A 55,603-nucleotide genomic window follows, 5' to 3' on the forward strand; every position below is an offset into this window, starting at 1 on the left:
TACAAAAGGACCGCGCGTAACTTCAATAAAACAAACATGTCTTGTGTTTGGCCGCGCCCCCGCCGCCCCCCCCCCCCCCCCCGCGGGGGGGGGCCGCCCCCCCCCCCCCCCCCCCCCCCGCGGCGATGTTGACAGTGCGTCGGGCGTCAGCGGTGTTCGTCGCTCTCGGCGGCTTCGTCCTCGGCCTGCTTGGCCTCGACCTCGGGGTCGAGCAGGGCCTCAGGGCTGCCGTCCACCGAGGTGAGGTGTCCCGGTTCGGGCACCTCGGTCGCGGCGGGCGGCTCGACCAGCCAGTCGGGGTTGGCCTGCTTGTCCCACCACTTCCAGGCGGCGAAAGCGCCGCCCGCCAGGATGCCCAGCACCGCCAGCCCCTTGGCGAGACGGCCTGCCCTGGCCCGCCGCTCGTGCTTGCGGACCAGCTTCTGGATCTCCTTGGGCGAGACCTGGCCGCGCAGTGCGGCGAACGCGGCCGCACCGCGTGCGGCGGCCTCGTCCTTGGCCGGGCCGGCGGCGGCGACCGCCTGCTCGATCCTCGGCCGTGAGTACTCGGCGGCCTGCTGGGCAGCCTTGCGGGTACGGACGGCGGCTTCCTGGGCGGCCTGGTCGACCTTCGGCGGTACATGAGTGCGGGCCTGCTCCAAGCGCGGCACGACATGGGCGCCGTACTGGACGCGGGCCTGGTCTGCAGCCAGCGACACCTTGGGCGCGAGTCGTACGCGTGCCTCATGGGCGTAGTACGAGGCCCTGTCCTTGGCCGTGTCGGCGTAGGGCGCCACCACTTCCGCGGCGTGCAGCACGCTGTCCTTCGCCGAGCCGGTCGCGGAGCGCACGCTGTCGATGCGGGTCACGGGGTTCCTCCTCCTCGGTGGCGGTACGGTATTTCGTCTATCCACCCATTTACGGATCATGCCTGCCAACGGGACGCGGGGCATGTAGAGGGCGGGCATCCGGGTCACGATCACGTGCAATTACGGATGAATCCGGGGGAACGGGAGCTTGTCATCGACAATGTCACGGATCCGTGCCCTGTGCCCCTCTCACGGACCCATCGGCCGGTTTTCCGCAAGTGGATCCTGTGGAAAAGCCCCGAGAGAAGGCCGTCGGGCGACGGAGCGCAGTGAGCGTGCGAGGATCTGGGGGTCACAGGAAGACAACGGAAGGCAGATCGTGGCCGAGCAGCTCTACGCCACCCTGAAGACCAACCTCGGCGACATCGAAGTCCGGCTTCTGCCGAACCACGCGCCCAAGACGGTCAAGAACTTCGTCGAGCTCGCCACGGGCGAGCGTGAGTGGACCAACCCCGAGACCGGGGTGAAGTCCGCGGCCAAGCTCTACGACGGCACGGTCTTCCACCGAGTGATCAGCGGCTTCATGATTCAGGGTGGGGACCCGCTGGGCAACGGCACGGGTGGCCCCGGCTACCAGTTCGAGGACGAGTTCCACCCGGACCTGCGTTTCGACAAGCCCTATCTGCTGGCCATGGCCAACGCCGGGCCGGGCACCAACGGCTCGCAGTTCTTCGTCACCGTCTCCCCGACGGCCTGGCTGACCCGCAAGCACACCATCTTCGGTGAGGTCACCGACGCGGCGAGTCAGAAGGTCGTGGACGCCATCGCGGCGACCGACACCAACCCGCGCACCGACCGCCCGGTCACGGACGTCGTCATCGAGTCGGTCGTCGTCGAGACCCGCTAGGGCCGGAGCGGTACCAGGGCCGCACAGGCCCGGGTCCCAGGGTTGACACCAGTACTTACCGCCGGGAACCAAACGCCCCGCTCGTCCGTAAGGATGGGCGGGGCGGTGCATTGCGTACGAAGGATTGAGGGGACCCCATGGACCAGGCGCCAGGCAGCCCGCAGGGCCCGGAGGAACAGCGGCCCCAGGATGCCCAGGGCCTGCCGGTCTGCTACCGGCACCCGGGCCGGGAGACCGGCGTCCGCTGCACCCGCTGCGAGCGCCCGATCTGCCCCGAGTGCATGGTCAGCGCCTCCGTCGGTTTCCAGTGCCCCGAGTGCGTCCGCGGCGGCTCCGGTACCGGTCATGCCCCGGCCGCGGCCCAGCCCCGCACGATCGCCGGTGGCACGGTGGCGGTGGACCCCCGGCTCGCGACCAAGATTCTGATCGGTCTCTGTGTCGCCGCGTATCTGGTGCAGCGGGTGGTGGGCGACCGCTTCACCGAGCACTTCGAACTCCTCGGCCAGGCGTACGTCCCGCTCTTCAGCTCCGTCGAGGGCGTCGCCGAGGGCCAGCCGTACCGGCTGCTGACCGCGATGTTCCTGCACGCCAGCCCGATCCACATCATCTTCAACATGATGAGCCTGTGGTGGATCGGCGGGCCTCTGGAGGCGGCCCTCGGCCGTGCCCGCTATCTCGCCCTGTACTTCGTCTCGGGCCTCGCGGGCAGCGCGCTCACCTATCTGATCGCCGCCCCGAACCAGCCCTCGCTCGGTGCCTCCGGCGCCATCTTCGGGCTCTTCGGCGCGACGGCGGTCCTGATGCGCCGGCTCAGGTACGACATGCGGCCGGTCATCGCCCTGCTGGTGATCAACCTGATCTTCACCTTCGGCTGGGCCAACATCGCCTGGCAGGCCCACATCGGCGGCCTGGTCGCCGGTGTGATCACCGGGTACGCGATGGTGCACGCCCCGCGGGAGCGGCGGGCCCTGATCCAGTACGGCACGTGTGCGGTCGTGCTGGTCGTCGTCGTGGTGTTGACGCTGATCAGGACGGCTCAGCTCAGCTGATATCAAACCGTTGTCCACAGTGCGTGGCGGATCTTGTGCATACCGTGGAGAACAGCTGTGCCCCCTGTCACCGACCCGTGTTTATGCAGGTCAGACAGGGGGCGAACAGGCTTGCGGTTACCGGTGTGTCAGTCACACCAGCGTCAACACCCGGTGGGTTATCCACAGATCGTCGTTCTTTTTCCCCAGGCCCGCTGTGGATACTTCTCTGGCCTGTGGATAACTCAGCGGAAAGTCGTGGGCAGAGCTGCGTTCACCGCGTGGTGGCCGCAGCTTCGACCGCTGCTTGTGCCGCTACTTCCACTGCGTGGAGACGCCGAACCCGGCGGCGATGAAGCCGAAGCCCACCACGATGTTCCAGTTGTCCAGACTGTCGATGGGCATGGAGCCGTCGGTGACGTAGAAGACGACGATCCACGCCAGCCCGATGACGAACATGGCCAGCATGACCGGTGCGACCCAGGCACGGCTGTTCAACTTGATGGCGGTCGCCGTCTTCGCCGGCGGCGGCGTGTAGTCGGCCTTCTTGCGGATACGTGACTTCGGCACGAGGGTCTCTCCTGTCGATGCGCTGCGTGGCCGCGCAGGGAACTGGGGCGGGCTCCGGGGCAGCGTACAAGGGGACACTGAGTGCTCCCCCGGGCGTCCGTTAGCGTAGTGCTTCCGCGGCGCCGAAGGAGATAAGGGTACGTTGAGCAATTCTGCCGACTCCCCCGGTACGGGTACCAGTCCTGCCGGTATCCGCCGTTTCCGTCCCGTGCGGATTCTCACGGTGGCCGTCTTCGCCCTCGCGGGGCTCATCTTCTTCACCAGTTTCAACACGGCCAAGGGCACCAACATCCGCACGGACGCCTCCTTGCTGAAGCTGTCCGACCTGATCCAGACCCGCAGCCAGAAGAACGGCCGGCTGAACGACGCCAACGGGGTCCTGCGTGACGAGGTCGACTCCCTCCGTAAGGAGGACGACGGCAGCACGGGCGCCGACGACAAGAAGCTCACGGCACTGGAGCGGACCGCGGGCGCGCAGCAGCTCAAGGGCAAGGCCGTCACCGTCACCCTCAACGACGCCCCGCCCAACGCCACCGCCAAGCTCCCCGGCTACCCCGAGCCGCAGCCCGACTACCTGGTCATCCACCAGCAGGACCTCCAGGCCGTGGTGAACGCCCTGTGGCAGGGCGGCGCCCAGGGCATCAAGGTCATGGACCAGCGGCTGATCGCGACCAGCGCCGTGCGCTGCGTGGGCAACACCCTGATCCTCCAGGGCCGGGTCTACTCACCGCCGTACAAGATCACGGCGGTCGGGGATCCGGGGAAGATGCAGGCGGCGCTGACGGCGTCGAAGGCGATCCAGAACTACAAGGTGTACGTCGATGTCTACGGGCTCGGCTGGAAAGTGACCGACGACGGGACGGTGACTCTTCCCGGGTACTCGGGCACAGTGGATCTGCACTACGCGAAGCCAGTGGAGTAAGCGGCCGTAGGAGCTGCCGGTGCGCGTGATCGTCAGGAGCGTCAGCGAACTCTGCATCACCGTAGGCACCCTGATCGTCCTCTTCGTGGTCTATGTGTTGTTCTGGACCGGCGTGAAGGCCGACCGCACGATGAGCGACCAGGTCGAGCAGTTGCAGAACCAGTGGTCGCGGCAGACCGCGCACCCGAAGGCATCCCCCGCACCCGCCGCCTCGGCCGCTCCGGCGAAACCGGCCGCGTACAAGGACGGCAGGCCTTTCGCGATCATGTACATCCCGCGGCTTGGTTTCACGTGGAACAAGCCGGTCCTTGAGGACACCGCCGTGGACACCCTGAAGAAGGGGCTCGGGCACTACGTCGGCACCGCGCAGCTGGGGCAGGTGGGCAACTTCGCGGTGGCGGGGCACAGGCGGACGTACGGCAACCCCTTCGTGAACTTTCCGGAACTGCGTGTGGGCGATGCGGTGGTGCTGACGGACGGGACCACCTGGTTCACGTATCGGATCGACAAAGGGCCTTACAAAACAGTGCCCACCGACATTGAGGTGATCGATCCTGTGCCACGTAAGTCCGGGTACACGGCCTCGGGCCGCTATCTCACGCTGACCACGTGCGATCCGGAGTGGGGGCACAGCCACCGGCTGATCGTCTGGGCGCATCTCGACTCCACACAGCCTGTGGAGGCCGGGAAACCGGACGCGCTGCGCCGTTAGTCTGGTGACGTACGGCGTGAGTCTGGTGCCGTGGCGCGACGGAAGGGACGGCATGTACGGCTGGATCTGGCGGCATCTGCCGGGCAACGCCTGGGTGAAGGCGCTCATTTCGCTCGCCCTTGCCCTGGCCGTGGTCTACATCCTCTTCCAGTACGTCTTCCCGTGGGCCGAACCGCTGCTGCCCTTCAACGATGTGACGGTGGACAACCAGTGAGTGCACGGATTCTCGTCGTCGACAACTACGACAGCTTCGTCTTCAACCTGGTCCAGTACTTGTACCAGCTGGGCGCCGAGTGCGAGGTGCTGCGCAACGACGAGGTGTCGACGGCGCACGCCCAGGACGGCTTCGACGGCGTCCTCCTCTCGCCCGGCCCCGGCACCCCCGAGGAGGCCGGCGTCTGCGTCGAGATGGTGCGGCACTGCGCCTCGACCGGGGTGCCCGCCTTCGGCGTCTGCCTCGGCATGCAGTCGATGCAGGTCGCCTACGGCGGCGTCGTGGACCGCGCCCCCGAACTGCTGCACGGCAAGACCTCGCTCGTCGAGCACGAGGGCAAGGGCGTCTTCGCCGGACTGCCCTCGCCCTTCACGGCGACCCGCTACCACTCGCTGGCGGCCGAGCCGGGGACGGTCCCGGCCGAGCTGGAAGTCACCGCCCGGACGCACGACGGCATCATCATGGGCCTGCGCCACCGCGAACTGCCCGTCGAGGGCGTCCAGTTCCACCCGGAGTCGGTGCTCACCGAGCACGGACACCGGATGCTGGCCAACTGGCTGGTGGAGTGCGGCGACCAGGGTGCCGTGGCGAGGTCGGCGGGGCTCGCCCCGGTGGTGGGCAGGGCCACGGCGTGACCGCGCTGCGCCCCGAGCGCGAGTCCGAGGCCGCGTACGGGGAGCAGTCGTACGCGGAGCCGAGCGGGTTCGATCAGTGGCACGGCGCGCAGGCGCAGGGTGCGCCCGGGGTGCCGTACGGTCCGATCGACGAAGAGACCGTCGCGCTGCGGCTGGCGGACCTCCCGCAGGAGCGGACGGGTCACGGTAGGTCCATATCGGCTTCTGACGCCTCATCCGCCTCTCCCGCCACAGGAACCCCCACGGGTGGGCGTGCGGCCCGCAGAAAGGCCGCCAAGGGGCGGCACGGGCGTCATGGGGGCGGCGGGGCGGCGGAGGAGACCACCGAGGCCCCGGAATCCGGTGTCGGCGAGCGTGCCGGCGCGCCCCTCTCGCGGGTCGAGGCACGGCGGCGGCAGCGGGCGAACAAGCCGGGTGCCGCGGTCGTCGCGAGCCGCGCGATCGGCGAGGTGTTCATCACCACCGGCGTGCTGATGCTGCTGTTCGTCACCTACCAGTTGTGGTGGACGAACGTACGGGCGCATGCGCAGGCCGGCAGCGAGGCGAGCCAGCTGCAGAACGACTGGGCGAGCGGCAAGCGCGCCCCCGGAGAGTTCTCGCCCGGGCAGGGGTTCGCCATCCTGCACATCCCCAAGCTGGACGTGGTGGCGCCGATCGCCGAGGGCGTCAGCAACAAGAAGGTGCTCGACAAGGGGATGGTCGGGCACTACAGCGAGGGCGCCCTCAAGACCGCGATGCCGGACGCGAAGACCGGCAACTTCGCGCTCGCCGCGCACCGAAACACCCATGGCGAACCGTTCCGGTACATCAACCAGCTCAAGCCGGGCGACGAGGTCGTGGTGGAGACCCAGGACACCTACTACGTCTACAAGATGACGAAGACGCTGCCCGTGACGTCGCCGAGCAACACCAGTGTCATCGACCCCATCCCCAAGGGCTCTGGCTTCACCACGCCCGGCCGCTACATCACGCTGACGACCTGTACGCCGGAGTTCACCAGCAAGTACCGGCTGATCGTCTGGGGCAAGATGGTCGAGGAACGGCCGCGCAGCAAGGGCAAGCCGGATGCGCTCATCGAGTAAGGGCAGATGAACGTGGCAGCGACCACCGACGACACCGAAGAGCAGACCGACACGCCCGCTTCCCCACCGGACCGCCCCCGCGGCACCGGCCCGGTCGCGCGGGCGGTCAGCCTCTTCGGTGAACTCCTCATCACGGCGGGCCTGATCCTCGGCCTGTTCGTCGTCTACTCCCTGTGGTGGACGAACGTCGTCGCCGACCGCACGGCCGACAAACAGGGAGACAAGGTCCGGAACAACTGGTCCAAGGACGAGGACACCGGTCCCGGCGCGCTCGACACCAAGGACGGCATCGGCTTCCTGCACGTGCCCGCCATGAAGAACGGCGAGGTACTGGTCGAGAAGGGCACCGAGACGAGCGTCCTGAACGACGGCGTCGCCGGCTACTACACGGACCCGGTCAAGGCCGCCCTCCCGACCACCGGCAAGACCGGCAACTTCACCCTCGCCGCCCACCGCGACGGCCACGGCGCCAAGTTCCACAACATCGACAAGCTCAAGAAGGGCGACCCGATCGTCTTCGAGACGAAGGACGACTGGTACGTCTACAAGGTCTACGACATCCTCCCCGAGACCTCGAAGTACAACGTCAAGACCCTCGCCCAGATCCCCACGGAGTCCGGCAAGAAGAAGGCCGGCCACTACATCACCCTGACGACCTGCACGCCGGTGTACACGTCCCGGTACCGGTACGTGGTGTGGGGCGAGCTGGTCCGCGTCGACAAGGTGGACAGCGCGCGGACACCCCCGAAGGAGCTCCGCTGACGGCAGGGTCGTAGCGCACCGCACGTACGACGGAGCCCCGGCACCCTGAGAAAGGGTGCCGGGGCTCCGTCATGTCGTACCGGTGCCGCCTATCCGGAGTTGCCTCCGAAGAAGCCGCCGCCACCGTTGTTGCCGTTGCCGGTGCCCACGCTGGTGAGGGTGATCTGTGTGCTGCCGGGGTCGTCCACCTGGTTGCCCGAGCCCGGGTCCTGCTGGGTGACGATCGCGTTGTCGCCCTGATCGCTGTTGTCGGCGAACTGGATGTTGGTGAAGCCGTTCTGCTGCAGGATCTGCTTGGCGTTCTTCACCGTCTGGCCGACGACGTTCGGGACCTGGGTCTGGGAGACCTTGCCGATCTGGATGTTGACCGACGAGTTCTTGTCGACCTGCGTCCCGGCCGTGGGCGAGGTCGCGACGACCTTGCCGTTCAGGTTCGTGTCGGTGGTCGCCACCTCGGTGCAGTTGCCGACGAGGTTGTTCTGCTGCATCTGCGCCTTGGCGTCGTCACAGCTCTTGCCGCTGACGTCCGGGACCGTGGACTTCTCCTCGGCCTTCGCGACGGTCAGGGTGATGGTGGTGCCCTTCTGGACCTCCGCGCCGAGGGCGGGGTCCTGCTCCAGGACCGTGCCGGGGTCCTCGCCGGACACCTTCTCCTTCTTCTCCACCTTGAACTGGTACTTGTCGCCCGTGAGCGTCGAGGAGGCGTCGTCGAGGCTCTGGCCCACGACACTCGGTACGACGACCTTCGGCGCCCCGGTCGAGACGACCAGGTTGATGGTGTCGCCCTTGTTGACGTTGGTGTTCGCCTTCGGGTCCTGGGAGCAGACGCTGCCCTTCGGCGCGTTCTCGCAGGCCTTGCGGGTGGGCTCGGCGAGTTTCAGGCCGGAGTTGACGGCCATGGTCTGCGCGGTGGCGTAGGTCTGGCCGACGAAATTCGGGGCCGCGAACGGCTTGTCGGCGCCCCCGTTCCCGCTGAACGCCCACTTCCCGATCAGGATCGCGCCCACCAGCACCAGGACCGCCGCCACGACCAGCAGGATCGTCGAGGTGTTCGACTTCTTCTTCTGCTGGCGGCGCCGGTCGGGGCGGTCGTCGTAGCCGAAGCCGCCGTCGTCCGGGTTCATGGGCGGCAGCATCGTCGTGGCGCCGGCGTCGGAACGCAGGGCCGTCGTCGCCTGGTCGTCGCCGTACGCGCCGTAGCCGACCGAACCCATCGCCGCCGTCGCCGCGACCGGCTGGCCGTCGAGGCAGGCCTCGATGTCCATGCGCATCTCGTCGGCGGACTGGTAGCGGTAGTTGGGGTCCTTGGTGAGCGCCTTCAGGACGATCGCGTCCATCTCCGGCGTGATCTCCGGGTCGAAGACGCTCGGCGGCTGCGGCTCCTCGCGTACGTGCTGGTACGCCACCGCCACCGGGGAGTCGCCCACGAAGGGCGGCCGTACCGTCAGCAGTTCGTAGAGGAGACAGCCCGTCGAGTAGAGGTCCGAGCGGGCGTCGACCTGCTCGCCCTTCGCCTGCTCCGGGGAGAGGTACTGGGCGGTGCCGATCACCGCGGACGTCTGCGTCATCGTCATGCCGGAGTCGCCCATCGCGCGGGCGATGCCGAAGTCCATCACCTTGACCTGGCCGGTGCGCGTCAGCATGACGTTGGCCGGCTTGATGTCGCGGTGGACGATGCCGTTGCGGTGCGAGTACTCCAGGGCCTGGAGGATGCCGATGGTCATCTCCATGGCCCGCTCCGGCAGCAGCTTGCGGCCGCTGTGGAGCAGCTCACGGAGCGTCGAGCCGTCGACGTACTCCATGACGATGTACGGGATCGAGACCCCGTCGACGTAGTCCTCGCCCGTGTCGTAGACCGCGACGATCGCGGGATGGTTGAGCGAGGCGGCCGACTGGGCCTCCCGGCGGAACCGGGCCTGGAAGGAAGGGTCGCGCGCAAGGTCGACGCGCAGCGTCTTCACCGCCACCGTGCGGCCGAGGCGTGTGTCATGGGCGAGGTAGACCTCCGCCATGCCACCACGGCCGAGCACCTGGCCCAGCTCGTACCGGCCGCCGAGGCGACGCGGCTCTTCCATAGTTCCCTACCAGCCCTCTCCGTCGGTCCCGACCCGCACGGATGTGCGGTCGGAGGCTAGCCGTCCGGGCCTACCGTACCCGGCTGGCTTTGTGTGACCTGGCCAAGCCCGTCACCCGATACAGGACCGGTATCGCAACGTGCACCGATGTGAAGGGGACGTGAGCGGAGTCACTTCTTGCTGTCGATGACCGCCTCCATGACACTCTTCGCGATCGGGGCCGCGAGACCGCCGCCGGAGATGTCGTCACGGTTGGCGCTGGAGTCCTCGATGACCACGGCCACGGCGACCGGCGAGCTGCCGTCGGGGAGCTTGGCGTAGGAGAGGAACCAGGCGTACGGGTTCTCGCTGTTGGCGACACCGTGCTGGGCGGTACCGGTCTTGCCACCGACGGTGACGCCGCTGATCTTCGCGTTCGTGCCGGTGCCCTTCTCGACGACCGTCTCCATCATCGACTGCAGGATCTGCGCGTTCTTCGAGGAGAGCGGCTGGCTCATCTCCTCCGGCTCGGTCTGCGCGATGGTGTCGAGGTTCGACGACTGGAGCTTGTCGACCATGTACGGCTTCATCAGCTTGCCGTCGTTGGCGACCGCGGAGGCGACCATGGCCATCTGCAGCGGGGTCGCGGCGGTGTTGTACTGGCCGATCGAGGACAGCGCGGTCTGCGACTGGTTCATGTTGTCCGAGAAGACCGAGGCGCTGGAGCGGATCGGCGTGAACTGCTCGGAGTCGAAGCCGAACTTCTTCGCCTCGGCCAGCATCTTGTCGTTGCCGAGGTCGGCGCCGACCTTGCCGAACACCGTGTTGCACGAGTACTGCAGCGCGACGCGCAGGGTCGCGTTCTTGCAGGGGATGCTGCCCTCGTTCTTCAGCTCGGTCGTGGTGCCCGGCATGACCCACGGCAGCGGCGAGTTCGTCGCCGTGTCGGCGGACGAGTACAGGTTGTTCTCCAGCGCCGCGGACGCGGTGACCACCTTGAAGGTGGAGCCCGGCGGGTAGGTCTCGCGCAGCGCCCGGTTCAGCATCGGGTCGTCCGGGTCGTACTTCTTCTGGAGCTTCTGCCAGGCCTTGGAGTCCGTGGTGGTGGAGTTTCCCGCGAACGACGAGGGGTCGTACGACGGGTAGGACGCCAGCGCCAGGATCTTGCCGGTGGACGGGTCGAGGGCGACGACGGCGCCCTTGCCGCCCTGCTTCGACAGACCCTTCCACGCGGCCTGCTGCGCGGCCGCGTTCAGGGTGGTGACGACGTCACCGCCCGACTTCTGCTTGCCCGTGATCATGTCGAGGGTGTTGCGGAAGAAGAGCCGGTCGTCGGTGCCGGAGAGGATGCCGTCCTCGATGGACTCCAGCTGGTTGGCGCCGAAGGCCTGCGAGGCGTATCCCGTGACCGGCGCCCACATCGCGCCGTTCTTGTACGTGCGCTTGTACTTCAGGTCGTTCAGCCCGGAGGTGCTGGTCTCGGTGGAACCGGTGATCGGGTCGCCGTCGACGATGATGTTGCCGCGCGGGGTGGAGTAGCGGGCGATCGTGACGCGGCGGTTCTTCGGGTCGTCCTTGAGGCTGTCTGTCTTGACGTACTGGAGCCAGTTGTCGCGCAGCAGCAGGGTGAGGACCAGGAGGCCGCAGAAGAGCGCGATCCGGCGCAGGGGCTTGTTCATGACGGGCGGACCACCTGGGTCATCTCGGCGTCGGGGCTGGGGGCGGGCGCGGGGGCCGGCCGGCGGGCGGTGTCGCTGATGCGGATGAGGATGCCGATCAGCGCCCAGTTGGCCAGCACGGACGAACCGCCGTAAGCCATGAACGGCATGGTCATACCGGTCAGGGGGATGAGGCCCATGACACCGCCGGCGACCACGAAGACCTGGAGCGCGAAGGCGCCGGACAGGCCGACGGCGAGCAGCTTGCCGAACGGGTCGCGGGCGGCGAGGGCGGTGCGGACACCGCGCTCCACGATCAGGCCGTAGATCACCAGGATCGCCATGATGCCGGCCAGGCCCAGTTCCTCGCCGAAGGTGGCGAGGATGAAGTCGGAGTTGGCGGCGAACCGGATGAGGTCGGAGTGGCCCTGGCCGAGGCCGCTGCCGAGGGTGCCGCCGGAGCCGAAGGCCCACAGCGCCTGCATCGACTGCTCGGAGTGGCCGGCCACGCCCGCCTGACTGAGCGTGTACTCCTTCATCGGGTCGAGCCAGGCCTGGACACGCTGCTGGACGTGCGGTTCGAAGGTGGCCACACCGACCGCGCCGGCCGCGGACATCAGCAGACCGAAGACGATCCAGCTGGTCCGCTCGGTGGCGACGTACAACATGATGATGAACATGCCGAAGAACAGCAGCGAGGTTCCGAGGTCGGTCTCGAAGACCAGGATCAGGATCGAGATGAACCAGACGACCAGGATCGGGCCGAGGTCGCGACCGCGCGGCAGGTAGAGGCCGATGAAGCGGCGGCTGGCCAGCGCGAGCGCGTCGCGCTTCACCATCAGGTAGCCGGCGAAGAAGATCGCGAGGACGATCTTCGCGAACTCACCGGGCTGCAGGGAGCCGAGGCCGGGGATGTTGATCCAGATCTTGGCGCCGTAGATGTTGGCCCCGAGGCCGGGCACGAGCGGCAGCAGGAGCAGCACCAGGGCGGCGAACATCGAGATGTAGGTGTAGCGCTGCAGGACCCGGTGGTCCTTGAGGAAGATCAGCACAACGGCGAAGAAGGCGATGCCCAGCGCGGTGTACAGCAGCTGGCGGGGCGCGGCGTGGCCCGCCTGGCCGATGGACTGCAGCAGCTTCGACTGGTCGAGCCGCCAGATGACGACGAGTCCCAGGCCGTTGAGCAGCGTGGCCAACGGCAGCAGCAGGGGGTCCGCGTACGGCGCGAACTTGCGTACGGCGAGATGCGCGACGCCGGCCAGAAGACCGAGGCCCAGGCCGTAACTCAGCAGCCCGGTCGGCACCTTGTCGTCGATGGCCAGGCCCACGTTGGCGTAGGCGAAGACCGGGATGACGACCGCGAACAGCAGCAGCGCCAGCTCGGTGTTGCGCCGGCTCGGTGCGCCGATGGAGCCGATCGTGGACGTGTGGTGCGACGGCGTGTTGGTAGAACTGCTCATCGTGTGACGGGGCCTCTCACGGCTTGCCTATTACTTGCTGCACTGCGAGACGACCTGCTGCTCTTCCTCCGAAAGGCTGGGACCGGTGCTGGGAGTCGCAGACGGGGTCGGGGACGGGGGCGTCGAAGTCGAGGCCGAGTTCGAAGGAGTCGGCTTCGGCGTGGCCTTGGACGTGAGGGAGGTGCTGGTGGTTCCCGTGGTGCCACTGGGCTTGGTCGCGGCACTCTCGCGCTGGGACTCCTTCTTACACGCGGAGGCCTGCACGGCGAGGTCGTCGATCTTCTTCTGGGCGTCCTGGAGACCGCCCTCGGCGATCGTGGCCTTGACCTGCTTCTGCTGGTAGGGCGGCAGGTACTTGAGTTCGATGTCGGGGTGGTCCTTCTCCACCTTCGACAGCGAGACCCAGGCGAGGTCCTGGCTGATGCCCCGGTACAGCGCGACGTGTTCGCCGTTGGCGCCGACGAAGTACTGGGTCTGCGTCCAGCGCCAGCCGCCGTAGAGGCCGCCGCCGATGACCGCGAGCGCGAGCACGCTGTAGAAGGATCTCTTGAACCACTTGCGGCCCTTGGAGGGCTTCACGAAGTCGTCGTCGGTGTAGTCCCCGAAGCTGCCCTCGGGGACGTAGCCGGTGGTGTCGCCGGAGCCGGGCGGGCCGAACTCGCCGCCCCCGCCGTTCTGTCCGGGCACCTGGCGGCCGAGCCCGGAGGCGCGACCCGCCGGAGTCTGCATGATGTTGTTGTCGTGCTGGTGGAGCTGGTTCTCGGCGACCGCGCCGACGATGACCGGGGTGTCCGACAGCTGCGCGGCGAGGGTGTCGCCGGTGTCGAGGTCGAGGACGTCGGCGATGATCACCGTGATGTTGTCGGGGCCGCCGCCGCGCAGGGCGAGCTGGATCAGCTCCTGCACGGTCTCCTGAGGGCCCTGGTAGCTGGCGAGGGTGTCTTCCATCGTCTGGTGGGAGACGACTCCTGACAGCCCGTCGGAACAGATCAAGTACCGGTCGCCGGCGCGGACTTCACGGATCGACAGGTCCGGCTCGACGTGGTCGCCACTGCCGAGCGCGCGCATGAGGAGCGCGCGCTGCGGGTGGGTGGTGGCCTCTTCCTCGGTGATCCGGCCCTCGTCGACCAGCCGCTGCACCCAGGTGTGGTCCTGGGTGATCTGGGTCAGCACGCCGTCGCGCAGCAGGTAGGCGCGGGAGTCGCCGACATGGACGAGGCCGAGCCGCTGCCCGGTCCACAGCAGGGCGGTGAGCGTGGTGCCCATGCCCTCCAGCTGGGGATCCTCCTCGACCATCATCCGCAACTGGTCGTTGGCCCGCTGCACGGCGGTGCCGAGCGAGGTGAGGATGTCGGATCCCGGCACGTCGTCGTCGAGCGAGACGATGGTCGAGATCACCTCGGAGGAGGCGACCTCACCGGCGGCCTGGCCGCCCATCCCGTCGGCGATCGCGAGGAGACGGGGACCGGCGTAGCCGGAGTCCTCGTTGCCCTCGCGGATCATGCCTTTGTGCGATCCGGCGGCGAAGCGCAGTGACAGACTCATGCGCACCTCGCCCGTCGGCTCCGGGTACATCCGCACGGTGCCCACCCTCCGGTCGGGAGCGCGCCGGGGTCCGCCAGGCGGTCCGCCGCTGCGTGCTCGCTCCGCTCGCTCATTTTCGTACTACTTCCGCAGCTCGATGACGGTCTTGCCGATGCGGATCGGCGCGCCCAGCGGAATTGGTGTGGGGGTCGTCAGCCGGGACCGGTCCAGGTACGTGCCGTTCGTGGATCCGAGGTCCTCGACGATCCACTGGCCGTCGCGGTCCGGGTAGATCCTGGCATGGCGGCTGGATGCGTAGTCGTCGTCCAGCACGATCGTCGAATCGTGCGCCCGGCCCAGGGTGATGGTCTGGCCCTGGAGCGCGACGGTGGTGCCGGTCAGGATTCCCTCACTGACGACCAGTTTGGTGGGGGCGTTACGGCCCCGCCGGCCGCCCCCGCTCGGCTGCTGCTGGCGCTGCTGCGGAGGCGCCGCCTGCCGGGCGGCCTGCTGCTGCGGTCGTCCGGCTTCCCGTCGCGAGCCGCGCTGTGTGACACGCGTTCCGAACAGGTCGCTGCGGATGACCTGCACGGCCACGATCACGAACAGCCACAGTACGGCCAGGAAACCCAGCCGCATGACCGTGAGGGTCAGCTCTGACATTGCCCCCGCTTCACCCTTCGGCTTGCCGGTAAATGATGGTGGTGCTGCCCACGACGATCCGCGAGCCGTCGCGGAGCGTAGCGCGGGTGGTGTGCTGCCCGTCCACCACGATGCCGTTGGTGGACCCGAGATCCTGGATCGTCGAGGGCGTTCCGGTCCGGATCTCACAGTGCCGGCGGGATACGCCGGGGTCGTCGATCCGCACGTCGGCTTCGGTGCTGCGGCCCATCACCAACGTCGCGCGGGAGATCTGATGGCGGGCGCCGTTGATCTCCACCCAGTACCGCATCCGTGCGCCGGCCGCCGGGGCGGCGGGCGCGGGCTGGAGGTACGGCGCCGAGCCGCGGCCGCCGGGCGGCGGTGCGGCCGGCATGGGCGGCGGGGCGCTCGCGGGCGCGGCGGCGGGCGGGTAGCCGTAGCCGCCGGGCCGTCCTGCGGCCGGCGGTGCCGCCGGGGCGGGGGTGCCGGGAGCCTGCTGGTTGGTGGAGGAGGCGAGCGTACGGCTGCGCACCCGGTACAGACCGGTGTCGAGGTCGTCCGCCTTCTCCAGGTGGACCTTGATGGGTCCCATGAAGGTGTAGCGCTGCTGCTTGGCGTAGTCGCGCACCATGCCGGCGAGCTCGTCACCGAGCTGGCCGGAGTAGGGGCTGAGCCGCTCGAAGTCCGGCGTGCTCAGCTCCACGATGAAGTCGTTGGGTACGACGGTCCGGTCGCGGTTCCAGATCGTCGCGTTGTTGTCGCACTCCCGCTGGAGCGCGCCGGCGATCTCGACGGGCTGGACCTCGGACTTGAACACCTTGGCGAAGGTGCCGTTGACCAGACCTTCGAGGCGTTGCTCGAACTTCTTCAGGACTCCCATGGGGCACCTCCTCCGTCGTTGCCGCACTGGCTGTCGTACCGACCGCCTTGCCGGCTGTCGTGGTGATTGTCGTGCTGACTGCCCTGGTACTGCTTACTGATCGTATCCACGCGCCGGTAAATCGGCTGGTTCCCCCTTGTCGGCCCGGTCGAACTCCTTCTGCCACTACTCCTGTCAGTACTCCTGCCCAGGATCGTAGAGGGGGCCGCAGACAAGTGTCCCGCACCTGACTGTGGACCTTGCCCGCCTCCTGGGGAGATGACGGTTACCGGTACGAGGTTGATACGTGAACCGGTCCACGTTGATACGTGGCGGGGGGCGGGGGGTGTTCGGTGGGGTGGAGGTGAGGGGGCGGTGGGGGTCGGGGAGGGATGGGAGAGGGGCGGGTGGGAGACGCAGGTGGGAACCGGTGACCGCTGATGGGGGCCTCGCGCGGGGCGTCCCGCTCGGGGGAACGGGGGGTCCTGCCGGGGTCCTGCTCAGGGGGAAAGGGATGTGAATCCACCCCGTGCACCGTGCTAATCTTCTGCATGTCAGAAGGCGCCAGCCCCCTAGGGGAAGGGCCCGAGGACACACCCAATGCGCGGGTGGCGGAATAGGCAGACGCGCTGGATTCAGGTTCCAGTGCCCGAAAGGGCGTGGGGGTTCAACTCCCCCCTCGCGCACAGACAGAAGCCCCTCAGGTCTCGGACCTGGGGGGCTTCTTCGTGTTCCTGGTGGGCCCGTTTCGCGCTGTGCTAAGGGAAGCCGGGCGCAGTGTGATCGTGCTTACACGAGTGGCTGCGGGGCTGTTGGTGAGGCGTGGGTTCCGGGGATGTTGATCTTCGGTGGGTTGTTGAAGTGTGGGCTGCCTCACTCGTCGGGATCGGTTCTGTCCGAGGTGACCGACCTGCGGCTCGGCGAGTGGGTCGACGAAACGAATCACCAGGTCAGCGCACTACCCCTTGATCACTCAAGTCGGTGAACCATCCCATCGGCCAGAAACATGATCGCAGTGACGGAGTTCTTTCCGGTCGGAAGAGGTGCTCCGCCGGAAGGGGATTGTTGATGGTCGCGCTGTATCGATCCAGGCTGTTTACGGCTCTCGCCGCCGCGTGCGCGCTCGTGCTGACGAGTTCCTCGGTGGCTCAGGCCGGTGCTGTCGGGACGACTCCTGTGCGGACCTTCGAGTACAGCGTCGGCGGCATGACCGTGAAGATTCCGACCGGGTGCCTGTTCACGCACATCGTCCGAGGTGGCGGGAAGAAGATCACCTACCAGAACGCGGGCGTCGACTGCGCCTTCGTCGGCGCGCTGAGCAGCGGGTTCTGCAACTGGCGCATCGACTTCACGTACGTGGACACCAGCAACAGGACCTATCGGACGTCCCGAGGGCGGACGCACCCCGAGTGCAAGATCGACCCGATGAGGAACAACTCTCCCCAGACGTTGCCTCGTTATGGAAAGGCGTGTGCGCACCTCTATGTCAACGGGGTGCGGCGGGTGAGTCAGTGCCACCACATCACGAAGTGAGCCGTTCATGATCCATCAGCAGCAAGGGCGGGAACAGTCCTCGGAAGCGCGACGGCGGTCGGCCGGGATCGCCGCATTCGTGGCGGGCCTCGTGGTGACGCTCGCCTTCTTCGCCTTCTTTCCCGGGCTCCCGCACGTCATCGACTGGGGGGCGATCGTCGTCGCCGTCCTGGTGGGAGCGCTTGCCCAATGGATCTGCCAGTCCTGGCTGGGGAAAAGGGACAAAGAGAGCGAGTGAGCTCGGGCACGGTGCCGCAGAGCCGCAGAGCTGCGGTGTCGCGGCAGCGTGGAAACGATCCGGGCGTCGGCTTTCGTGATGCTTCGGTGAGCCCCGTCTCAGGTGAGGACAATCACACGCACTTCTCACCTGAGGCGGAGGCCAGGCGCCGGGTCAGGCCGCGAGGCGTTCCGCCAGGGTCTTGGCCTTGGTGGTCGCGTCGCCGAGGGCGCGTTCGCGGGACGCCTCGTAGAGCGGGACCAGGTCGGCCATCGCCGGGTTCTGCGGGGCCATGGTCAGCTCCGGGACGATGAACTCGGCGTCCAGGCCGAGGAGGTCGCCGAGGACCGCCTTCAGGTAGTTCTGGACGTAGTCGTAGCCCTCGCGCGGGGTGCCCGGCCCGTAGGCGCCGCCGCGGCTGGCGATCACGACGGTCGGGATGCCCTTCACCTTCGAGTCCTCGGTCCCCGCGGTGCGGCCCATCAGGATCACGTTGTCCAGCCAGGCCTTCAGGGTCGAGGGGATCGTGGCGTTGTACATCGGGGCGCCGATCAGCACCGCGTCCGCCTGCTCCAGCTCCTCTATGAGCCGCACGCGCTCGGCGAAGGCCGCCGCCTGCTCGGGCGTGTGCGTGGCCGGGTCGGCGAAGCCGGCGGTGTGGGCGTCCACGGTGATGTGCGGGACGGGGTTCGTGGCGAGGTCGCGGTGGATCACCGTGCCCTCCGGGTGCTGTTCCTCCCAGGACGTGCGGAAGGCGTCGGCGACGGCCCGGGAGGCGGAGGCGCCGGCGGGGAACACGGACGAGTCGATGTGCAGGAGCGTGGCCATGGGGGTCTCCAAGAGGTGTCGAGCGAGGTGCCGGACGAGGTGCTGAGCGGGTGCCGGACGCCTGCTGGGCGCAGCGGTTCCGTCACGTTGTTTAGTGGCTAAGTTTTCATACTCGACTATGAATAACACAGGTACTTACTTTTTTTCACCCCCATACGAGAGGGCAGTACCCTGAGGGCATGGCGGTCGAACAGAGTCACGGCACGGATCAGTGCAAGAAGGTCGACGACGGCATCACCCGTGTCTTCCAGCTGTTCGGCAAGCGCTGGACCGGGCCGATCGTGGCCGTCCTGATGGCGCAGCCCGTCCACTTCGCCGACCTGCGCCGGGCGATCCCGGGCATCAGCGAACGCATGCTCTCCGACCGGCTCACGGAACTCGGCGCCGCCGGGCTGCTCGTCCGCGAGGTCGACGAGGGCCCACCGCTGCGCGTCTCGTACCGGCTGACGGAGTCGGGCAAGGCGCTGGGACCGGCCCTTAGGGAACTCGGCGCGTGGGCGCAGGTGCATCTGCGCGAGGGGTGGCAGTCGGGCGGGTGTTAGGTCGGGTGGGTAGGTAGGCGGGTCGGGGTGGGTCCGGGTAGGTCGGGGTGGGCCGCCGGTGAGCCGGCTGGTTGGGCAGGGGCGCCGATCGCTGAGGCTTCGACGGCTCCGGTGAGGCTTCTATCGGCACCGGTGAGGCCTCGATCGGCACCGGTTTTCCACAGCTGTGGAGTTGTCCACAGGGTCTGACGTGTTTTCGCCGCCGGTTGTACGGTCGTCGCGAGTTGATGTTCGGACGAGCGCACGTGTGAGCGTGGGTGTGTGTACGGGGGAGGCGGTCGGTATGACCGAGGCCGGTATCGGTGTGGGGCGCAGGCTGCCCGGGGTGCGGGGGTTCGCCATGTGGCCCGTGGAGGGGTCGCCCAGGGAAGAGGGGAAGGCGCTGCGGGCGAGCGTCCCGCGCAGCGCGCACGCCGCTCTCGACCTGGACGGTTCCCGCCCGGACGCGGTGACCGCAGTCGAGGAGTCCGGCCGCGGCCGCATCCCCGGGCTCACGCCGATCCGGGTGGGCAGGATGGCGGCCACGCCCTTCGCGTTCCTGCGCGGCTCGGCCGGACTCATGGCCTACGACCTCGCCCGCACCCCCATGACCCGGATCGGCGCCCAGATCTGCGGCGACGCCCACGCGGCCAACTTCGGCCTGTACGGCGACGCCCGCGGCGGCCTGGTCATCGACCTCAACGACTTCGACGAGACCGTGCACGGCCCCTGGGAGTGGGACCTCAAGCGGCTCGCCGCCTCGCTGGTGCTCGCGGGCCGGGAGGCCGGTGCCGACGAGGACACCTGCCGTACTGCGGCGCACGGCGCGGTGGGTTCCTACCGCCGCACCATGCGGCTGCTGGCCAAGCTCCCCGTGCTGGACGCGTGGAACGCCATCGCTGACGAGGAGTTGGTCTCCCACGCCGACGCCCGTGACCTGCTCGGCACACTGGAGCGGGTCTCCGAGAAGGCGCGGGGCAACACCAGCGGACGGTTCGCGGCCAGGTCGACCGAGGCAGCCGAGGACGGCGGGCGCCGCTTCGTCGACGCCTCGCCGGTGCTGCGGCGGATCCCGGACGCGGAGGCCGCGGCGGTGGCGGCGTCCCTGGAGGAGTATCTGGACACGCTCTCCGAGGACCGCCTCCCGCTGCTCGCCCGGCACACGGTGCACGACGTCGCCTTCCGCGTCGTCGGCACGGGCAGCGTCGGCACGCGGTCGTACGTCGTGCTGCTCCTCGACCATCGCGGCGAACCGCTCGTCCTCCAGGTGAAGGAGGCCCGCCCCTCGGCGCTGGTGCCGCACCTGGTGACCGCCGGGTTCGACGCGCCGTCCGTCGCGCACGAGGGCCGGCGGGTGGTGCTCGGGCAGAAGCGGATGCAGGTCGTCAGCGACATCCTGCTCGGGTGGACGACGGTCGACGGACTCCCGTTCCAGGTACGGCAGTTCCGCAACCGCAAGGGCAGCGTCGACCCCGCCGCCCTCGCCGCCGACCAGATCGACGACTACGGCCGCATGACCGGCGCCCTCCTCGCCCGGGCCCACGCCCACAGCGCCGACCCGCGCCTGGTCGCCGGCTACTGCGGCAAGAAGGACGAACTGGACGAGGCGATAGCCACGTTCGCCGTGGCCTACGCCGACCGGACCGAGGCGGACCACGCGGAGTTGGTGGGGGCGGTACGGGCGGGGCGGATCGCGGCGGAGATGGGGGTGTAGGCGGTTGGGTGCCGGGTGCCGGGTGCCGGAAGCGGCTAGCGGGAGCGGGGAGCGGGTGCCCGCTGTGATCGCGGGTGGGGGAGCTGATCGGGGTGAGGGACCTCGGACAGCCCGTCGCCGGGCGAGACGCGCACCGGCGGTGCCATGACCCGTTCGTTCACAACGCACGGGCAGCGCAGCCGACGTGCCGACCGAGGCACTGCCACCACAGCCGATGCCCCACCGTCGGCGAGGTCACCCGAGGTCACCCGTGGTCCACAAGGCCCCAGCGCAACCGATGCCCCGTAGCCCGTCGGGCCGTGGCCTACGCTGGGCGGGTGACGACCCCGGAAGCTGAGCAGTCCCAGTCCGCACCCGTTGGTGAACCGGTGCCGGAGCAGACGGGTGCCGAGGTGCCGTCCGCCGCCGGAGCCGTGGCGGGCGACGGTTCCGTAAGCGAGGGCACCGAGGGCGGTGCGGCCGAAGCCCCTGAGGTCAACTCCCCTCAGGCCGACGTTCGTGCGGCCGACGCCGGCCCATCCGACGCCCACCTGGCTGACTCCGCCCACCCGGCTGACTCCGCCCACCCCGCGGACGCTGCCGCCCCGCGGCCCGAGGAGCGGCTGGAGCGGGCCGTGCGCGCCGCCGAGCAGGCGTTGATCGAGTACGAGATCGCGGTGGACACCTTCCGCATCGAGGTCGAGAACTTCTCCCGGCTGCACCACCAGAAGCTCGGCCCGATGTACACCCGCCTCGACGAACTGGACGCACGGATCGCCGAGGCCCTGGCCGCACGCACGGGTAACCCTGAGGACATCCGCAAGGCGGACGAGGCGCGGGCCCGGGTGATGCCGATGCCCGCGGTCGAGGAGCTGTTCCACGGCTGGATGGACGGCAGCGGCCTGTTCCCGGAGGCCGAGGCGATGCTCACGGACCAGCCGGTCCGGCCCCCGCAGCGGGTGCGCCCCAGCGAGGAGGCCCGCAAGCTCTACCGCGAGCTGGCCCGCAAGGCCCACCCCGACCTGGCGCAGGACGACGACGAGCGCAAGCGGCGCGAGGAGTTCATCACCCGGGTCAACGCCGCCTACAGCCGCGGTGACGCCCCGCTGCTGCGCGAGCTGGCCGAGGAGTGGGCCGCCGGACCGGCCCCGGCGGAGCGCGGCCCGAGCCCCAGCGAGGAGCTCTACGCCCGCCTCGAATGGCTCGCCCACCGCAAGGAACTCCTCACCCTCGTCGCCCGCGAGCTGGAGGAGGGCGCCATCGGCTCCATGCTCCGCATCGCCCCGGACGACCCGGACAGTCTCCTCGACGAGATCGCCGAGCAGTTGCTCGCCCAGGTCGCCGAGCGGGAGGCGGAGCTGGCGAACCTGCTCTCGCAGCCGCACGCGTCGGAAGGCCCGTCGGGTAGCGTCGGGGCATGAGTTTCGGAACTGGTGTGCCCACGGTCGAGGTCGGAGACCTCAAGGACGGCGACTTCCTGCTGGACGTCCGCGAGGACGACGAGTGGCAGGCGGGTCACGCCACGGGGGCGCTGCACATCCCCATCAGTGAATTCGTCGCCCGGTACGGCGAGTTGACCGAGGCGGCGCCGCAGGACGGCAGGGTCCATGTGATCTGCCGCTCCGGCGGGCGTTCGGCCCAGGTCACGATGTACCTGGCCCAGCAGGGCATCGACGCCGTGAACGTCGACGGCGGCATGCAGGTGTGGGCCGCCGCGGGCCGACCCGTCGTCACGGACGAGGGCCAGCCGGGTTTCGTGCTGTAGCTGTAGCTGTAGCTGTAGCTGCGGTGGGCGCGGGCCGGGTTCAGCCCAGCGGATGGGCCGCCAGCAGATCCCCCAGCGCCTCCTCGTGTGCCGCCGCCGGGCCGAGCGACAGCTCCAGGTGCTTGGCCCAGGAGTGGTACCGGTGCAGGGGATATTCGGTGTCGGCGCCGAACCCTCCGTGCAGATGCTGCGCCGTCTGCACGACCCGTCGTACCCCCTCCGCCGCCCAGATCTTGGCCACGGCCAGGTCCGCGGCGGCGGGCAGTGCGCCCGATGCCCCCGAGGCGATCCGCCACGCGGCCTGCCACAGGGTGGCCTCCATCGCGCGCAGGTCGATGTAGCGGTCGGCGGCCTGTACGGCGACGGCCTGGAAGGTCGCGACGGGGAACCCGAACTGCTCGCGCCTGCTGGTGTATTCGCCGGTCATGCGGAGCACGGCGGTGCCCAGGCCGAGGGCCAGCGCGCAGGTGCCGGCGGTCAGCAGGTCCCGCAGCCACTCCCAGGCGCCGTCGGCGTCGATGACGTCGACCCTCGCGATCGGCACGGAATCCAGGCGCAGTTCGCCGAGCCGCTCGCCCGTGGTGGAGATCTGCTCGGCGAGGACGACGCCTTCGCGGTCCGGGGAGACCAGCGCGAGGACGGTCCGGCCGGCGTCCGTGTGCGCCGGGACGACGACCAGGTCCGCGTTGTGCGCCCACGGCACCGCGGTCTGCACCCCGTCCAGCACCCACCGGTCACCGTCCCGCCGTGCCGTTACGGCGAGTTCGGCCGGGTCGTGGCCTGTACGTCCGTGCGCGGCGACGGTCAGCACGAGGTCGCCGCGGCCGGCCCGGGTGAGCAGAGCGGACCTCAACTCCTCGCCGCCGTAGGCCTGTACGGTCGCCGCGGCCGCGCTGCTCTCCAGGAGCGGCACCCTGGCCAGCACCTTCGCAGACTCCCGCAGCACCAGGCACAGGGCGATCGCGTCCAGCCCCGCGCCGCCGTACGACTCGTCGAGCAGCAGGCTCAGCAGGTCCGCCTCGGCGAGCCTGGCCCACAGCGCGCGGTCGAAGTCGTCGGCCACGGCGCCCGTGGTGTCGGCCGGACTGGGCACACCGTCCGGCGCGACATCGGCGAACACCCCCGCCGCCGCCTCGGCCGCCGCCTGCTGCTCCTCGCTGAAGGTGAAGTCCACGGTCCCTGCCCTCTCGCACGCGCGCACCGGCCAACAGCCGGACGTCCGACCAGATCTGACGGAGCGTCAAGATAGAACAGGTTCTAGAAGAAGGGAACGGGCGCACCTCCGGGGTATGCACTACGGGGGTATGTACTGGCGGTCGAGGGTCGTTCGGCATGCGGTCGCAGGGTCGCCGGGCGACCGATCGTTCGGTTCGGGGATTCAATGGTGGGATGCGCCGAGGAGAGGTGTCAACGGCTGTGGATAACCTGCGGGCAGCCGCTGTGGACAACCTGTGTGGCCGGTGAGGCAGAGGACTGTGCCCGGGGCGTGCCCCTGAGTACCGTTCCGTGCGGCGCCGGGGAGTGATAGGCGTGGAGCGGCGCCGGGCCGCGGCCGGGCGGGCGCGGTGGACGGTGGCCGATGGACGGACGGGATTCGGAAACGGGGCGGAATGGACGCGAACGACGGAGGCTCGAACGCCCCCGAGGAAGGCGAGCGGACGCCTGCCTCCGACGAGGGGCCAGGCACGCCAGCCGTACCTGCGGGCCCACGCCCGCCTGCTTCCTCCGACGGCCGACGCCCGCCTGCTTCCTCCGACGGCCGACGCCCGCCTGCCGCTCTGGAGGCCCCGCACCCGCCCGCCGCCTCCAGCTGGCCGCATGTGCCCGCGCAGCAGCCCCCTCATCCGCCGCCGCCCGAGCCACAGGCGCAGCCGCAGCCGTCGTACGACCCCGCGGACGCCCCCACCGCCGTCCCCGCGTACCCCGACGCCCGTATCGGCGTCGCCGCGCTGTCCCTGCGCTATCAGGTCGGTGCCGCGCTGGCGGTCGCGGTCGTCGCGGTGGCCGCGCTCGTCCATCTCGGGATGGTCTTCCTGCACGTCGCGCCGTCGAACACGGTGACGAAGCAGCACGGCAAGGCGATCGACGAATGGATCTACCCGGAGTTCGAGCAGAACTGGAAGCTCTTCGCGCCGAACCCGTTGCAGCAGAACATCGAGGTCCAGGTGCGCGCCGACGTCCGTACCGCGGACGGCACGACCCGTACGACCGGCTGGTACGACCTGTCGGCCGAGGACGGCGCGGCCATCGACGGCAATCTGCTGCCGAGCCACACCGAGCAGAACGAACTGCGCCGGGCTTGGGACTTCCTCACCGCCACGCACGACAACAACAACCGTCCGATCGGCCTGCGCGGCACGCTCGCGGAGACGTATCTGCGGCGCATCGTCGTGCTGCGTCTGGACCGGGACGACGCGGCCGGAAAGGGCGGCGCCGTCCAGCGCGTCCAGGTCCGCTCCCGCACCACCAACGTGCCCCCGCCCGAGTGGAGTGACGAGCAGGTGTCGACCACCCCCCAGTACCGCCTGCTGCCCTGGTGGCCGGTCCCGGCGGACGAGGCCGCGGGAGGCGTCCGGTGAACGGTTTCGCCCTGTCGGTGTCCCGAGGCATCGCCCGCGTCACCGAGTCGGCCCTCGGCCCCTACCAGAGCGCCGTGATCCGCATCGGCTTCGCCGGCACCTGGCTGCTGTTCCTGCTCCGCGAACTGCCCCACCGCCAGGAGCTCTACGGCCCCGACGGACCGTGGAGCTGGGACCTGGCCCGCCAACTGATCGCGGACAACGGCGCGTTCACGGCCCTGATGTGGTGGGACGGGCAGTTCTGGTTCGAGGCGGTGTACGCGCTGGCCGTGCTGGCGAGCGTCCTGCTGCTGCTGGGCTGGCGCACACGCACGATGTCCGTGCTCTTCATGGTCGGCGTGCTCTCTCTGCAGAACCGCAGCGTCTTCATGGGCGACGGCGGCGACAACGTCCTGCACCTGATGTCCCTGTACCTGGTGTTCACCCGCTGCGGCCAGGTCTGGTCCCTGGACGCGCGCCGGGCCGCGCGTACGCGGGAGGCACGCGCGCGTGGGGAGTGGATTTCCGACCGGGTCGGACCCGTCCTGTGGGTCGTCCTCGGCGCGGTGCTCGTCGCGGTGACCGCGGGGGGCCGGTTCGACAGCGACTGGTTCGTGCCCGCGCTCCTGTGGGGCGTCTGGCTGGCGCAGGCCCTGTGGTGGGTCATCGGGCGGTACGCGAAGTCGTACGAGCCCCGGGTGCTGCTCGACATCGTCGCGAACGTGATCCACAACGGCGCGCTGTTCGTGATCGCGAGCGAGGCCTGTCTGATCTACGCGACGGCCGGCTGGTACAAGATCCAGGGTTCCCGCTGGCAGGACGGCACGGCCGTCTACTATCCGCTCCACCTGGACTACTTCTCCCCCTGGCCCGCCCTCGCCGACCTGCTGGCAGGCAACGGCACGATGGTCATGCTCGTGACCTACGGGACCGTGATCGTCCAGGTCGCCTTCCCGTTCACGCTCTTCAACCGACGCGTCAAGAACGTCCTGCTGGCCCTGATGATGACCGAGCACGCCGTGATCGCCGTGCTCCTGGGGCTGCCGTTCTTCTCCCTGGCGATGATCGCGACGGACGCGGTCTTCCTGCCGACGTCGTTCCTGCGGAAGCTCGGCGGGTGGGCGGCACGCGCGCGTGGGCGGGTGTTCTCCGCAGGCGGCCCAGTGCTGCTCCCCGAAGGGGATGGCTCCGCCTCACTCCCGGAGAGCGGTTCTACGGTGTCCTCCGCGGCCGGTCCTACGGCGTCCTCCGTACCCGGTGGTTCTACGACGCGCCCCGAGGGCGCCCCCACGCCGCCGCGTCGGCGCCCCGAGGATTCGGGCGCAGCACCGGAGGACCCTGGTACCCAGGGGAGCCCCGCGCCCCGGACGACTCCGAGCACACCGACGTAGGCAGAGAGGGCCACGGCCCGCTCAACGAGGCCAGGCACGCGCCCACGGGGCCGCGAAGCACAGCCGCACAGGTCGCAGCGCACCCGCGGAGCCCGGGTGCACGCACCCGCTTCGGCCGCGCCGCACCCACGTAGGCTGCACCCCATGACCGCCCCCGCCGCAGCCACCTGGCACCGGCTAGCCGAAATCTCCGTGCTGCTCGACGGCTTCCACGCCCTCAAGCACGCGCTGCGCTTCGGGGCCGAGGTCCCCATGGCGGTCACCACGGACCGGCGGGCGGCCCTCGCCCTCGCCGACGACCTGGCCCCCGACGTACGGGACACCCTGGACGTGTTGCTGACGGAGGTACCGGAGGACACGTACCGGTCCTTCGTGCCGCGCCCGCACCCCACCGCAGTGGCAGCCCTGGCCGTACGTCCCGCGCGCGAGGGCAATCTCCAGAAGCTCGCGCACACGCCCCGCACCGCGCCCGTCGTCGTCCTCGACAACCCGCGCAACCTGGGCAACGCCGGGGCCGTGATCCGGCTCGCCGCCGGTTTCGGGGTGACCGGGGTGGTCACCACCGGGACGCTCGACCCCTGGCATCCCACGGTCGTGCGCGCCGGCGCCGGCCTGCACTACGCGACCGCCGTGGAGCGGCTGACCGTGGCAGAACTGCCCCCTGGCCCGGTGTTCGCCCTCGACCCGGAGGGCGACGACATCCGGGCCCTGAAGCTCCCGGACGACGCCGTCCTCGCCTTCGGCTCAGAGCGCAGCGGCCTCTCCGCCGAACTACGCGCCCGCACCGACCACTTGGTGTCTCTCCCAATGCGCCCCCAGGTCTCCAGCTACAACCTGGCGACGAGCGTGGCCATGACCCTTTACCACTGGAGCACGTCCACTGCAGCGCCCCTTTAGGGGCGCGGGGCTGTGTCGATATGCGGCTCCGCCGCGTGGGCGCGACAAGCCACAACGAACCGGCACTCGCGCAGACACCGAACCCCCGAGCTCTCAGGCGTCCCGACGAACCTCGACGACCCGGAACCGATTGGCGACAAACGCCCCATCACACAGCGCCGCATTGGCAGCCGGGTTGCCACCCGACCCGTGGAAGTCGGAGAACGCGGCAGTCTGATTGACGAACACCCCACCCGTCAGGTTCAGCGACAACTGGGCGGCCTCCTCAAGGCAGACCTCCTCAACCGCAGCCTCAACCCCGGCGTCAGTCGTGTACGCCCCGACAGTCATCGCCCCCTTCTCCCGCACCGTCCGCCGCAGCAGCTCCACCGCGTCGGAGGCCGAGTCGACCGCGACGGCGAAGGACACCGGCCCGAAGCACTCGCTCATGTAGGCGGCCTCGTCGTCCGGCTTCGCACCGTCCAGCTTCACGATCACCGGGGTACGGACGACCGCGTCCGGGAACTCCGGGTTGGTGATCTCCCGTGAGGCGAGGGCGACTTCACCCAGGCCGGCGGCCGCCTCCAGGCGGGCCTTCACGTCCGGGTTGACCAGTGCGCCGAGCAGGCCGTTCGCGCGCGCGTCGTCGCCGAGAAGACCGTCCACGGACCGCGCGAGGTCGGCGACCACCTCGTCGAAGGACTTGGGGCCCTGGTCGGTGACGATGCCGTCCCGGGGGATCAGCAGGTTCTGCGGGGTCGTGCACATCTGGCCGCTGTACAGCGACAGGGAGAACGCCAGGTTGGACAGCATCCCCTTGTAGTCGTCGGTCGACTCCACGACGACCGTGTTGACGCCGGCCTTCTCCGTGTAGACCTGCGCCTGGCGGGCGTTGGCCTCCAGCCAGTCGCCGAAGCCCGTCGACCCCGTGTAGTCGATGATCCGGATCTCGGGGCGGGTGGCCAGCGCCTTGGCGATGCCCTCGCCGGGACGCTCGGCGGCCAGCGCCACCAGGTTCGGGTCGAAGCCGGCCTCGGTGAGCACCTCGCGGGCGATCCGCACCGTGAGCGCGAGCGGCAGCACCGCGCGCGGGTGGGGCTTCACCAGGACCGCGTTGCCGGTGGCGAGGGAGGCGAACAGGCCCGGATAGCCGTTCCACGTCGGGAAGGTGTTGCAGCCGATGACCAGGGCGGTCCCGCGCGGCACCGGCGTGAACTGCTTGTTCATCACGAGCGGGTCGCGCTTGCCCTGCGGCTTGGTCCACTCCGCGACGGAGGGGGTGCGGACCTGCTCCGCGTACGCGTACGCCACCGCCTCCAGGCCGCGGTCCTGGGCGTGCGGGCCGCCCGCCTGGAACGCCATCATGAAGGCCTGGCCGCTGGTGTGCATGACCGCGTGCGCGAACTCGTGCGTCCGGTCGCTGATCCGCTTGAGGATCTCGATGGAGGCCACGGCACGCGCCTCCGCGCCCGCGTACCGCCACGCCCGCTGCCCGGCGCGCATGGCCGGCAGCAGGACGTCGAGGTCCGCGTGCGGGTACGTCACGCCCAACTCGATGCCGTACGGCGACACTTCGCCGCCCACCCAGTCGTCCGTGCCGGGCTGGCGGAGGTCGAGGCGGGTGCCCAGGACGGCGTCGAAGGCGGCCTTGCCCGCCGCCGCGTCCAGGCTGCCGTGCTCACCGTAGGCCTTGGGGTGCTCGGGGTGCGGGGACCAGTACGCGCGTGTGCGGATCGCTTCCAGCGCCTGGTCGAGTGTCGGCCGGTGCCGGGCGATCAGCTCGGGCGCGGTCAGTTCGGCGGCCATGCGGGACCAACTCCTCGTTTCAAGAACTCGTCTGCGAGCTCATGACCTGGGCAGAGACTTGGGCGGAAACTGGCAGTCAGAGTTAGAGTAACCGAACGATCGGTCGGGACAAGGGGGTCCGCCGCATCTGTGGAAAACCCTGTGCGGGAGGATCGCGCACATGACAGCACTCGACCTCAGCAGCCCCGTGGCCGTCGTCGGCACCGGCACCATGGGCCAGGGCATCGCCCAGGTCGCGCTGACCGCGGGCCACGTCGTACGGCTGTACGACGCAGTCCCCGGGCGGGCCCGGGACGCGACCGCCGCGATCGGCGCCCGGCTCGACCGGCTGGTCGAGAAGGACCGGCTCACCGCCGCCGACCGGGACGCCGCACACGCCCGTCTGCTGCCCGCCGAGGCCCTGCCCGACCTCGCGGACTGCACCCTCGTCGTCGAGGCCGTGCTGGAGCGGCTGGACGTCAAGCAGCAGCTGATGCGCGACCTGGAGGACATCGTCGGCGAGGACTGTCTGCTCGCCACCAACACCTCGTCCCTGTCGGTGACGGCCATCGGCGCCGCCCTGCGCAACCCCGGCCGCTTCGTCGGCCTGCACTTCTTCAACCCGGCGCCGCTGCTGCCGCTCGTCGAGGTCGTCTCCGGGTTCGCCACCGACGTCTCGTCGGCCACGCGCGCGTACGAGATGTCCCGCGCCTGGGGCAAGACCCCCGTGGCCTGCGCCGACACCCCTGGATTCATCGTCAACCGCATCGCCCGGCCTTTCTACGCCGAGGCCTTCGCGGTCTACGAGGCACAGGCCGCCGACCCGGCCACCATCGACGCCGTCCTGCGCGAGTCCGGCGGCTTCAAGATGGGCGCCTTCGAACTGACCGACCTCATCGGGCAGGACGTCAACGAGGCCGTCACCCACTCCGTGTGGCAGTCCTTCTTCCAGGACGTGCGCTTCACGCCCTCCCTCGCGCAGCGCCGCCTGGTCGAGTCCGGCCGCCTCGGCCGCAAGACCGGACACGGCTGGTACGACCACGGGGACGACGCCGAGCTGCCCGAGCCGCACACCGCGGAACCGGCCCAGGCGCCCGCGTACGTCGTCGTGGAGGGCGACCTGGGCCCCGCCGCAGAGCTGGTCGCGCTGATCCGCGAGGCGGGCATCGTCGTCCGCGAGGAGGAAGAGGACCACGGCACCCGGATGGTGCTGCCCGGCGGCGGTCAGCTGGCGCTCGCCGACGGACAGACCTCCGTGGAGTTCCGGGACGTCGTCTACTTCGACCTCGCCCTCGACTACCGCAGGGCCGGCCGCATCGCCCTGTCCGCCTCCCAGGACACCGCGTCAGGGACCCTCTCCGAGGCGATCGGCCTCTTCCAGGCGCTCGGCAAGAACGTCAGCGTCGTGGGCGACGCCCCCGGGATGATCGTCGCCCGCACGGTGGCCCGGATCGTCGACCTGGCGCACGACGCCGTCGCCAAGGGCGTCGCCACCGAGGAGGACGTCGACACCGCGATGCGCCTGGGTGTCAACTACCCTCTGGGTCCGTTCGAATGGAGCCGCAGGCTCGGCCGCAGCTGGGCCTACGACCTGCTGGACGACCTGCACCTGCGTGATCCGTCGGGACGGTACGCGCCGTCCCTGGCGCTCTACCGCCACGCGTACGCCACCGAGAAGCGGGAGGGCACCCCATGACCACCGCCAAGCGCGACACGTACACCCCGGAGACCCTGCTCAACGTCGCCGTCCAGGTCTTCATCGAGCGCGGCTACGACGGCACCTCCATGGAGCACCTCGCCAAGGCGGCCGGTATCTCCAAGTCGTCGATCTACCACCACGTCACCGGCAAGGAGGAACTGCTCCGCCGCGCGGTCAGCCGCGCCCTGGACGGTCTCTTCGGGATCCTCGACGAGGAGCACGCGCGCGTGGGGCGCGCCGTCGAGCGGCTGGAGTACGTCGTGCGGCGGATGGTCGAGGTGCTGACCTCCGAACTGCCGTACGTGACGCTGCTGCTGCGGGTGCGCGGCAACACCGACACCGAGCGGTGGGCCCTGGAGCGGCGGCGGGACTTCGACCACCGGGTGGCCGACCTGCTGAAGGCCGCGGCGGCCGACGGCGATCTGCGCGGTGACGTGGAGGTGCGGCTCGCGACCCGGCTCGTCTTCGGGATGATCAACTCCATCGTGGAGTGGTACCGGCCCGACGCGCGGGGCATGGGCGAGCGCGAAGTGACCGACGCGGTGGCCCAGTTGGTCTTCTCCGGGCTGCGCAACCCGGCCTAGCGGGTCAGCCCTGGGGCTCCAGGTCCTCCTCCTCGAAGACCAGCAGCGTGCGCGAGCTGAGCACCTCGGGGATCGCCTGGAGCCGGGTGAGCACCAGCTCGCGCAGCGCCCGGTTGTCCGGCGTGTGCACCAGCAGCAGGACGTCGAAGTCGCCGCCCACCAGCGCGATGTGCGAGGCCCCCGGGAGGAGTCTCAGCTGCTCGCGGACCGTGCGCCAGGAGTTCTGCACGATCTTCAGAGTGATGTACGCAGACGTGCCCTGACCGGCGCGTTCATGGTCGACCCGGGCGCCGAAGCCGCGGATGACACCGTCCTCGATGAGCCGGTTGATCCGCGCGTAGGCGTTGGCGCGCGAGACGTGCACCCGTTCGGCGACCGACCTTATCGACGCGCGGCCGTCCGCCTGGAGCATCTGCAGGATGTCCTGATCAATGGCGTCCAGCGGACGCGGCGGCGGGGCGTTGCCCGCCTCCGGGCCTTCGGCCATTTGTTCAGGTGCCATGTCCCCCCGCCTCCCTACCATGGACGTACTGCGTTCATTTCAGGTTGTGGAGAACCGTTTGTCCACAGCCTGGAGGTGCCTGTAGCCAAAATGTGCCGACGACCGAACAATCGGTAGGGAGGCGCGGCACGTCCGACGCGTCTCTCCGAGCCACTCCCACGAGGAGGTGCCGTCATGACGGTCATGGAGCAGCGGGGCGCGTACCGGCCCACACCGCCGCCCGCCTGGCAGCCGCGCACGGACCCCGCGCCGCTGCTGCCCGACACCGCGCCGTACCGCGTGCTCGGCACCGAGGCGGCCGCGCAGGCCGACCCCGATCTGCTGCGCCGGCTCTACGCCGAGCTGGTGCGCGGCCGCCGGTACAACGCGCAGGCCACCGCCCTCACCAAGCAGGGCCGGCTCGCCGTGTACCCCTCCACCACCGGCCAGGAGGCCTGCGAGGTCGCCGCCGCGCTGGTCCTCCAGGAGCAGGACTGGCTCTTCCCCAGCTACCGCGACACCCTTGCAGCCGTCGCCCGCGGCCTCGACCCCGTGCAGGCCCTCACCCTGCTGCGCGGCGACTGGCACACCGGCTACGACCCGCGCGAGCACCGCGTCGCCCCCCTGAGCACCCCGCTCGCCACCCAGCTCCCGCACGCCGTCGGCCTCGCCCACGCGGCCCGCCTCAAGGGCGACGACGTGGTCGCCCTCGCCCTGGTCGGCGACGGCGGCACCAGCGAGGGCGACTTCCACGAGGCGCTGAACTTCGCCGCCGTCTGGCAGGCCCCGGTCGTCTTCCTCGTCCAGAACAACGGCTTCGCGATCTCGGTACCGCTCGCCAAGCAGACCGCGGCCCCCTCCCTGGCCCACAAGGCCGTCGGCTACGGCATGCCCGGCCGCCTCGTCGACGGCAACGACGCGGTCGCCGTGCACGACGTCCTCGCCGACGCCGTACGGCACGCGCGCGAGGGCGGCGGTCCCACGCTCGTCGAGGCCATCACGTACCGCATCGAGGCCCACACCAACGCCGACGACGCGACGCGCTACCGCGGCGACACCGAGGTCGAGGCATGGCGCGCCCACGACCCGATCGCCCTCCTGGAGCACGAACTCACCGAGCGCGGACTCATCGACGAGGACGGCATCAAGGCCGCGCGCGACGCCGCCGAGACCATGGCGGCCGAACTGCGCGCGCACATGAACCAGGACCCGGTGCTCGACCCCATGGACCTGTTCGCCCACGTGTACGCCGAGCCCACCCCCCAACTGCGCGAACAGCGCGAACAGTTGGCGGCGGAGCTGGCGGCCGAACGGGAGGGGACGCACTCATGACCACCGTCGCCCTCAAGCCCGCCACCATGGCGCAGGCCCTCACGCGCGCGTTGCGCGACGCCATGGCCGCCGACCCCGCGGTGCACGTCATGGGCGAGGACGTCGGCACCCTCGGCGGCGTCTTCCGGGTCACCGACGGACTCGCCAAGGAGTTCGGCGAGGACCGCTGCACGGACACCCCCCTCGCCGAGGCGGGCATCCTCGGCACGGCCGTCGGCATGGCGATGTACGGCCTGCGCCCGGTCGTGGAGATGCAGTTCGACGCCTTCGCCTACCCGGCGTTCGAGCAACTGATCAGCCACGTCTCCCGCATGCGCAACCGCACCCGCGGCGCCATGCCCCTCCCGATCACCATCCGCGTCCCCTACGGCGGCGGCATCGGCGGCGTCGAGCACCACAGCGACTCCTCCGAGGCCTACTACATGGCGACCCCGGGCCTCCACGTAGTCACCCCCGCGACGGTCGCCGACGCCTACGGACTCCTACGGGCCTCGATCGCCTCCGACGACCCGGTCGTCTTCCTGGAGCCCAAGCGCCTGTACTGGTCGAAGGACACCTGGAACCCCGACGAGCCCACATCCGTCGACCCGATCGGCCGCGCGGTCGTACGCCGCCCCGGCCGCAGCGCCACGCTCATCACCTACGGCCCGTCCCTGCCCGCCTGCCTCGAAGCCGCCGAGGCCGCCCGGGCCGAGGGCTGGGACCTCGAAGTCGTCGACCTGCGCTCCCTGGTCCCGTTCGACGACGAGACGGTCTGCGCGTCCGTACGGCGGACCGGCCGCGCCCTCGTCGTGCACGAGTCGGGCGGCTACGGCGGCCCCGGCGGCGAGATCGCGGCCCGTGTCACCGAGCGCTGCTTCCACCACCTGGAGGCGCCGGTGCTGCGCGTCGCCGGGTTCGACATCCCGTATCCGCCGCCGATGCTGGAGCGGCACCATCTGCCCGGCGTCGACCGGATCCTGGACGCCGTGGGCCGGCTCCAGTGGGAGGCGGACAACTGATGGCACAGGTGCTGGAGTTCAAGCTCCCCGACCTCGGCGAGGGTCTCACCGAGGCGGAGATCGTGCGCTGGCTGGTCGAGGTCGGCGACGTCGTCGCCATCGACCAACCCGTCGTCGAGGTCGAGACGGCCAAGGCGATGGTCGAGGTGCCATGTCCCTACGGCGGTGTCGTCACGGCCCGCTTCGGCGAGGAGGGCACGGAACTGCCTGTGGGTTCCCCGCTGTTGACGGTCGCGGTGGGGGCACCGGCCTCCGACGTCGGGACTGAGACCGAGGGCTCGGGGAACGTGCTGGTGGGCTACGGCACGGGGGCGCCTCCGGCGCGGCGGCGCAGGGTACGGCGGATGGCGGCGGATGTCGTGACGTCGGTGGCGGACGCCCCCGCCCCCGCTCCTGCCGCCGGGACCGGCGGTCGCGACGACGGTCCCGTACCCGTGATCTCACCCCTCGTACGACGACTCGCCCGCGAGAACGGCCTGGAACTGCGGGAGTTGACGGGTTCCGGACGGGACGGGCTGATTCTCCGGGCGGACGTCGAGCAGGCGCTCCGCGCGGCGGCGGCCCAGGAGGCGACCGCCCAGGAAGCGACACTCCTGCCTCCGGCCACGGTCCCCGACCCCAAGGCCACGCTCCCCGAGTCGCAGGCCGCGCCCGCGACCCCCACCGACGGAGTCACCCGCACGCCCCTCCGCGGCATCCGGGGCGCCGTGGCCGACAAGCTCTCCCGCAGCCGCCGCGAGATCCCCGACGCGACCTGCTGGGTGGACGCCGACGCGACGGAGCTGATGCGCGCCCGCGCGGCCATGAACGCCGCCGGTGGACCCAAGATCTCCGTGCTGGCCCTCCTCGCCAGGATCTGCACGGCCGCGCTGGCCCGGTTCCCCGAGCTCAACTCCAGCGTGGACATGGACGCGAGGGAGATCGTCCGGTTCGACCGGGTCCACCTCGGCTTCGCCGCGCAGACCGAGCGCGGGCTGGTCGTACCCGTCGTACGGGACGCGCACACGCGGGACGCGGAGGCACTGAGCGCGGAGTTCGCCCGGCTCACCGAGGCCGCCCGGACCGGGGCACTCACACCCGGGGACCTCACCGGCGGCACCTTCACGCTCAACAACTACGGGGTGTTCGGCGTCGACGGTTCCACGCCGATCATCAACCACCCCGAGGCCGCCATGCTCGGCGTCGGCCGTATCGTCCCCAAACCGTGGGTGCACGAGGGCGAGCTGGCGGTGCGGCAGGTCGTCCAGCTCTCGCTCACCTTCGACCACCGGGTGTGCGACGGCGGCACGGCGGGCGGTTTCCTGCGGTATGTGGCGGACTGCGTGGAACAGCCTGCGGTACTGCTGCGCAACCTGTGATCACGGCGGCGCGGGCGAGTTCCCTGTGATCAGAGAGGGACGCATACTCGGGAGGTGACCGCGTACGAGCCCCCCGACGCCGCACCTGCCGTCGCCTACGACGCCGTCGTGCTCGCCGGTGGTGCCGCCCGGCGGCTCGGTGGTGCCGACAAGCCCGGTCTGCGGGTGGGCGGCCGGGCGCTGCTCGACCGGGTGCTCCGTGCCTGTGCCGATGCCGGGACCACGGTCGTCGTGGCCGACCCGAGACCCACCGCGCGGCCGGTGCGCTGGGCGCGTGAGGATCCGCCAGGTGCGGGTCCGGTCGCCGCGCTCGATGCCGGGCTGCGGCACACCACCGCCGAGACCGTCGTGATCCTCTCGGCCGACCTGCCGTTCCTCGAAGTGGCCACCGTACGGCGGCTGTTGACCGCTCTGCGGAGCAGTGGCGCCGAAGGGGTGCTGCTCACCGACGCCGACGGGCGTGACCAGCCGCTCGTGGCCGCGTACCGCGCGTCGGCGCTCCGCCGGGAGCTGACCGCACTCACCAATGAGCATGGCGGACTCACCGGTCTGCCCCTGCGTCGGCTCACCGCCGCGCTCGAACTCACCCGCGTCCCCGACCCCGTCGCGTCCTTCGACTGCGACACCTGGGACGACCTCGCCACCGCCAGGGCACGCATCAGGGAGCATGGGCACGTGTTGGATGAATGGATTTCCGCAGTCAAGGACGAACTGGGCATCGACCTGGACGTCGACACCGGCATCCTGCTCGACCTCGCCCGCGACGCAGCCCACGGGGTGGCCAGGCCCGCCGCGCCGCTGACCACCTTCCTGGTCGGCTATGCGGCGGCGCAGGGCAAGGGCGGCCCCGAAGCCGTGGCCGAGGCCGCCCGCAAGGCCGCCGCCCTCGCGCTGCGCTGGGCCGACGAGGACACCCCGGAAGCCCCGTCGTCCGAGGCCAAAGCCGATGCCCCACAGGCCGCTCCGGGTCCGGACGTCGCCGGATGAGCGCGCGCGGTGTTCACGCCGGCGAGCACGCCCAGGACGCCGAGGACCTCGACGTCGAGGAGGTCCTCGCCCTGGTGAACGAAGGCAGCACCGGCTCCGGCGACCGCGCCGTGCCCTCGCCCTCGGCCTCCGCCGCGCACTCACCGCAGGGCACCCCGCGCAAGCCCGACACCGGCCGGCACAAGGCCACCCCCTGGCCCGAGGCCCGCGCGATCGCCGGCCGCGCCGCACGCGCCGGTTCCCGCCGCGCCCCCGTCTCCGTGACCCTCGACTCCGCCCTCGGTCTCGTCCTGGCCGCACCGCTCGTCGCCCTGAGCGACCTGCCCTCGTTCGACACCTCGGCGATGGACGGCTGGGCGGTCGCGGGCCCCGGCCCCTGGGCCGTACGTGAGGACGGGGCGCTTGCCGGGCACGCGCGGTCCGAGCCGCTCAGCGACGGCGAGGCCGTACGGATCGCGACCGGGGCCCGGGTCCCCGCCGATGCCACCGCCGTCATCCGCAGCGAACATGGCCGCACCGACGACAAGGGCCGGCTCCATGCGGCCCGGGACATCGGGCACGGCCAGGACATCCGACCACGCGGCCAGGAGTGCCGCAGCGGCGACCAGCTGCTGCCCGGCGGCACGCTCGTCACCCCGGCGGTGCTCGGCCTCGCCGCGGCAGCCGGGTACGACACGCTCACCGTCGTACCCCGCCCCCGGGTCGAAGTCCTCATCCTGGGCGACGAGTTGCTCACCGAGGGACTGCCCCGGGACGGGCTCATCCGGGACGCGCTCGGGCCGATGCTGCCGTCCTGGCTGCGCGCGCTCGGCGCCGAGGTCACCGCGGTCCGCCGGCTCCGCGACGACGCGAAGGCGCTGCACAAGGCCATCACGGGCAGCAGCGCCGACCTCATCGTCACCACCGGCGGCACCGCCTCCGGCCCGGTCGACCACGTCCACCCCACCCTGCGCGGCATGGGCGCCGAGCTCCTGGTGGACGGCGTGAAGGTACGCCCCGGCCACCCCATGCTGCTGGCCCGCATCAAGGAGGACCAGCTCCTCGTCGGCCTGCCCGGCAACCCCCTCGCGGCGATCTCCGGTCTGCTCACCCTCGCCGAACCGCTGCTGCGGACTCTGTCGGCACACCCCGCCCCGGAGCCGTACGAGCTGCCCCTCCAGGACGCGGTGCACGGGCACCCGTACGACACCCGACTCATCCCCGCCGTCCTGCGCGGCGACTCTGCCGTGCCGCTGCACTACAACGGCCCGGCCATGCTGCGCGGGATCGCGGCGGCCGACGCGCTCGCGGTCGTACCGCCGGGTGGTGCGCGGCAGGGACAGCAGGCGGAGCTCATCGATCTGCCCTGGGCGGCCGCCGGGATCGGGGTGTGTTTCACGTGAAACAGTCGGGCCATGATGCGATCGCCCGCCAGGCGGACGAACATCTCGTGACCCATCGGGTGGAACTCCCGAAGAAAGTGGTCGAGCACCCCTTTCAGCAGGTCGCCAAACGGCTGTCCATCGCGCTGTTCCTGCTCGTCGCGACCGCGTTGATCGTCTACGCCGATCACGAGGGCTACAACGACAACTCGGACGGCTCGGTCGACTTCCTCGACGCCTTCTACTACGCCACGGTCACCCTCTCGACCACCGGCTACGGCGACATCACCCCGGTCAGCGACGGAGCCCGGCTCACCAACATCCTCGTCGTCACGCCGCTGCGCGTGTTCTTCCTGATCGTCCTCGTCGGCACCACCCTCGAAGTCCTCACCGAACGCACGCGGGAGGAATGGCGTCTCAACCGCTGGAGGTCCACGTTGCGGGATCACACCGTCGTCATCGGCTTCGGGACGAAGGGGCGGTCCGCGATCCAGACCGTGTGCGCGACCGGACTGAAGAAGGAACAGGTCGTCGTGGTCGACCTCAGCGGGAAGGCGATCGAGGCGGCGAGCAGTCAGGGCTACGTCGGGGTCGTCGGGGACGCCACCCGCAGCGAGGTCCTCAAGCGCGCCGAGGTGCACAAGGCGCGGCAGATCATCATCGCGACCCAGCGCGACGACACGGCCGTGCTGGTGACCCTCACGGCCCGGCAGCTCAACCGGGGCGCGAAGATCGTGGCCGCCGTCCGCGAGGAGGAGAACGCGCCGCTGCTCAAGCAGTCCGGCGCCGACGCCGTCATCACCAGCGCCAGCGCGGCCGGCCGCCTGCTCGGCCTGTCCGTGCTCAGCCCCGCCGCCGGCATGGTCATGGAGGACCTCATCCAGCAGGGCAGCGGACTCGACATGACCGAACGCCCGGTCATAAAGGCCGAGGTCGGCAAGTCGCCGCGCGACACGGACGACCTGGTGGTGAGCGTCGTCCGCGGGCACCGGGTGCTCGGCTACGACGACCCGGCCATCGGGACCCTTCAGCTGACGGACCGGCTCATCACGATCGTGCGGGTGTCGCCCGGTTCGCAGGTCGCGCCGGACACCCGGCCGCTGCCGGAGTGACACGCCCTCGACCGCTGCCTCAGTGACACGCCTTCGGCGGTCGGCTGTATGACGAGGAGTAGCGTCGGCCTCATGCATGCGATCACGATTTCCGAACCTGGTGGGCCCGAGGCACTGGTGTGGGGCGAGGTCCCCGATCCGGCCGCCGGCGAGGGCGAGGTACTGGTCGAGGTGGTGGCCAGCGCCGTCAACCGGGCCGACATCATGCAACGCCAGGGCTTCTACGACCCGCCGCCCGGTGCTTCCTCCTATCCCGGCCTCGAATGCTCCGGCCGGATCACCGAGATCGGCCCCGGGGTGTCCGGCTGGTCGGTCGGCGACGAGGTGTGCGCGCTGCTCGCGGGCGGCGGTTACGCCGAGAAGGTCGCCGTTCCGGCCGGGCAGCTGCTGCCCGTGCCCGCCGGTCTCGACCTGAAGCAGGCCGCCGCACTGCCCGAGGTGGTCTGCACGGTCTGGTCGAACGTCTTCATGGTCGCCCACCTCCGCCCCGCCGAGACGCTCCTCGTGCACGGCGGCTCCAGCGGCATCGGCACCATGGCGATCCAGCTCGCGAAGGCCGTAGGCGCCAAAGTCGCCGTCACCGCGGGCACCAAGGACAAGCTCGACTACTGCGCCGAACTGGGCGCCGACATCCTCATCAACTACCGCGAGCAGGACTTCGTCGCCGAGATCCAGCAGGCCACGGGCGGTGCGGGCGCCGACGTCATCCTCGACAACATGGGCGCCAAGTACCTGGACCGCAACGTCCGGGCCCTCGCCGTCAACGGGCGGCTCGCGATCATCGGGATGCAGGGCGGCATCAAGGCCGAGCTGAACATCGCCGCGCTTCTCGGCAAGCGGGCCGCGATCAGCGCGACCTCGCTGCGGGCCCGCCCGCTCGGCGAGAAGGCGGCCATCGTCGCCGCCGTACGCGAGCATGTGTGGCCGCTGATCGAGGCCGGTCAGATCCGGCCGGTCGTCGACCGGGAGCTGCCGATGAGCGAGGCGGGGACCGCGCACCAGGTGCTGGAGGACAGCGGGCACATCGGAAAGGTGCTGCTCGTCGTGCCGTAGGCCGGGCAGCTCCTAGCCACGGCGTACCCGGAGAGCGATGAAGGCCAGGCCCAGGCCGAGCCCGATGAGGATCAGGCCGGTGCCCAGCGGCAGGATCCGCAGCACGGGCTCGGCGGGGTCCTCGGCGTGGGCGACGGTCTGGTGCGGGGGCTGGAGGGGCGGGGAGGTCGGCACGGGGGCGGCCTCCTGGGAGGACGGGGAGTCGGCCGGCGTAGGGCCGGCGGGGCTGGCCGAGGGGCTCCCGTCGTCGTCAGCGTCCGCCGTCAGCCCAGCTGTGTCATCGCCGTCGCCCTCGCCCGCACCTCCGCTCTCGTCCTCGTCGGCGGTCGGCTCCGCGGTACGTCCCGGCCGTTCCCGTCCTTCGCCCGCCTGGCTTCCGGCCCTGGAGGGATCGGGGGAGGCGTGGGCGGCGTCGGGGCCGGAAGCAGGCCTCAAGGCGGAGGCCGAGGCGACAGCGGCCGCCGTGACCGCAACCCGACCACCCCCGGCACCACCGGTGCTCGCACCGCTCTCCGCCTCCACCCCGTACGCCAGAACAGCTCCGTACGCCGGAACACCCCCGCACGGATTCACCACCGCAGCCGTGCCCAGCACAAGCAGCAGTCCCGTTGTACGCAGCCATGGAGTCACGTCCGTGACCCCCTCCCGAGCCGAGGCGGCAAGATCGACGCAACCAGCGTCACATCGGGCGGCCGCTCCGGCACTCCGGGTTCGGCCATGCGGAAACCGTGGATCACCTTTCGAGGGGGGCACCACGGTCGTGAGGTGTACGAGTGCGAGAGAATGGCGGCATGGAGATGCCGAGGAACGAAAGGTCACCGGAGAAGCCTCAGATCCTGGTCGTGGGACAGGACGGGATGGCGCTCGGTGGCACCGGGGACGAGGACTCCCGCGAGATCCCGGTGACGGAGATGGTGGAGCAGCCGGCCAAGGTCATGCGGATCGGCAGCATGATCAAGCAGCTTCTTGAGGAGGTGCGTGCGGCTCCCCTCGACGAAGCCAGCCGGGCTCGGCTCAAGGAGATCCACCGCAGCTCCGTGAAGGAGCTGGAGGACGGTCTGGCGCCCGAGCTGGTGGAGGAGCTGGAGCGGCTGTCGCTGCCGTTCACGGACGACGTGACGCCGAGCGACGCGGAACTGCGCATCTCGCAGGCCCAGTTGGTGGGCTGGCTGGAGGGGCTGTTCCACGGGATCCAGACCACGCTGTTCGCCCAGCAGATGGCCGCGCGGGCGCAGCTGGAGCAGATGCGCCGGGCGCTGCCGCCGGGCGTCGGCGACGGCACCGAGGAAGGGCAGCCGGGCGGCGGCCGTGTGGGCGGTCCGTACCTGTAGGACCCGCACCCGCACTCTTACCGTCCACCGTCAAAAGGGCCCGGCAGCCGATGCTGCCGGGCCCTTCCACATGAGAGACGTCAGGACGGGTTGCCCGTGGACACGCCCAGCTGGATCTGGGGCATGTCCTTGGGGTCCACGTCCGTGCCGGCCGCCGGGAACTGGTCCATGACCGTGCCCTGGCCGTAGGTGTTCTCGTCCTCGGACTTGATCTTCACCTTCCAGCCCGCGGCCTGCAGGCAGGACTTGACCGAGTCGATGTACTTGAACTGGAAGTCCGGGATCTGGATCTTGCTGGGGTCGTTGTACGACTCCTCCGGCTCCTTGCACGCGGTCGTCGCGATCGTCTTCGACGTGTCGCCGTCGCGGTGACCTTCGACCGCGGTCGCCGAGGTGCTCGCGCTGCTGTCGCTGCCCTTCGCGTCGTCATCGCTGCCGTTGTTCATCGACAGGGCGACGATCAGCGCGCCGACCGCGATGACGGCGACGACCACCGAGCCGATGATCACCGGCTTGTTGCTCTTGCCGCCGCCTCCCCCGGACGCCGGCGTCGGGTGCTGCGGGGTGAGGTTGTACGGCGGCGGGGTCGAGAGGCCCTGCTGCCCGAACCCGACCGAGGGCTGCGGCTGGTAGCCCGCCTGCTGCGGATAGCCGTAGGCCGGGGCGGGCGCGGGCGTGCCGCCGTAGGGACCCGGCTGGTACGGCGTCTGTACCGGGCCGGTGGGCGCCGGGGCCGCCTGGTCGACCGGCGGGAAGACCGCGGAGCCGACGCCCGCGCCGCTCTGCGCGGGCGCGCCCGGCACGATGCTCGGGGCGGCCTGGAGCGAGGCCGCGACGCGCAGGCACTCGTCGCGCATGGACTCGGCGTTCGGGAAGCGCTCGTTCGGGTTCTTCTTCAGCGCGCGGGCGATCAGCGCGTCCACGGCCGGCGGCAGGGAACGGTTGATCGAGGAGGCCGCGACCGGCTCCTCCTGCACATGCGCGTACGCGATGGCCAGCGGCGAGTCCGCGTCGAACGGCAGCCGCCCGGTGACCAGTTGGAAGAGCATGATGCCGACCGAGTACAGGTCGCTGCGCGCGTCCACGCCCCGGCCGAGGGCCTGCTCCGGCGAGAGGTACTGCGGGGTGCCGACGACCATGCCGGTCTGCGTCATCGAGGTGACACCGGACTGCATGGCGCGGGCGATGCCGAAGTCCATGACCTTGACGACGCCGCGCTTGGTCATCATCACGTTGCCCGGCTTGATGTCCCGGTGGACCAGGCCCATCTCGTGGCTGATGTCGAGGGCGGCCAGCACGTCCGCGGTGATCTTCAGCGCCTTGTCGGCGGGCATCGCGCCGAACTGCCGTACGTCCTCGTCGAGTACGGAGCCGAGTGGGCGGCCCTCGACGTACTCCATGACGATGTACGGCATCGTCGTGCCGTCGAGGGCGTCCTCGCCGGTGTCGAAGACCGAGACGATGTTGGTGTGGGTGAGCTTGGCCACGGCCTGGGCCTCGCGGCGGAAGCGCTCGCGGAAGGCCTGTTCCCGGCCGAGTTCGGTGTGGAGTGTCTTGATCGCGACCTGGCGGTCGAGCACCGAGTCGTACGCCAGGTGCACCGAGGCCATGCCGCCCTCGCCGAGCAGGTCGCGCAGTTGATAGCGGCCACCTGCGAGCGCGCGCCCCGCATGGTGGCCCTGTGCGCCGTCCTGGCTCATGTCCCGTGTCCCCCATCGGCGCCGGCTCAGTGATCGAAAGTGCCATTCCCGGCCAAGTCTGCCGGAGGGCACTGACACGTCAAGCGCGGTGCCCGTTCCGTGACCGTACGCGAAAGAAGAGTCGTGGAAGCGTTACAGGTGCTGTACCGGCGGTACACAGAATTTGCACGACGGCCCGTGATACCGATTTGATGGCCGGTCCGTCTCCGGACGATTCCGGCACTGATCCCGGAACGGCGGCTTGCGCCGAGCCTGTAGCGTGGCCGACGGAGACCGTAACAACACCGCGCGCACCGCGGGCAGAAACGACGGCGAGGACTGATGGCACAGCAGCACGCTCAGGGCCCGTCCGACCCCGAGGCGGCTGGCGGCGGAATGTCGGACGCACCGGAGCTGTGGGGTAACGGCGGACTGGTCGGCGACGGCCGGTACCGGCTCACCCACAGACTGGGCCGGGGCGGTATGGCCGAGGTTTTCGCGGCCGAGGACGTACGGCTCGGGCGCACGGTCGCGGTCAAGCTGCTCCGCTCGGACCTGGCCGAGGACCCGACGTCGAAGGCCCGCTTCACGCGCGAGGCCCAGTCGGTGGCCGGCCTCAACCACCACGCGATCGTCGCCGTGTACGACTCCGGCGAGGACTACGTGGGCGGCATGTCGGTGCCGTACATCGTGATGGAGATCGTCGAGGGCCGCACGATCCGCGACCTCCTCCTCAACGCCGAGGCGCCCGGGCCCGAGCAGGCCCTGATCATCGTCTCCGGCGTCCTGGAGGCGCTCGCCTACTCGCACCAGCACGGCATCGTGCACCGCGACATCAAGCCCGCGAACGTGATCATCACGCACAACGGCGCCGTCAAGGTCATGGACTTCGGCATCGCGCGCGCCCTGCACGGGGCGTCCACGACGATGACGCAGACCGGCATGGTCATGGGCACGCCCCAGTACCTCTCCCCGGAGCAGGCGCTCGGCAAGGCCGTCGACCACCGCTCCGACCTGTACGCGACGGGCTGCCTCCTCTACGAACTCCTCGCGCTGCGGCCCCCGTTCACCGGCGAGACACCCCTGTCGGTGGTGTACCAGCACGTCCAGGACATCCCCGTCCCGCCGTCCCAGACCTCCAACGGCGTCTGCCCGCCGGAGCTCGACGGCCTCGTCATGCGCTCGCTGGCCAAGGACCCGGACGACCGCTTCCAGACGGCCGAGGAGATGCGCGGGCTGGTCCAGTACGGCCTGCAGATGCTCTACGACCAGGGAGGCCACACCGGGACCTGGAACACCGGGCCCGTGACTGTCGCCAACGGGCAGGGCACCCCTCCGGGGGGCTTCGCCGGTACGACCGTGATGCCCCAGGGCGACTCCTCCGGGACCACGCAGATCCCGCAGCCGATCCTGCCCGGCGGTTACGGCAACGGCGACGACGGCGGCTTCGAGGGGCACGGCAACCACGGCAGCGGCCGCGGCAAGCTGTGGATCCTCGCCGTGCTCGCGGTGATCGCCATCGCGGCGGGTGTCGCGCTGGCGCTGAACAACACCGGTAACGGCAGCGGCGGTTCGAGCACCACCCAGTCGCCGACCACCTCGCAGTCCGCGACCGACGACACGGCCACGGAGTCGCCGAGCGACGACACGACAGCCTCGCCGTCCGACACGAGCACGGACGACAGCGGCACGAGTTCCGGTTCGGACTACACGCCGTCGTACACGCCCTCGTACACCCCGACCGAGACGGCCACCGAGGAGCCGTCGAGCACGCCGACCCCGTCGGCCACCAAGTCGGCGCCGAGCACCCCGTCGGCGACGGCCTCGGCGGACCCGACGGACACGGGCGGCACCGGTGACGCCGGCGGGGACGACAGCGGCGGCACCGTCGCGGGCGCCCTCGGCGGCTGACCCGGACCGGATCACCGGCACCGAAACACTCACACGCGCGTGCGCCCCGTAACAGGGGTCCACGCGCGCGTGCTGTTTATCGCTGTCCCGGTGTCTCTATGGGGCGCCCTCCGCGAACGCCTCGCACACCGCGTCGTACTCCCGCGTCCACCACACGGCGAGGGCCGACGCGGCCGGGAACTGGGGGTCCGCGCGGGTGTCGCCCCGCTCGTAGTGCCAGCGCAGCATCCAGAAGTCGTTGAGCCGCTCCCACCACACCCGGTGCACGGCGGCGGCGAGTTCGGCGGGGCCGGCGCCCGCCGAACGCCGGTACGCGTGCGCGTACGCCCGCACCTTCGGCAGGTCCAGGGCCCCGTCGGGCCGTACGAAGAAGATCGCGGCAGCGCGTACGGCCTCCTCCGCGCGGGGCTGGACGCCGAGGCGGTCCCAGTCGACGATCGCGGCGGGGGCGTCGCCCTTGTAGAGCAGGTTGAAGGGGTGGAAGTCGCCGTGCGTCCACCCCACGGACGCCCCGCGCGGCGGCCGTCGGTCCGCGTGCCGTTCCAGCAGCTCGCGCCGCTCCAGGAGCCGGTGGCGGGCCAGTTCGTCGAAGGCGTCGGCCGGCCGGTGTCGGCGGACGTGCCCGAGGAGGTCGTCGATGAGAGCGAAGGTGTCGGCGGGGTCGGCTCCCGGCGCGCACTCCTCCCGGCGCCCCGGCATGACCCGCTCCAGGCTCGCGTGGACGACCCCCAGGAGCGCGCCGAGGCGCCCGCACTGGTCGGCGGTCAACTGGCCGCCGTGGCGGTGCCTGCCGTCGATCCAGGGGTGCAGGGCGTAGGCGTGACCGCCGACGACGGCGACCGTACGGCCGTCGCGGGCGGGCAGCGGGGGTGCCACGGGGACGCCGAGGTCGGCCAGGCGCCGGGTCGCGGTGTGCTGGCGGGCGATCGCCCCCGGGTCCGCGGTCTCGGGGTCGAAGTGGTGCTTGAGGAAGTAGCGGCCCCGGGTCGTGCGGAGCCGGTAGCCGCGGTTCAGCAGGCCCTGCTCGACGGGTTCGCAGGTGACGGCGGACCCGGCGGCGTACTGGCGGAGGAGGGCGCCCAACGGGGGCGCGTGGAGCACGGGGGGTGGTACACGTAAGGGCGGCACGCGGCCGATGCTAGGGCACGCGGCGGGCCCTTGAGCTGCGGTTTGTCACAGAAAGTCACCGCTCGATCGTCGATGGTCGCTTTCGGTCACAGGGCGTGCCCGAAGCGCCGTTCCGGACCGCCGTCCGCCGAGTGCACGGTGCCCAGCCGCGGCTCGATGCGCAGGTACACCATCGCGTCCCGCGCCGGGCCGAAACGTTCGACCTGGTCGGCCGTCGGCTCGTGGGGCTCGCACGTGCCGATCACCTGTACGGACCACAGGTCGTCATCCGGCCCGGCCGAGTCCAGGTTGTCGGCGCCGTACGCGACGACGCGGTCCACGCACGCGTGGTGATGGCCGTGGCTCCGGGGCATCCGCAGCAGCAGCCGCTCGTCCGCCACGATGTGACGGGCGGGCGCCAGGAAGGGCAGCGCCCCCAGGGTGGTGGCCACCCGGCCGTGGTCGGTGCGCGCGAGCAGATCGACGGCGAGCTGTTCGTCGGTGGGCATGCACTTACTGTCGGATGGGCAACCCCTCCGGGGGAGGGGTCTTTGGTCCCTAATGACGCTGCTGCTCGGCCTGTCTCTGTGCCTGTTTCTGTGCCACATAGGCCGCCGCCTGCGAGCGCCGCTCCATACCGAGTTTGGAAAGCAGACTCGACACGTAGTTCTTGATGGTCTTCTCCGCGAGGTGCAGCCGCTCGCCGATCGCCCGGTTGGTGAGCCCCTCCCCGATCAGGTCCAGGATCCTGCGCTCCTGGTCGGTGAGGGAGTCGAACTTCTCGTCCTGCTGGGGGCCGCCGTTGCGCAGCCGCTCCAGGACCCGGGCGGTCGCCACCGGGTCGAGCAGCGACTTGCCGGCCGCGACGTCCCGTACGGCGGACAGCAGTTCGTTCCCCCGGATGGCCTTCAGGACGTACCCGGAGGCGCCCGCCATGATCGCGTCGAAGAGGGCCTCGTCGTCCGCGAAGGAGGTCAGCATCAGGCACTTCACGGACTCGTCCCGCGCGCGGATGTCGCGGCACACCTCGACCCCGCTGCCGTCCGGGAGCCGTACGTCGAGAATCGCCACATCCGGGTGCGTGGCCGGGATCCGCACCAGCGCGTCGGCCGCCGTGCCGGCCTCGCCGACCACCTCGATGTCGTCCTCGACCGAGAGCATCTCGTGGACACCCCGGCGGACCACTTCGTGGTCATCGAGGAGAAATACGCTGATTTTTCCGTCTCCGGGCACGCGGTAAGTCTCACATACGGGCTCTTCCCGTGCCCGAGGTGAGCGGGATAACGTGCCGTTGTTCCGGCCCCCTGCAAGGCTGTGACCAGGACTTGTTCCCGACTTTCGCGATTTACTTGGAAATCCAAGCAAAATCGCAGGTCAGGAGGGGTTTCACAGAATTGTGGAGCACTGGGTAACGTGCCTGTTGCAGGGCGCTCGCCGGGGCACCTGTCACGCCTGTTCCCGACGAAGCGCACCCACCCTGTGCGTCCGTGGGGCGCAGGTGAGCCGCACTGGCACCCGGCGAACCCGGGGAGCCGGACCGACGGAGGAGCACACGTGACCGTGGAGAGCACTGCCCCGCGCAAGCCGCGACGCAGCGCCGGAAGCAAGGCCAAGGGCGCCGACCCGGACCTCGTCCAGCTGCTGACGCCCGAGGGCAAGCGAGTCAAGAACGCGAAGACCGCCCCGTACGACAAGTACGTCGCCGGCATCACCCCCGATGAGCTCCGCGGCCTGTACCGCGACATGGTGCTCACCCGCCGCTTCGACGCCGAGGCCACCGCCCTGCAGCGCCAGGGCGAGCTGGGCCTGTGGGCGTCGCTGCTCGGCCAGGAGGCCGCCCAGATCGGCTCCGGGCGGGCCACCAGGGAGGACGACTACGTCTTCCCGACCTATCGCGAGCACGGCGTCGCCTGGTGCCGCGGGGTCGACCCGACCAACCTGCTGGGCATGTTCCGGGGCGTCAACCACGGCGGCTGGGACCCCAACACGAACAACTTCCACCTGTACACGATCGTCATCGGCTCGCAGACGCTGCACGCCACGGGCTACGCGATGGGCGTGACCATGGACGGCGCCGACAGCGCCGTGATCGCGTACTTCGGGGACGGCGCCTCCAGCCAGGGTGATGTCGCCGAGTCGTTCACCTTCTCCGCGGTCTACAACGCCCCGGTCGTGTTCTTCTGCCAGAACAACCAGTGGGCCATCTCCGAGCCCACCGAGAAGCAGACCCGCGTCCCGCTCTACCAGCGCGCGCAGGGCTACGGCTTCCCGGGCGTTCGCGTCGACGGCAACGACGTCCTGGCCTGCCTCGCGGTCACCAAGTGGGCGCTGGAGCGGGCCCGCAACGGCGAGGGCCCGACGCTGGTCGAGGCGTACACGTACCGCATGGGCGCGCACACCACCTCCGACGACCCGACGAAGTACCGGGCCGACGAGGAGCGCGAGTCCTGGGAGGCGAAGGACCCGATCCTGCGCCTGCGCACGTATCTCGAAGCCGCAAACCACGCGGATGAGGGATTTTTCGCGGAACTCGAAACAGAGAGCGAAGCGTTGGGCAGACGAGTGCGCGAAGCGGTCCGTGCCATGCCGGACCCGGACCGGTTCGCCATCTTCGAGCACGTGTACGCGGACGGGCACGCGCTCGTCGACGAGGAGAGGGCGCAGTTCGCCGCCTACCAGGCGTCGTTCGCGGATGAAGAGGGGGGTAAGTGACATGGCGGCACAGACTGCGGCACAGACCACGACGTTCAAGAACCTGCCGTTGGCCAAGGCGATCAACGAATCGCTGCGCGCCGCCCTGGAGTCCGACCCCAAGGTCCTCATCATGGGCGAGGACGTCGGCAAGCTCGGCGGCGTCTTCCGCGTCACGGACGGCCTTCAGAAGGACTTCGGTGAGCGCAGGGTGGTAGACACCCCGCTGGCCGAATCGGGAATTGTCGGCACGGCCATCGGCCTGGCTCTCCGCGGCTACCGCCCGGTGGTGGAGATCCAGTTCGACGGCTTCGTCTTCCCGGCCTACGACCAGATCGTCACCCAGCTCGCCAAGATGCACGCGCGCTCCCTGGGCAAGGTCAAGCTCCCGGTCGTCGTCCGCATCCCGTACGGCGGCGGCATCGGCGCGGTGGAACACCACTCGGAGTCCCCCGAGGCGCTGTTCGCGCACGTGCCGGGCCTGAAGATCGTCAGCCCGTCGAACTCGTCGGACGCCTACTGGATGATGCAGCAGGCCATCCAGAGCGACGACCCGGTGATCTTCTTCGAGCCGAAACGGCGCTACTGGGACAAGGGCGACGTCAACACGGAGGCGATCCCCGACCCCCTGCACAAGGCCCGCGTGGTCCGCGAGGGCACGGACCTCACCCTCGCCGCCTACGGCCCGATGGTGAAGCTCTGCCAGGAGGTCGCCGACGCGGCCGCCGAGGAGGGCAGGTCGCTGGAGATCCTGGATCTGCGCTCGGTGTCCCCGCTGGACTTCGACGCGATCCAGACCTCGGTCGAGAAGACCCGCCGCCTGGTCGTGGTCCACGAGGCGCCGGTGTTCTTCGGCTCCGGCGGCGAGATCGCGGCCCGCATCACGGAGCGCTGCTTCTACCACCTGGAGGCCCCGGTGTTGCGTGTGGGCGGCTATCACGCCCCCTACCCGCCGGCCCGCCTGGAGGAGGAGTACCTGCCGAGCCTCGACCGGGTGCTCGATGCCGTCGATCGCGCTCTGGCGTACTGAGGAGAGGGTCGTGACGACGATGACTGAAGCGTCCGTACGCGAGTTCAAGATGCCGGACGTGGGCGAGGGCCTCACCGAGGCCGAGATCCTCAAGTGGTACGTCCAGCCCGGTGACACCGTCACCGACGGCCAGGTCGTCTGCGAGGTGGAGACGGCGAAGGCCGCGGTGGAACTGCCCATCCCGTACGACGGGGTGGTCCGCGAACTCCACTTCCCCGAGGGGACGACGGTGGACGTGGGCACGTCCATCATCGCGGTGGACGTGTCCGGGGGCGGGGCGGCTCCGGCGGAGACCCCGGCCGAGGCTGCTCCTGAGCCTCCGGCGGAGGAGAAGCCGGCGGCCCGCACACCGGTACTGGTGGGCTACGGAGTGGCCACGTCCTCCACGAAGCGCCGGCCGCGCAGGGGCGCGGAGATCCCGGCGCAGGACGCGTCGACGATGTCGTCGGCAGCGGCGGCCGTACAGGCGGAGCTGAACGGCCACGCGGCGGCGACCGGGACCGGGGCCGCCGTAGCGCAGTCCCGCCCGCTGGCGAAGCCGCCGGTGCGCAAGCTGGCGAAGGACCTGGGCGTCGACCTGGCGACGGTGACCCCGTCGGGCCCGGACGGCGTCATCACGCGCGAGGACGTGCACGCGGCGGTGGCTCCGGCGCAGGCTCCCGCGCCGGTGGCGGCTCCGCAGGTCCAGGTGGTTCCGGCCGCCGCACCGGCGACGTACGACTCGGCCCGGGAGACCCGTGTCCCGGTGAAGGGCGTGCGCAAGGCGACGGCGGCGGCGATGGTCGGCTCGGCGTTCACGGCACCGCATGTCACGGAGTTCGTGACGGTGGACGTGACGCGGACGATGAAGCTGGTCGAGGAACTGAAGCGGTCCGACGAGTACGGGATGCAGGGCCTACGGGTGAACCCGTTGCTCCTGATCGCCAAGGCCCTGCTGGTGGCCATCAAGCGCAACCCGGACATCAACGCGTCCTGGGACGAGGCCGCCCAGGAGATCGTCCTCAAGCACTACGTCAACCTCGGCATCGCGGCGGCGACCCCGCGCGGCCTGATCGTGCCGAACATCAAGGACGCCCACGTGAAGACCCTGCCCCAACTGGCTGAGTCACTGGGCGAGTTGGTGTCCACGGCGCGGGACGGCAAGACCTCCCCGGCGGCGATGCAGGGCGGCACGGTCACCATCACCAACGTCGGCGTCTTCGGCATCGACACCGGCACACCGATCCTCAACCCGGGTGAGTCCGCGATCCTCGCGGTCGGCACGATCAAGCTCCAGCCGTGGGTCCACAAGGGCAAGGTGAAGCCACGTCAGGTGACGACGCTCGCGCTGTCCTTCGACCACCGGTTGGTGGACGGGGAGTTGGGGTCGAAAGTGCTGGCGGATGTGGCGGCGATCCTGGAGCAGCCGAAGCGGTTGATCACCTGGGGGTAGCGGGTCAGCGATCGGGGGCCGCGCATCTCTGTGAGTGGGGGTGCGCGGCTCAGCTCTGGTCCGTCGAGGGCCCGTAGTCGGCGCGCGGCACGGTCAACTGGTCGGCGACGAGGGCGAGCCAGCCGCTCGGTGAGTACGGCGTCGGTGGGTCGACCTCCATGCCCAACTCGGCTACGGCGAGGGCGTAGTCGGACTCGTCGAGGTCGAGGGCGAGGAGTTCGTGCAGCTCGCCGACGAGGTGGGCGACCAGTTGCGGATCGGTCAAGGTCCGGTAGTCGTCGATCGCCGCGTCGTGGTCATCGAACTCGTCCGGCATGTCCTGGGAGAACCAGCCGCCGAGGAACTGGCCGACTTCGGGGAAGCGGGCGTGCCATTCCCAGTGGGTGGCGGGGGTCGCCGGGGGCGGGACGTCGCCCTCCTCGACGCTGTGTTTGATGTGGTCGGCGAGGCAGTACAGCCACTGCTGGGTCGCGCCTTCGGGGAGACCCACGTCCGGGATGGCGTAGAACTCGCCGAGGCGCAGACGGAGTCGGCCGGGAGGGTTGTCGGCGTACTCGCGGAGCTGGCGTTCGGCCACGGCCAGGGCCCAGGGGCGGGTGTGCCAGGTGTGGCGGAGATAGGCGGTGAGCGCCTCGCTCGGCTTGTCCGGGGTGTCGTCGGCCGGCTGACCGGCGTAGGCGCGGATCACCTGGTCCAACTCGCCGTAGCGGCGGTCGTGTTCGAGGGGACTCAAGGGCACGGGATCAGCCTCTGCGGGTCGTCGTCACAGGTACATCGGAAACGTGGCGTGGACGGCGAAGCCGTGCGGCCGGGACGCGTCCCGTTTCAGGATCACCCGGGCCGCGCGGACATCGACGGGGTCTCGCCCGGCGAGCATCATCGCCTGGAGCAGGACCCGTCCGACCGGATCGGGGCGGGAGGGCCAGGATGCCTCGATGGTCAGGCGGGGGCGGGTGGACTGGGCGAGCCAGCGGTGGATGGCCTGCTCGTTGGCGGTGACGGTTTGTTGGGTGGCCCATTGGGCGGTTTCTCGGTCGGGGTAGGTGGCGGAACGGGTGGCCGCCAGGGCAGGGGGTTCGGGACCGGAACCGGCGCTGTCGGCGGTGTTGCCGATGTTGTTCATGGAGTTCCTCCGGATGGCATCGGACGAAGAGGCCGTGCACTCAGGTGGCGTCGAAGGACCAGAAGATGCCGACTTCGGTCTCGCACACCGCGAACAGGCCGAGATCCCAGCCGTGTTGGGAGAGGGGCGTGCAACCAGTGGTTGCCTCATAGAAGTCCGGGACGTCGGCGTCGGGGCTTGGTCCGCTGTATGACCCCGGGTAGCCGCTGTTCGTGTAGAAGGACGTCTCCTCCGGGAAGCGGGAGAGGATCACCCGGGCCTTGCGTTCGAGTTCCGGCCGGCGGGCCTCGAAGTCGTTCCATTTGCGCTCGTTGGGAACATCCAGCCAATTGGTGGACAGCATGACGAGCAGCCGTTCCACCGACGTCCGGGGCACGGTCCACAGTCCGGCCGGCCAGTCGGGACCCGGCTCCTCGAAGGGAGCCAGCCAGTCCGCGCGCCACTCCTCGTCCGCCTCCGACCAGTACTCCAGGGTCCGCCAGGAACGCGGATCCGAGACCTCCTTGCGCAGCAGCGCAAGCGCGTCCTGCGACCAGTCCTGGTGGGTGCGCGGTCCCACCGTGACGATCGAGTACCGCCGCTCGTACATGGTCAGGGCATCCGCCCAGGCGTCGGCGTCCAGTGCTGTCATCGGCTCTTCCAGGAAGGGGGAATCGGTGGCGTTGCGGCTGTCACGGTTGGCGACAGCCTATTTTCGCGCCCACTACTTCGGCATGGAGGTGACCACCACGAAGGGCGGGTCGAGGTTGGGATCGTATTTGAGGCGGGTGGCGACGCCGTGCGCGTCGGTCACCGGGGTCGCCTGGCCGTTGACGACCCTTGAGGTGCGCCCGGTCACCGGGCTGACGGCCAGCGGGTTGTTGGGGTCGGAACTCACCGAGGTGACCTCGAAGACGGGGCTGGACGGTTGGGGCGGGGGCCCGGTCTGCAACCACCTGTCGATGTCGCCGCTCTTCTGCCGGATGCAGTCCTGGGTGTACTTCTGCGCCGAGGCCAGGTCGGTGAAGGTGGAGGCCGCTGGGATCGAGGGTGTGCCGGAGGCGTTGGCCTGGTCGCGCAGCCGCTGCAGGAGCTGGGCGTCGGTCTTGCCGACGTGCTTGTCGATGGTGTGGCCGCCGCCGAGGTCCTCCTCCATCGCCAGGTCGATCGTGTACTTGTAGGGGATCGGGTTCTCCCCGTTCAGCAGCTTGTGCTCCTTCTTGAACTCGTTCAGCGACCGGCCGCCGAAGGCCTCGGCCCTGGCCTCCTCCGCGACGAACGTGGGTGCGCTTCTGAGCGCTTCGTCCAGTTCCCAGTCCAGTTGGAGAAGTGCGGAGGCGGCATCGCTGAACGCCTGCTGGTAGATGTCGACGGCTCTGTCCGCGGCCTCCCGGTCCATGTGCTCGCGGAAGGACATGACCAGCTTGCCGAACACGTCGGTGGCGGCGAGTTCAAGCAGATCCATCAGGTCGAGCCCAGTCGTCAGGTCTTGCACCATCCCCTTGGCCGCCTGCTTGGCGAGGTTGGTGGTGGTCTCCCGACAGGTCTTCACGACCTGGGCCAGATCGTCGCAGGTCTTCTGGAGGGTGTCGGCGGTGTTGTGCAGCACCTGAAGGATCGGTTGGCGCTGTGCGGGCGCCACATTGCCCGAAGTCTTCCAGGCGCGGGCGCCTTGCTGCGCGATCTGCCCTTGCGCGTTCCGGCTGCGGCCCCAGGCGGTGGTCCCCCAGATCGACTGGCAGAACGCCTTCATCGCCTTCTGCCACTCGTCGTTCCCCTGAGGGTCCGTCATGTAGCTGATCGCGGAGGTGAAGTTGTCCCCGGCTTTCGACGCGGCGCTCGCTGCCGCCCGCCAGGCGGTGGCCATTCCCTTGAGATCGTCGTCGCGGGCGCCCGGCGTGATCTCGGTGGTCTTGCCGAGGTTGAGCCCATACTCGATGGCGGGTTTCATGACGTCCGCGAGGAAGTCCGGGATCTCGCCGAGCGCGCCGGAGATGGCCCACGAGTCGGCGTCCTCGCCGGTTCCGCTCCACTTGATGTCGTTGATCTTCCCGTAGTCGGGCACTTTGTCGATGACGACGGGTGGGGTGCGGCGGGGCGACGGGCCGTACATTCCACGCGAGGACCAGTCCGCCTGCTGGTAGTTGTTGGCCGTCAGGGTCAGACCGACCGCGACGCCGCCGACGCTCACCACGCTGGCCGCCCAGACCTTGACGAACTTCTCGGCGATCTGCATATAGACGTTGGCGAAGGAGTCCGGGCCCCACCCGGTGCCCGCCGACTGGCTGTACGCGTTGAGGGCATCGACGAGTGTGGCCGCGCCCTTGTCGTAGTCGAACTGACCGTCTCGTACCACCGTTGACGTGTAGTACAGATGCGCGGGCCGCACATCGAACCCACCACCCGCGTCGGGCGCGGCCGTGCTCAGTTGGTCCCGTTCCGCCTGGCGCTCCGCGTCACTGGGCCGGTCCGCCATCAGCCCGCCCCCCAGCCGCGCAGCACCGCCCGATGAGCCGCCGCGTAGTTGGCATGACCGGTGGTGACATACGCGTGCAGCCACTTCTGCGCTGCCTGCAGATCCTGCGCCGAGCGGTCCCACTCGTCGAGCTTCTGCACGAAGACCTCGCGGGCCTCGCCCTTCCATGACAGGACGACCGGTTCGGCGCGGTCGTAGAGGTCGTCGAGTTTGGTGTTGAGCTGCTTGAGGATGTCCTCCAGCTCGGCGGTGAGGTCGTGGAGCGTGGCGAAGGAGACGGATATGTGGCCGTCGTCGGCGGAAGCCCCGGTCGACATGATCCCCCTGGATATCGGTCGGTAACTATGGCTGGATGATGGGTACTTGGCGGCCCGCGTTCAGAAGGGCTAGAAGGATCAGAAGGAGTCGAGGCTGCTGCGGGGCGGCGGCGTCGGCGTATCTCCCGTCGCCTCCACGTTGGGCGTGGACAGCTTGTCGACCTCGCTGCCGACGTCGACCTGGATCGTCCGCATGTGCTCCAGCACCTCGATGTCGTTCGAGGAGAAGCCGTCGCGGCTCATCCGCACGGCCTGTTCCAGCAGCTTCATCACTTCGCGGATGCGTACGGCGTCCTCGGTCGCCGCGCGGTGGAACTCGCGGTACGCCGTCGCCGCGGGGCCGCGCCAGCCGGCTTCGACGCGGTCGACGATCGCGTCCATCCGCTTGACCTGCTTGTCGAGGTGGTCCTGCATGTAGTCGAGGTCGCCGACGAGTTTGGTGAGGTCCTTTGACGACACGTGCAGGTCAGGGTTGCCACCCTGGTCCGTGCCGGTTCCGGGTACTGCCATGCCGTATCTCCGCCCCCGTCGCGTCGACATCACACGTCACTTGCTGTTGCAATAATCCTACGGTT

Annotated in this window: 54 protein-coding genes and 1 tRNA gene; 32 read left to right on the plus strand and 23 right to left on the minus strand. The window is 70.0% G+C overall.

The features are described 5' to 3' along the window. Positions 1-146: 146 nt before the first annotated feature. Positions 147-848, minus strand: a complete 702-nt coding sequence (locus ACGFY9_RS00765) for a DUF5324 family protein (protein ID WP_393750574.1) — start codon at positions 846-848, stop codon at positions 147-149. A gap of 319 nt (positions 849-1,167) precedes the next feature. Between ACGFY9_RS00765 and ACGFY9_RS00770 the strand changes: the two genes are divergently transcribed. Beyond that, positions 1,168-1,695, plus strand: coding sequence for a peptidylprolyl isomerase (locus tag ACGFY9_RS00770; protein WP_393750576.1), 528 nt, complete (start codon positions 1,168-1,170; stop codon positions 1,693-1,695). Between the two features lie 137 nt (positions 1,696-1,832). Continuing rightward, positions 1,833-2,744: a rhomboid family intramembrane serine protease gene (locus ACGFY9_RS00775; protein WP_393750577.1), complete on the plus strand. Its 912-nt coding sequence runs from the start codon at positions 1,833-1,835 to the stop codon at positions 2,742-2,744. A gap of 294 nt (positions 2,745-3,038) precedes the next feature. Here the strand turns inward: ACGFY9_RS00775 and crgA are convergent, their stop codons facing one another. Then, positions 3,039-3,293 (minus strand): cell division protein CrgA, encoded by a 255-nt coding sequence (gene crgA, locus ACGFY9_RS00780; RefSeq protein WP_019073554.1) that lies wholly within the window; start codon positions 3,291-3,293, stop codon positions 3,039-3,041. Positions 3,294-3,435: 142 nt separating this feature from the next. Between crgA and ACGFY9_RS00785 the strand changes: the two genes are divergently transcribed. From ACGFY9_RS00785 to ACGFY9_RS00810, 6 genes are read left to right on the plus strand one after another with little or no spacing between them, the layout of a single operon-like run. Beyond that, positions 3,436-4,215 carry a DUF881 domain-containing protein gene (locus tag ACGFY9_RS00785; RefSeq protein ID WP_393750579.1) on the plus strand — a complete coding sequence of 260 codons (780 nt, stop codon included), beginning with the start codon at positions 3,436-3,438 and terminating at the stop codon, positions 4,213-4,215. A gap of 19 nt (positions 4,216-4,234) precedes the next feature. Continuing rightward, positions 4,235-4,927 carry a class E sortase gene (locus ACGFY9_RS00790; protein WP_393750581.1) on the plus strand — a complete coding sequence of 231 codons (693 nt, stop codon included), beginning with the start codon at positions 4,235-4,237 and terminating at the stop codon, positions 4,925-4,927. 4 nt (positions 4,928-4,931) lie between these two features. Then, positions 4,932-5,141 (plus strand): hypothetical protein, encoded by a 210-nt coding sequence (locus ACGFY9_RS00795; RefSeq protein WP_393750583.1) that lies wholly within the window; start codon positions 4,932-4,934, stop codon positions 5,139-5,141. Next, positions 5,138-5,776 carry an aminodeoxychorismate/anthranilate synthase component II gene (locus ACGFY9_RS00800; RefSeq protein ID WP_393750585.1) on the plus strand — a complete coding sequence of 213 codons (639 nt, stop codon included), beginning with the start codon at positions 5,138-5,140 and terminating at the stop codon, positions 5,774-5,776. The genes ACGFY9_RS00795 and ACGFY9_RS00800 overlap by 4 nt, the downstream gene beginning before the upstream one ends. Further along, a complete protein-coding gene (locus ACGFY9_RS00805) occupies positions 5,773-6,858 on the plus strand; it encodes a class E sortase (RefSeq protein ID WP_393750587.1) in 1,086 nt (361 codons plus the stop codon). The genes ACGFY9_RS00800 and ACGFY9_RS00805 overlap by 4 nt, the downstream gene beginning before the upstream one ends. Positions 6,859-6,864: 6 nt before the next feature. Beyond that, positions 6,865-7,620 (plus strand): class E sortase, encoded by a 756-nt coding sequence (locus ACGFY9_RS00810; protein ID WP_393750589.1) that lies wholly within the window; start codon positions 6,865-6,867, stop codon positions 7,618-7,620. An 89-nt stretch (positions 7,621-7,709) separates the two neighbouring features. Here ACGFY9_RS00810 and pknB read toward each other — a convergent pair whose 3' ends face one another. The 6 genes from pknB to ACGFY9_RS00840 form a co-directional block, all read right to left on the minus strand. Continuing rightward, entirely contained in the window at positions 7,710-9,695 is a 1,986-nt protein-coding gene (pknB, locus tag ACGFY9_RS00815) for a Stk1 family PASTA domain-containing Ser/Thr kinase (RefSeq protein WP_393750591.1), read from the minus strand. A gap of 170 nt (positions 9,696-9,865) precedes the next feature. Next, positions 9,866-11,353 (minus strand): peptidoglycan D,D-transpeptidase FtsI family protein, encoded by a 1,488-nt coding sequence (locus ACGFY9_RS00820; RefSeq protein WP_393750593.1) that lies wholly within the window; start codon positions 11,351-11,353, stop codon positions 9,866-9,868. Then, positions 11,350-12,792, minus strand: coding sequence for an FtsW/RodA/SpoVE family cell cycle protein (locus ACGFY9_RS00825; RefSeq protein WP_393750595.1), 1,443 nt, complete (start codon positions 12,790-12,792; stop codon positions 11,350-11,352). Before ACGFY9_RS00825 ends, ACGFY9_RS00820 begins: the two co-directional genes overlap by 4 nt. A gap of 30 nt (positions 12,793-12,822) precedes the next feature. Continuing rightward, positions 12,823-14,367: a Stp1/IreP family PP2C-type Ser/Thr phosphatase gene (locus ACGFY9_RS00830; RefSeq protein WP_393751735.1), complete on the minus strand. Its 1,545-nt coding sequence runs from the start codon at positions 14,365-14,367 to the stop codon at positions 12,823-12,825. A 90-nt stretch (positions 14,368-14,457) separates the two neighbouring features. Further along, positions 14,458-14,979: an FHA domain-containing protein gene (locus ACGFY9_RS00835; RefSeq protein ID WP_019055182.1), complete on the minus strand. Its 522-nt coding sequence runs from the start codon at positions 14,977-14,979 to the stop codon at positions 14,458-14,460. Between the two features lie 10 nt (positions 14,980-14,989). Beyond that, a complete protein-coding gene (locus ACGFY9_RS00840) occupies positions 14,990-15,838 on the minus strand; it encodes a DUF3662 and FHA domain-containing protein (RefSeq protein ID WP_366433221.1) in 849 nt (282 codons plus the stop codon). A gap of 581 nt (positions 15,839-16,419) precedes the next feature. Here ACGFY9_RS00840 and ACGFY9_RS00845 point away from each other — a divergent pair. From ACGFY9_RS00845 to ACGFY9_RS00855, 3 genes are all read left to right on the plus strand, one after another. Further along, a tRNA-Leu gene (locus ACGFY9_RS00845) sits at positions 16,420-16,503 on the plus strand. Between the two features lie 382 nt (positions 16,504-16,885). Then, positions 16,886-17,350, plus strand: a complete 465-nt coding sequence (locus tag ACGFY9_RS00850) for a hypothetical protein (protein ID WP_393750597.1) — start codon at positions 16,886-16,888, stop codon at positions 17,348-17,350. A 7-nt stretch (positions 17,351-17,357) separates the two neighbouring features. Further along, the gene (locus ACGFY9_RS00855; RefSeq protein ID WP_393750599.1) at positions 17,358-17,588 is read left to right on the plus strand and encodes a hypothetical protein; all 231 of its coding nucleotides are present in this window, start codon (positions 17,358-17,360) and stop codon (positions 17,586-17,588) included. A gap of 153 nt (positions 17,589-17,741) precedes the next feature. Here the strand turns inward: ACGFY9_RS00855 and ACGFY9_RS00860 are convergent, their stop codons facing one another. Then, a complete protein-coding gene (locus ACGFY9_RS00860) occupies positions 17,742-18,395 on the minus strand; it encodes an FMN-dependent NADH-azoreductase (protein WP_393750601.1) in 654 nt (217 codons plus the stop codon). Positions 18,396-18,574: 179 nt separating this feature from the next. Between ACGFY9_RS00860 and ACGFY9_RS00865 the strand changes: the two genes are divergently transcribed. The 4 genes from ACGFY9_RS00865 (at position 18,575) to ACGFY9_RS00880 (ending at position 22,374) form a co-directional block, all read left to right on the plus strand. Further along, positions 18,575-18,937, plus strand: a complete 363-nt coding sequence (locus ACGFY9_RS00865; RefSeq protein WP_365301254.1) for a helix-turn-helix domain-containing protein — start codon at positions 18,575-18,577, stop codon at positions 18,935-18,937. Between the two features lie 283 nt (positions 18,938-19,220). Next, the gene (locus ACGFY9_RS00870; RefSeq protein WP_393750603.1) at positions 19,221-20,630 is read left to right on the plus strand and encodes a DUF2252 domain-containing protein; all 1,410 of its coding nucleotides are present in this window, start codon (positions 19,221-19,223) and stop codon (positions 20,628-20,630) included. Positions 20,631-20,947: 317 nt separating this feature from the next. After that, entirely contained in the window at positions 20,948-22,030 is a 1,083-nt protein-coding gene (locus tag ACGFY9_RS00875; RefSeq protein WP_393750605.1) for a hypothetical protein, read from the plus strand. Between the two features lie 14 nt (positions 22,031-22,044). Further along, positions 22,045-22,374: a rhodanese-like domain-containing protein gene (locus ACGFY9_RS00880; protein WP_043675918.1), complete on the plus strand. Its 330-nt coding sequence runs from the start codon at positions 22,045-22,047 to the stop codon at positions 22,372-22,374. A 40-nt stretch (positions 22,375-22,414) separates the two neighbouring features. On the opposite strand, the gene ACGFY9_RS00885 is transcribed toward ACGFY9_RS00880, so the two are convergent. Next, complete coding sequence (locus ACGFY9_RS00885) at positions 22,415-23,548, minus strand: acyl-CoA dehydrogenase family protein (RefSeq protein WP_393750606.1); 1,134 nt, start codon at positions 23,546-23,548, stop codon at positions 22,415-22,417. Positions 23,549-23,984: 436 nt separating this feature from the next. Between ACGFY9_RS00885 and ACGFY9_RS00890 the strand changes: the two genes are divergently transcribed. The 3 genes from ACGFY9_RS00890 to ACGFY9_RS00900 all read left to right on the plus strand — a co-directional run bounded on the left by ACGFY9_RS00890 (position 23,985) and on the right by ACGFY9_RS00900 (position 27,220). After that, positions 23,985-24,953, plus strand: coding sequence for a DUF5819 family protein (locus ACGFY9_RS00890; RefSeq protein WP_393750608.1), 969 nt, complete (start codon positions 23,985-23,987; stop codon positions 24,951-24,953). After that, on the plus strand, positions 24,950-26,323 hold the full coding sequence (locus tag ACGFY9_RS00895) for an HTTM domain-containing protein (RefSeq protein WP_393750610.1): 1,374 nt from the start codon (positions 24,950-24,952) through the stop codon (positions 26,321-26,323). Before ACGFY9_RS00890 ends, ACGFY9_RS00895 begins: the two co-directional genes overlap by 4 nt. Positions 26,324-26,467: 144 nt before the next feature. Next, positions 26,468-27,220, plus strand: coding sequence for a TrmH family RNA methyltransferase (locus ACGFY9_RS00900; protein WP_393750612.1), 753 nt, complete (start codon positions 26,468-26,470; stop codon positions 27,218-27,220). Positions 27,221-27,313: 93 nt separating this feature from the next. On the opposite strand, the gene paaN is transcribed toward ACGFY9_RS00900, so the two are convergent. Then, a complete protein-coding gene (gene paaN / locus ACGFY9_RS00905; protein ID WP_393750614.1) occupies positions 27,314-29,005 on the minus strand; it encodes a phenylacetic acid degradation protein PaaN in 1,692 nt (563 codons plus the stop codon). Positions 29,006-29,165: 160 nt separating this feature from the next. On the opposite strand from paaN, the gene ACGFY9_RS00910 reads away from it, so the two are divergent. Both ACGFY9_RS00910 and ACGFY9_RS00915 read left to right on the plus strand, forming a co-directional pair. Then, positions 29,166-30,680: a 3-hydroxyacyl-CoA dehydrogenase gene (locus ACGFY9_RS00910; RefSeq protein ID WP_393750616.1), complete on the plus strand. Its 1,515-nt coding sequence runs from the start codon at positions 29,166-29,168 to the stop codon at positions 30,678-30,680. Beyond that, a complete protein-coding gene (locus ACGFY9_RS00915; RefSeq protein WP_033285369.1) occupies positions 30,677-31,267 on the plus strand; it encodes a TetR/AcrR family transcriptional regulator in 591 nt (196 codons plus the stop codon). The genes ACGFY9_RS00910 and ACGFY9_RS00915 overlap by 4 nt, the downstream gene beginning before the upstream one ends. Before the next feature lie 4 nt (positions 31,268-31,271). Here ACGFY9_RS00915 and ACGFY9_RS00920 read toward each other — a convergent pair whose 3' ends face one another. Further along, complete coding sequence (locus ACGFY9_RS00920) at positions 31,272-31,769, minus strand: Lrp/AsnC family transcriptional regulator (RefSeq protein WP_393750618.1); 498 nt, start codon at positions 31,767-31,769, stop codon at positions 31,272-31,274. 174 nt (positions 31,770-31,943) lie between these two features. Between ACGFY9_RS00920 and pdhA (ACGFY9_RS00925) the strand changes: the two genes are divergently transcribed. The 7 genes from pdhA (ACGFY9_RS00925) to ACGFY9_RS00955 all read left to right on the plus strand — a co-directional run bounded on the left by pdhA (ACGFY9_RS00925) (position 31,944) and on the right by ACGFY9_RS00955 (position 39,952). Further along, complete coding sequence (gene pdhA, locus ACGFY9_RS00925; RefSeq protein ID WP_393750620.1) at positions 31,944-33,080, plus strand: pyruvate dehydrogenase (acetyl-transferring) E1 component subunit alpha; 1,137 nt, start codon at positions 31,944-31,946, stop codon at positions 33,078-33,080. After that, complete coding sequence (locus ACGFY9_RS00930) at positions 33,077-34,081, plus strand: alpha-ketoacid dehydrogenase subunit beta (RefSeq protein ID WP_393750622.1); 1,005 nt, start codon at positions 33,077-33,079, stop codon at positions 34,079-34,081. Before pdhA (ACGFY9_RS00925) ends, ACGFY9_RS00930 begins: the two co-directional genes overlap by 4 nt. Then, positions 34,081-35,439 (plus strand): dihydrolipoamide acetyltransferase family protein, encoded by a 1,359-nt coding sequence (locus ACGFY9_RS00935; protein WP_393750624.1) that lies wholly within the window; start codon positions 34,081-34,083, stop codon positions 35,437-35,439. Before ACGFY9_RS00930 ends, ACGFY9_RS00935 begins: the two co-directional genes overlap by 1 nt. 54 nt (positions 35,440-35,493) lie before the next feature. Next, positions 35,494-36,426, plus strand: coding sequence for an NTP transferase domain-containing protein (locus tag ACGFY9_RS00940; protein ID WP_393750626.1), 933 nt, complete (start codon positions 35,494-35,496; stop codon positions 36,424-36,426). Next, positions 36,423-37,808: a molybdopterin molybdotransferase MoeA gene (locus ACGFY9_RS00945; protein ID WP_393750628.1), complete on the plus strand. Its 1,386-nt coding sequence runs from the start codon at positions 36,423-36,425 to the stop codon at positions 37,806-37,808. Before ACGFY9_RS00940 ends, ACGFY9_RS00945 begins: the two co-directional genes overlap by 4 nt. Then, positions 37,805-38,899, plus strand: coding sequence for a potassium channel family protein (locus ACGFY9_RS00950; protein WP_393750630.1), 1,095 nt, complete (start codon positions 37,805-37,807; stop codon positions 38,897-38,899). Before ACGFY9_RS00945 ends, ACGFY9_RS00950 begins: the two co-directional genes overlap by 4 nt. Positions 38,900-38,971: 72 nt before the next feature. Beyond that, on the plus strand, positions 38,972-39,952 hold the full coding sequence (locus ACGFY9_RS00955; protein ID WP_393750632.1) for an NAD(P)H-quinone oxidoreductase: 981 nt from the start codon (positions 38,972-38,974) through the stop codon (positions 39,950-39,952). A gap of 12 nt (positions 39,953-39,964) precedes the next feature. Here ACGFY9_RS00955 and ACGFY9_RS00960 read toward each other — a convergent pair whose 3' ends face one another. Then, on the minus strand, positions 39,965-40,582 hold the full coding sequence (locus ACGFY9_RS00960) for a hypothetical protein (protein WP_393750634.1): 618 nt from the start codon (positions 40,580-40,582) through the stop codon (positions 39,965-39,967). Between the two features lie 161 nt (positions 40,583-40,743). Here ACGFY9_RS00960 and ACGFY9_RS00965 point away from each other — a divergent pair, with 161 nt between their 5' ends. Beyond that, positions 40,744-41,283 carry a bacterial proteasome activator family protein gene (locus ACGFY9_RS00965; protein ID WP_366433202.1) on the plus strand — a complete coding sequence of 180 codons (540 nt, stop codon included), beginning with the start codon at positions 40,744-40,746 and terminating at the stop codon, positions 41,281-41,283. Positions 41,284-41,363: 80 nt separating this feature from the next. Here the strand turns inward: ACGFY9_RS00965 and ACGFY9_RS00970 are convergent, their stop codons facing one another. After that, positions 41,364-42,983, minus strand: a complete 1,620-nt coding sequence (locus ACGFY9_RS00970; protein ID WP_393750636.1) for a protein kinase — start codon at positions 42,981-42,983, stop codon at positions 41,364-41,366. A gap of 375 nt (positions 42,984-43,358) precedes the next feature. Between ACGFY9_RS00970 and ACGFY9_RS00975 the strand changes: the two genes are divergently transcribed. Continuing rightward, the gene (locus ACGFY9_RS00975) at positions 43,359-44,873 is read left to right on the plus strand and encodes a protein kinase (protein ID WP_393751738.1); all 1,515 of its coding nucleotides are present in this window, start codon (positions 43,359-43,361) and stop codon (positions 44,871-44,873) included. 96 nt (positions 44,874-44,969) lie between these two features. Here ACGFY9_RS00975 and ACGFY9_RS00980 read toward each other — a convergent pair whose 3' ends face one another. The 3 genes from ACGFY9_RS00980 to ACGFY9_RS00990 all read right to left on the minus strand — a co-directional run bounded on the left by ACGFY9_RS00980 (position 44,970) and on the right by ACGFY9_RS00990 (position 47,213). After that, positions 44,970-45,974 carry a phosphotransferase gene (locus tag ACGFY9_RS00980; RefSeq protein ID WP_393750638.1) on the minus strand — a complete coding sequence of 335 codons (1,005 nt, stop codon included), beginning with the start codon at positions 45,972-45,974 and terminating at the stop codon, positions 44,970-44,972. Positions 45,975-46,087: 113 nt separating this feature from the next. Further along, a complete protein-coding gene (locus tag ACGFY9_RS00985) occupies positions 46,088-46,489 on the minus strand; it encodes a pyridoxamine 5'-phosphate oxidase family protein (RefSeq protein ID WP_393750640.1) in 402 nt (133 codons plus the stop codon). 49 nt (positions 46,490-46,538) lie between these two features. Further along, a complete protein-coding gene (locus ACGFY9_RS00990) occupies positions 46,539-47,213 on the minus strand; it encodes a response regulator (protein WP_393750642.1) in 675 nt (224 codons plus the stop codon). Between the two features lie 321 nt (positions 47,214-47,534). On the opposite strand from ACGFY9_RS00990, the gene pdhA (ACGFY9_RS00995) reads away from it, so the two are divergent. From pdhA (ACGFY9_RS00995) to ACGFY9_RS01005, 3 genes are read left to right on the plus strand one after another with little or no spacing between them, the layout of a single operon-like run. Beyond that, positions 47,535-48,692 (plus strand): pyruvate dehydrogenase (acetyl-transferring) E1 component subunit alpha, encoded by a 1,158-nt coding sequence (gene pdhA / locus ACGFY9_RS00995; protein ID WP_393750644.1) that lies wholly within the window; start codon positions 47,535-47,537, stop codon positions 48,690-48,692. A gap of 1 nt (position 48,693) precedes the next feature. Further along, positions 48,694-49,701 (plus strand): alpha-ketoacid dehydrogenase subunit beta, encoded by a 1,008-nt coding sequence (locus ACGFY9_RS01000; RefSeq protein WP_393750646.1) that lies wholly within the window; start codon positions 48,694-48,696, stop codon positions 49,699-49,701. 10 nt (positions 49,702-49,711) lie between these two features. Next, entirely contained in the window at positions 49,712-51,133 is a 1,422-nt protein-coding gene (locus ACGFY9_RS01005; protein WP_393750648.1) for a dihydrolipoamide acetyltransferase family protein, read from the plus strand. A 49-nt stretch (positions 51,134-51,182) separates the two neighbouring features. Here the strand turns inward: ACGFY9_RS01005 and ACGFY9_RS01010 are convergent, their stop codons facing one another. From ACGFY9_RS01010 to ACGFY9_RS01035, 6 genes are all read right to left on the minus strand, one after another. Continuing rightward, positions 51,183-51,872: a contact-dependent growth inhibition system immunity protein gene (locus tag ACGFY9_RS01010; RefSeq protein WP_393750650.1), complete on the minus strand. Its 690-nt coding sequence runs from the start codon at positions 51,870-51,872 to the stop codon at positions 51,183-51,185. A gap of 24 nt (positions 51,873-51,896) precedes the next feature. After that, positions 51,897-52,256, minus strand: a complete 360-nt coding sequence (locus ACGFY9_RS01015) for an RNase A-like domain-containing protein (protein ID WP_393750652.1) — start codon at positions 52,254-52,256, stop codon at positions 51,897-51,899. Between the two features lie 40 nt (positions 52,257-52,296). After that, the gene (locus tag ACGFY9_RS01020) at positions 52,297-52,887 is read right to left on the minus strand and encodes a hypothetical protein (RefSeq protein ID WP_393750654.1); all 591 of its coding nucleotides are present in this window, start codon (positions 52,885-52,887) and stop codon (positions 52,297-52,299) included. A gap of 72 nt (positions 52,888-52,959) precedes the next feature. After that, positions 52,960-54,711 (minus strand): RNase A-like domain-containing protein, encoded by a 1,752-nt coding sequence (locus tag ACGFY9_RS01025; protein WP_393750656.1) that lies wholly within the window; start codon positions 54,709-54,711, stop codon positions 52,960-52,962. Then, the gene (locus ACGFY9_RS01030) at positions 54,711-55,028 is read right to left on the minus strand and encodes a WXG100 family type VII secretion target (protein ID WP_393750658.1); all 318 of its coding nucleotides are present in this window, start codon (positions 55,026-55,028) and stop codon (positions 54,711-54,713) included. The genes ACGFY9_RS01025 and ACGFY9_RS01030 overlap by 1 nt, the downstream gene beginning before the upstream one ends. A 78-nt stretch (positions 55,029-55,106) precedes the next feature. Next, on the minus strand, positions 55,107-55,538 hold the full coding sequence (locus ACGFY9_RS01035) for a WXG100 family type VII secretion target (RefSeq protein WP_393750660.1): 432 nt from the start codon (positions 55,536-55,538) through the stop codon (positions 55,107-55,109). Positions 55,539-55,603: the final 65 nt, after the last annotated feature.

The organism is Streptomyces sp. NPDC048504, assembly GCF_043200035.1.
Taxonomy (GTDB): domain Bacteria; phylum Actinomycetota; class Actinomycetes; order Streptomycetales; family Streptomycetaceae; genus Streptomyces.

Excerpts from the sequence above, each read along its gene's own strand:
- ACGFY9_RS00865 (WP_365301254.1), top strand. The coding sequence starts at position 18,575 with ATGGCGGTCGAACAGAGTCACGGCACGGATCAGTGCAAGAAGGTCGAC.
- ACGFY9_RS00985 (WP_393750640.1), bottom strand. The coding sequence starts at position 46,489 with ATGCCCACCGACGAACAGCTCGCCGTCGATCTGCTCGCGCGCACCGAC.
- paaN (WP_393750614.1), bottom strand. The coding sequence starts at position 29,005 with ATGGCCGCCGAACTGACCGCGCCCGAGCTGATCGCCCGGCACCGGCCG.
- ACGFY9_RS01000 (WP_393750646.1), top strand. The coding sequence starts at position 48,694 with ATGGCGGCACAGACTGCGGCACAGACCACGACGTTCAAGAACCTGCCG.
- ACGFY9_RS00955 (WP_393750632.1), top strand. The coding sequence starts at position 38,972 with ATGCATGCGATCACGATTTCCGAACCTGGTGGGCCCGAGGCACTGGTG.
- ACGFY9_RS00775 (WP_393750577.1), top strand. The coding sequence starts at position 1,833 with ATGGACCAGGCGCCAGGCAGCCCGCAGGGCCCGGAGGAACAGCGGCCC.
- ACGFY9_RS01035 (WP_393750660.1), bottom strand. The coding sequence starts at position 55,538 with ATGGCAGTACCCGGAACCGGCACGGACCAGGGTGGCAACCCTGACCTG.
- ACGFY9_RS01025 (WP_393750656.1), bottom strand. The coding sequence starts at position 54,711 with ATGGCGGACCGGCCCAGTGACGCGGAGCGCCAGGCGGAACGGGACCAA.
- ACGFY9_RS00930 (WP_393750622.1), top strand. The coding sequence starts at position 33,077 with ATGACCACCGTCGCCCTCAAGCCCGCCACCATGGCGCAGGCCCTCACG.
- ACGFY9_RS00860 (WP_393750601.1), bottom strand. The coding sequence starts at position 18,395 with ATGGCCACGCTCCTGCACATCGACTCGTCCGTGTTCCCCGCCGGCGCC.
- ACGFY9_RS00890 (WP_393750608.1), top strand. The coding sequence starts at position 23,985 with ATGGACGCGAACGACGGAGGCTCGAACGCCCCCGAGGAAGGCGAGCGG.
- ACGFY9_RS00910 (WP_393750616.1), top strand. The coding sequence starts at position 29,166 with ATGACAGCACTCGACCTCAGCAGCCCCGTGGCCGTCGTCGGCACCGGC.
- ACGFY9_RS00820 (WP_393750593.1), bottom strand. The coding sequence starts at position 11,353 with ATGAACAAGCCCCTGCGCCGGATCGCGCTCTTCTGCGGCCTCCTGGTC.
- ACGFY9_RS01015 (WP_393750652.1), bottom strand. The coding sequence starts at position 52,256 with ATGAACAACATCGGCAACACCGCCGACAGCGCCGGTTCCGGTCCCGAA.
- ACGFY9_RS00855 (WP_393750599.1), top strand. The coding sequence starts at position 17,358 with ATGATCCATCAGCAGCAAGGGCGGGAACAGTCCTCGGAAGCGCGACGG.
- ACGFY9_RS01020 (WP_393750654.1), bottom strand. The coding sequence starts at position 52,887 with ATGACAGCACTGGACGCCGACGCCTGGGCGGATGCCCTGACCATGTAC.
- ACGFY9_RS00850 (WP_393750597.1), top strand. The coding sequence starts at position 16,886 with ATGGTCGCGCTGTATCGATCCAGGCTGTTTACGGCTCTCGCCGCCGCG.
- ACGFY9_RS00935 (WP_393750624.1), top strand. The coding sequence starts at position 34,081 with ATGGCACAGGTGCTGGAGTTCAAGCTCCCCGACCTCGGCGAGGGTCTC.
- ACGFY9_RS00840 (WP_366433221.1), bottom strand. The coding sequence starts at position 15,838 with ATGGGAGTCCTGAAGAAGTTCGAGCAACGCCTCGAAGGTCTGGTCAAC.
- ACGFY9_RS00945 (WP_393750628.1), top strand. The coding sequence starts at position 36,423 with ATGAGCGCGCGCGGTGTTCACGCCGGCGAGCACGCCCAGGACGCCGAG.
- ACGFY9_RS00830 (WP_393751735.1), bottom strand. The coding sequence starts at position 14,367 with ATGTACCCGGAGCCGACGGGCGAGGTGCGCATGAGTCTGTCACTGCGC.
- ACGFY9_RS00810 (WP_393750589.1), top strand. The coding sequence starts at position 6,865 with ATGAACGTGGCAGCGACCACCGACGACACCGAAGAGCAGACCGACACG.
- ACGFY9_RS00825 (WP_393750595.1), bottom strand. The coding sequence starts at position 12,792 with ATGAGCAGTTCTACCAACACGCCGTCGCACCACACGTCCACGATCGGC.
- ACGFY9_RS00835 (WP_019055182.1), bottom strand. The coding sequence starts at position 14,979 with ATGTCAGAGCTGACCCTCACGGTCATGCGGCTGGGTTTCCTGGCCGTA.
- ACGFY9_RS00970 (WP_393750636.1), bottom strand. The coding sequence starts at position 42,983 with ATGAGCCAGGACGGCGCACAGGGCCACCATGCGGGGCGCGCGCTCGCA.
- pknB (WP_393750591.1), bottom strand. The coding sequence starts at position 9,695 with ATGGAAGAGCCGCGTCGCCTCGGCGGCCGGTACGAGCTGGGCCAGGTG.
- ACGFY9_RS00920 (WP_393750618.1), bottom strand. The coding sequence starts at position 31,769 with ATGGCACCTGAACAAATGGCCGAAGGCCCGGAGGCGGGCAACGCCCCG.
- pdhA (WP_393750620.1), top strand. The coding sequence starts at position 31,944 with ATGACGGTCATGGAGCAGCGGGGCGCGTACCGGCCCACACCGCCGCCC.
- ACGFY9_RS00870 (WP_393750603.1), top strand. The coding sequence starts at position 19,221 with ATGACCGAGGCCGGTATCGGTGTGGGGCGCAGGCTGCCCGGGGTGCGG.
- ACGFY9_RS00900 (WP_393750612.1), top strand. The coding sequence starts at position 26,468 with ATGACCGCCCCCGCCGCAGCCACCTGGCACCGGCTAGCCGAAATCTCC.
- ACGFY9_RS00965 (WP_366433202.1), top strand. The coding sequence starts at position 40,744 with ATGGAGATGCCGAGGAACGAAAGGTCACCGGAGAAGCCTCAGATCCTG.
- ACGFY9_RS01030 (WP_393750658.1), bottom strand. The coding sequence starts at position 55,028 with ATGTCGACCGGGGCTTCCGCCGACGACGGCCACATATCCGTCTCCTTC.
- ACGFY9_RS00915 (WP_033285369.1), top strand. The coding sequence starts at position 30,677 with ATGACCACCGCCAAGCGCGACACGTACACCCCGGAGACCCTGCTCAAC.
- ACGFY9_RS00975 (WP_393751738.1), top strand. The coding sequence starts at position 43,359 with ATGTCGGACGCACCGGAGCTGTGGGGTAACGGCGGACTGGTCGGCGAC.